Here is a 57,671-nt window from a genome sequence, read left to right on the forward strand (position 1 = left end):
AGAACTCCAGCAGGCCGAGTTTGCGCATCCCCGGCTGGGACAGCAGGTAGCCCCGGTTGCGGTAGGTGTAGTAGCGCTTGATCGGGTTCTCCGGGTCCTGCGCGTGGAACCGGCCGCCGAGCATCGGCTTGAACTCGTCCGAACCGTCCGGGTGCAGGTAGTGCACCTTCAGCGAGGTGCCGAACGGCAGCCCGGTGCGCACCAGTCGGCGGTGGATCTCGACCTCGTCGCCGCGGAAGAACAGCCGGTAGTCCGGCACGCCGATCACGTCGACCGTGGACGCCCGGAACAGCGCGCCGTTGAACAGCGAGGCGATCCCGGGCAGGAAGTCCACGCCCAGGTCCGCGGTCCGCCGCTTCCAGGTCAGCCCCCGGCGCAGCGGGAACGCCAGCTTCTCCGGCTGCTCGATGTTGGACACCACCGGCGAGATCGCGGCCAGGTCGCGCCGGTCCGCCTCGGCCAGCAGCACCTCCAGCACGGTCTCGTCGGCCGGCCTGCCGTCGTCGTCGGCCAGCCACAGCCAGTCCGCGCCCAGCGACAGCGCGTGCAGCATCCCCAGCGCGAACCCGCCCGCGCCGCCGAGGTTGCGGTGCGAGGCGAGGTAGGTGGTCGGGATCGGGCACTGGTCGACCAGGTCGTCGACGGGCTGGTCGGGCCCGTTGTCCACGACCACCAGGTGGTCCAGCGGCCTGGTCTGCGAGGCCAGCACCTTGAGCGACTGGGCCAGCAGCTCACGGCGGTGCCGGGTCACCACGACCCCGACGACGGAACCCTTCGGCAACGCGTCCACGCCTCTACTCGCCACCGTTCCCGCTCAGCACCGGCGACTGGCCGATCCGCTCCAGGGTGGCCGCGTTCAGGTGCTCGTACGGGTCGCGGCCCTTGTAGGTCTTCACGACCTCGCGCAGCGAGCCGTGCATCTTCACCCGGCCCTCGTCCATCCAGATGGCCGTGTTGCACAGCTCGACCAGCATGTCGTCCGAGTGGTTCGCGAAGACCAGGATGCCCGACCGGGCGACCAGGTCGTTGAGCCGGTCCCGGGCCTTCTCCAGGAACGCCGCGTCGACCGCGCCGATGCCCTCGTCCAGCAGCAGGATCTCCGGGTCGATCGAGGTCACGACGCCCAGCGCGAGCCGCACCCGCATGCCGGTGGAGTAGGTGCGCAGCGGCATCGACAGGTAGTCGCCGAGTTCGGTGAACTCGGTGATGTCGTCGACCCGCTTCTCCATCTCCTTGCGGCCCATGCCCAGGAACAGGCCCCGGATCATGATGTTCTCGTAGCCGGAGAGCTCCGGGTCCATGCCCACGCCGAGGTCGAACACCGGCGCGACCTTGCCCTGGATCCGGGAGCTGCCCCTGGTGGGCTCGTAGATGCCCGACAGCAGGCGCAGCAGCGTGGACTTGCCCGCGCCGTTGTGCCCGACCAGGCCCACGCGGTCACCGTGCCGCAGCGAGATGTTGATGTCGTGCAGCGCCTCGATGATCGGGACGCGGCCTTCCGCGCCGATCTTGCCGCCGACCTTGCCCAGCGCGAGCTTCTTGAGCGACCTCGACTTGGCGTCGAAGATCGGGAAGTCGACCGAGGCGTTCCAGACGTCGATGCTGACCATAGGTTGCGGCCTCACTCAGACCCAGTAGGAGACGCGGGCACGGTAGTTGCGCAGCGCCAGGATCGCCACCGCCCAGCCGACGACGGTGAACCCGCCGACGACCACCCAGTGGTGCCAGTCCTGCTGCTGGCCGAGCAGGGGAGCGCGCAAGATCTCCAGGAAGTGGTAGATGGGGTTGAACTCGGCTACCAGGATCTTCCAGCTGCCGCCGCCCTCGCCGGTGACCTTGTTGAGCACACCCACGTGCCACACGATCGGCGTCATGAAGAACACCAGCTGGATGAAGCTGTGGATGACCGGGGGGATGTCCCGGAAGCGGGTGCTGATGATGCCGAACAGCAGCGCGACCCACACCGCGTTCACGACCAGCAGCACGAACGCCGGCAGCGCCAGCACGATCGTCCAGGAAATACCCGGATGAGTGACGGTATCGCCTTCCATCACGTACTGCTCGGTGAGCGCCGGGAAGAACACGGCGAGCACCACGAAGTACACGACGAGGTTGTGCGCGAAGAACAGCACCTGGCGCCAGACCATGCGCAGGACGTGCACGGTGACCGGCGCGGGCAGGTGCTTGATCAGGCCCTCGTTGGCGATGAAGACCTCGGTGCCCTCGGTGACCACGCCCAGGATGAAGTTCCAGACGATGAAACCGACGGTCACGTACGGCAGGAACGTGCTCAGCTCCTGGCCCAGGAGCTGCGAGTACAGCAGACCGAGCGCCAGTGCTGTGGTACCCATGGAGATGGTGATCCACAGCGGGCCGATGACCGACCGGCGGTAGCGCTGCTTGATGTCCTGCCAGCCGAGGTGGCCCCACAGCTCGCGTTGCCGCCACGCGTCGCGCACGTCGGCGAACGCCCGCGCGAACGTGCGCGAGTCGGGTGCCGGGGGAACCGCGGGCGGATCGACGGTACTCGTTTGTTGCACGAGTACTGAGACTACCGGCGGCAGGTAGCCCTACCCGCCGCCGGGCTGTCACGGTGCGGTTACCGGCGGCGTATCGGCGCCCGACACGCCGGTGACCTTGAGGATCACCTGTTCGTGGTCGTAGGTGTAGCCCTCATAGCTGAACGCGAGCCCGGTGCGCTCGACGTACTCGGTCCACGCCTTGTGCTCGTGCTCACGCCAGCCGGGGAAGTTGAAGTACTCGTCGAACACGATGACGCTGCCCGGCACCAGCCGCGGCCCGACCAGGTCGAGCACGGTCCTGGTGGACGAGTACAGGTCGCAGTCGACGTGCAGGAACGTCACCGGGCCGGGGTGCTCGGCCAGGAAGCCGGGCAGGGTCTCGTCGAACCAGCCGACCACCAGTTCCGCGCCCGGCACGTCGGGCAGGTCGTCCACGGTGAACATGCCCGCCGGGAACCCGCTGCGCCAGTTCTCCGGCAGGCCCTCGAACGAGTCGAAGCCGTACACCCCGGAGCCCTCGCGGGCGGCGGCGATGATCTTGAGCGTGCTGCCCGCGTAGACGCCGAACTCCAGCGCCAGGCCGTCGTGCTCGACCAGCGTCAGGGCGTGTTCGAGGGTGGCGTGCGGGTGGTCGAAGTGCGGGGCGGCGGTCATCTCGTCCCGGACGAACCGCGCGGTGTCGGTCGCCGCCTCCCGCTCGCCGGCGAACACGATGTCCCGGCGCGCCCTGATCTCGAACCGCCGGAGGTCCTCGGCCACCCGGTCGGAGCGGTGGCGCAGCTCCTCGCGGAGGCCGTCCAGGTCACCCTGGAGCCGGTCGAGGCGTTCGCTGGTGGCCCGGTGGTAGGGGCCCACGACGTCGTCGATGGCCCTCATCAGCTTGCCGCGCAGCCGGCTGCGCACCTCTTCCACCACTCGGTTGTGTCGCACCCGGTCGAGCACGTGAGCTCTCCTCTCCCACCTTCACCGCTGAAGACGCGACACACGTTCGGGCAACCGCCGGACCGCTGTCCAGTGGTCGTTACCCATTCGCCGCGTTGCTACAGGTACTGGCCGCCCCGCAGCGGGGGGTGCTCGGTGGCTTCGGCGGAAGAGCCCGCCGGGAGGGCGCGGCCGCGCATCTGCTCCAGTTGGACGCGCGCTGCCATCTGCTGGGCGAACAGGGCGGTCTGGATGCCGTGGAAGAGACCCTCCAGCCAACCCACCAGCTGGGCCTGCGCGATCCGCAGTTCGGCGTCGGACGGCGTGCCCTCCTCGGTGAACGGCAGCGACAGCCGCTCCAGCTCGTCGCGCAGCTCCGGCGCGAGCCCGTCCTCCAGCTCGTCGATGGACCGCTTGTGGATCTCCTTGAGCCGGTTGCGCGACGCCTCGTCCAGCGGGGCGGCCCGCACCTCCTCCAGGAGCTGCTTGATCATCGTGCCGATCCGCATCACCTTGGCCGGCTGCTCGACCAGGTCCGTGACGTCCGGACCGCCGCCCTCGCCCACCGGCACCCGCGCGGCGCCGACCGGCATGCCGTCCGGTCCGACCACCACGACCTGCCGTTCGTTCTCCGCTGCCTCGCTCATGCGTCCATCCTGACGGGACCGACCCCCGCCGTGCGAACCGGGTGGTCCGCGCCCTCGCCCGGACCGCTAGAACCGAGAACCTCTCACCTTGTAGTACCGCCGCATACCGCCGCGCGGGCGTCGTGAGCACCGAAGTGCCGACCGAAGTCCCGCGAACCCCGCAAACCGATCAAGGCGGCGGAAAGCGGCCGTGGGCCGGGTCACGCCGACGCCCGGCCCTGGCCCCCTGCTGTCGCTTGCCCCGGTCTCCTCCGTACGGTGTGCGGCATGGCGTTCGACGTCGCACGGGTCCGTGGGCTGTTCCCCGCGCTCGGCGACGGCTGGGTTCACCTGGACGCGCCGGCGGGGATGCAGGTCCCCGAGCAGGTGGCCACGGCCGTCTCCACCGCGCTGCGCGCACCGGTCTCCGGACCGGGTGGCATCTTCCCCGCCTCGCAACGCGCCGAGGCCATCGTGGACGCGGCCCGCCGGGCGGTCGCGGACCTGGTCGGGGCCGACCCGGCCGGGGTCGTCCTCGGGCCGAGCAGCGCCGTGCTCCTGCAACGCCTGTCCGACGCCGTGTCCGAGACCTGGTTCCTGGGCGACGAGGTCGTGGTGTCGCGGCTGGACCACTCGTCCAACATCGCGCCGTGGCAGCGCGCCGCCCAGCGCACCGGCAGCGTCGTGCGGTGGGCCGAAGTCGACATCGAGACCTGCGAGCTGCCCGCGTGGCAGTACGACGAGCTGATCACCGACAAGTGCAAGCTGGTCGCGGTGACCGCCGCGTCCGGCTCGGTCGGGTCCCGGCCGGACCTGGCCAAGATCGCCCAGTCGGCCCGCCGGACCGACGCGCTGGTGGTCGTGGACGCCTCGTCGGCCGCGCCGTTCGTGCCGCTGGACATCACGTCGATGGACGCCGACGTGGTCGCGGTCTCGGCGAACGCGTGGGGCGGCCCGCCGGTGGGGGCGCTGGTGTTCCGCGACCCGTCGCGGCTGGACCTGCTGCCCTCGGTCGCCGTCGAGCCCGGCGCGCGCGGCCCGGAACGCCTCGAACTCGGCCCGCACGCCTACCCGCTGCTGGCCGGCCTGGTGGCCTCCGTCGAGTACCTGGCGGGGCTGGACGACGCCGCGGTCGGCCCCCGGCGGGAACGCCTGCTCACGTCTCTCGGGTCGGTGAAGGCTTACCAAGCGGGACTTCTGGCTAATCTCATCAACGAACTGCGATCGCTCCGTCACGTCATGGTGATCGGCGACGCCATGCGGCGGGTCCCGGCGCTGGCGTTCACGGTGGCCGGCGTGAAGTCGACCGACGGTGTCGAGCACCTGTCCGAGCGCGGCGTCTGCGCCTTCGCCGACTCGGGCCAGCACGGCGTCTTCTCGGTCCTGGGGGTGGGTGAGGTCGGCGGAGCGATCCGGGTGGGCCTCGCGCACTACACGAACGCGGTCGAAGTGGACGAACTCGTGCGGGCGGTCGCCGAGCTGGGGTAGCCGGAGGTGTGGTGGACGACGCTGTGTCCCGTGAACTGGCCGACCTCGCCGCACTGCACCGCCTGAGCCCGCTGATGTCCGAGTACCTGCCGACGACGGCGCACGAGCTGCGCCCGGCGGCGCTGGCGGCCGTGGTGGACGAGGTGCTGCTGGGCTCGCGCACGGTCATCGTGGAGTGCGGCTGCGGCTCGTCGTCGGTGCTGCTGGCCCGGCTGCTGGCCCGGCGCGGCTTCGGCCACGTGCTGTCGGTCGAGCACGACGAGCGCACGGCGGCCTTCGTGGCCAGCCAGCTCCGCCGCGAGGGCCTGGGCCACGTGGCCCGGGTCGTGCACGCGCCGCTGTCCCCGCACCCGGCCGCCCTGGGCGGCGCGCGGTGGTACCACCCCCAGCTGGTGCACGACGAGGTGACGGCCTACGTGGAGCGCTACGGCCTGGTGGACCTGCTGCTGGTGGACGGCCCGCTGCCGGCCGACGCCCGCTACCCGGCCCTGCCGGTCTTCCGGGGCGTGCTCGCCCCCGGCGCGGCGGTCCTGGTGGACGACGCGGAACGCCCCGACGAGCAACCCGTCCTGCGCCGCTGGTCGCAGGAGTTCGCACTCCGCTTCCACCCCACCCCGCGCACGTCGCTGGCCACCGCGACCGCGCTGGAGTAGCGCCGGACCCACCGACCGCCGGGCCGACCCGCGCCCGTCGCCGGCCGTGCGCGCCACGACCCGCGCCGGTCGCCGGCCGTGCGCGCCACGACCGGCGGCGGGGCTCAGAACGCGAGGACCAGCTTGCCGAACACGTCCTTGCCGTCCTCCAGCGCGCGGTGCGCGTCGGCCGCCCGCCGGATCGGCAGGACCTCGTGCACGATGGGCTTGACCTGGCCCGACGCCACCAGCGGCCACAGGTGTTCGCGCACCGCCGCGACGATCGCGCCCTTGCCGTTCGGCCCGTCGACCGGCCGGGACCGCAGCCCGGTGCCGGTGATCGCGCCGCGCTTGGCAAGCAGCTTGCCGATGTTCAGCTCGCCCTTCACCCCGCCCTGCATGCCGATGATCGCCAGCCGCCCGTCCGGCGCCAGCACGTCGACGTTGCGGGCCAGGTAGGACGCTCCCATGTTGTCCAGCACGACGTCCGCCGCGCCGACCTCGGCCACGAAGTCCTGGGTCCGGTAGTTCACCGCGATGTCCGCGCCCAGCTCGCGGCACCGGGCCAGCCGCTCGTCGGACCCCGCCGTCACGGCCACCCGCGCGCCGAGCGCCTTGCCGACCTGGATCGCGTGCGTGCCGATGCCGCCCGCGCCGCCGTGCACCAGCAGCGTCTCGCCCGCAGACAGGCGCGCCAGCATCACCACGTTCGACCACACCGTGCACGCCACCTCGGGCAGCGACGCGGCCGTCACCAGGTCGACGCCTCCCGGCACCGGCAGCAGTTGGGCCGCCGGGACGACGACCCGCTCGCCGTAGCCGCCGCCCGCGAGCAGCGCGCACACCTCGTCGCCCACCTGCCACCCGGTCACGCCCTCGCCGAGCGCGGCGACCGTGCCGGAGCACTCCAGGCCCAGCACGTCCGACGCGCCGGGCGGCGGCGGGTAGAGGCCCTGGCGCTGGAGCAGGTCCGCGCGGTTCACCGCGGTCGCCGCCACGTCGACGAGCACCTCGCCCGGCCCCGGTTCGGGATCCCGAACCCCGTCACTCCACTCCAGGACGTCCGGGCCGCCTGGTTCACGAATCGTGATCGCGTGCATGGCCCCCGACGGTAATGCGCTCGCCGCGCGGGCGCGCCCTGGGCACCATCGACCGGTATGGACGCCTGGCCGTTGCGACACCTGGTTCTGCGCACCCCCCGGCTCGAACTGCGCCCGGACGACGACGCCGGCCTGCTCGAACTGGTCGAGGAGACGCTGCTCGGCATCCACGACCCGGAGGAGATGCCGTTCGCCGTCGAGTGGACCGACGCGCCCCCGGAAACCTTGGGCCCCACCACCGTGCGGCACTACTGGTCCGAGCGGGCGGCCCTGACCACCGAGCGCTGGTCGGTCAACTTCCTGGTGCGGCTGGCCGGCCGGGTGATCGGCGTGCAGAGCCTGTCCGCCGAGTCGTTCCCGGTGCTCGGCGAGGTCGGCACCGGGTCGTGGATCGGGCTGCGGCACCAGGGCGCGGGCATCGGCACCGAGATGCGCGCGGCCGTGCTGGCGTTCGCGTTCGACCACCTCGGCGCGCGGGTGGCCCGGTCCAGCGCGTTCGACGACAACCTGGCCTCGCACGGTGTCAGCCGCCGGCTGGGCTACCGCCCCAACGGGACGTTCACGCAGGTCCGCCGCGGTGTGCCGGCCGGGCAGACGCGGCTGGCCCTGGCCCGCGAGCAGTTCGTCCGACCGGACTGGGAACTGGCCGTGACGGGTGTCACGTCCTGTCTGGGTCTGCTCACTGGGCGAGAACCCGCCGAGTGACGGATTGATTTCCGCACGCACCAGAGGTGAGGGTTCGGCATCCGAGTGAAGGGGAAACTCGCCCATGTCAGGTAGAACCGGGATCCGGCGCGTGCTCGTCATCGCCGCGTCCGCGTCCCTCGCCCTCGCCGCCGCGCCGGTCGCGGACGCCGCACCCGCCGGTCTGAAAGGCCCGGCGCTGGCCAAGAAGCTCACCCAGAACGTGTCCGCGGACGGGGTCAACCGCCACCTGATCGCCTTCCAGCGGATCGCGGACCGCAACGGCGGCAACCGCGCGGCCGGCACCACCGGTTACGACGCCAGCGTGGAGTACGTCGCGGGCAAGCTGCGCGGCGCGGGCTTCGACGTCACCACCCCGGAGTTCACCTACCCGGTCCAGGTCACCGACGCGGCCACGGCGAAGGTCGGCACCACGACCTACGAGAACCTGCCGCTGACCTACTCGCCGCAGACCCCGGTGGGCGGCGTCACCGGACCGCTGCGGGCCGTGCCCGAGGACGCGACGCCGGGCTGCGAGGCGACCGACTTCGCGGGCCAGGACTTCACCGGTTCGATCGCGCTGATCCGGCGCGGCGCGTGCACGTTCGACATCAAGCACCGCAACGCGGCGGCGGCCGGTGCGGTCGCGGTGATCGTGGCGAACAACGTGGCGGGCAGCCTGGCCGGCTTCACGCTCGGCGCGCCGGGCGTCGTCCCGACCGGCGGCACCTCCCAGGTGGACGGCAACGCGCTGTTCGCCAAGGCGGGCCAGCCGGTCACCGTCGACCTGCGGTACCACTCGGAGGACCGGGTCTCGCGCAACGTCATCGCGCAGACCAGGACCGGTCGCAAGGACAACGTCGTGGTCGCCGGCGCGCACCTCGACAGCGTCGCGGTGGGTCCGGGCATCAACGACAACGGCACCGGCTCGGCCGGTCTGCTGGAGACCGCGCTGCAGCTGGGCGGCTCGCCGAAGGTGAACAACGCCGTCCGGTTCGGCTGGTGGGGTGCCGAGGAGATCGGGCTGCTCGGGTCCATCGCCTACGTCAAGTCGCTGACCTTCGAGCAGCAGCTCGACATCGCGCTCTACCTGAACTTCGACATGATCGGCTCGCCGAACGCGGGCTACTTCGTCTACGACGGCGACAACTCCGACGGCGTCGGCGCGGGCGCGGGCCCGTACGGCTCGGGGCAGATCGAGAAGTCGTTCGTGGACTACCTGACCGTGGAGAAGAAGATCCAGGTCGAGGGCACGGACTTCACCGGCCGGTCGGACTACGGCGAGTTCATCAAGCAGGGCATCCCGGCCGGCGGCCTGTTCACCGGTGCCGAGGTGCTCAAGACCCCGGCGCAGGTGGCCAAGTGGGGCGGCCAGGCGGGCGTCGCCTACGACCCGAACTACCACCTGGCCGGGGACAACCTGGGCAACATCGACCGCAAGGCGCTGGACCGCAACTCCGACGCCCTGGCGTGGGTCACCGCGTCCTACGCGATCAGCACCGAGGACGTGAACGGCGTCCCGCCGCGCAAGTCCCGTGCGGCGGCGCGCGCTGCGGCGGCCAAGTCGCTGAGCGTCGAGTCGCACGACCACGACCACTCGCACGACGTCGTGGCGTAGTACGTCCTGCGCGGGGCCGGCTCCTCCGGGGGCCGGCCCCTGCGCGTCAGCAGCCCCCTCGCCGCTGCACACGCCGTCCGGAATCTCTTCCGCGACGCGCGGGGCGTGACCCGGTCAGCCGAGGTTGTCGGTTCCGAACGTGTCGCAGCGCGCCGGGTCGCCGGTGTCGTAGCCGAGGGTGTACCACTTCTGGCGCTGCGCGGACGTGCCGTGGGTGAACTGGGTCGTGTCGATCCGGCCGCCGCCGAGCTCCTTCTGGATGAAGTCGTCGCCGATCCGGGCCGCCGCGTCCAGCGCCGCCGCGATGTCGTCCTGGGTCACGCCGGTGATCAGCGGCTTGCCCGACGAGGTCGGCACGGTCGTGGCGTGGTTGGCCCACGCGCCCGCGTAGCAGTCCGCCTGGAGCTCCAGCCGCACCGAGTCCGACTTGGGGCCGCTGCGCGTGCGCACCCGGTCGGAGGTGCCCAGCAGGTTCTGGAGGTGGTGGCCGTACTCGTGGGCCAGCACGTAGGCCTCCACGAACGGGCCGCCGGTCGCGCCGAACTTCTGCTGCAGCTCCTGGAAGAAGACCAGGTCGATGTACACCTGCGCGTCCGCCGGGCAGTAGAACGGGCCCACCGCCGAGGTGGCGTTGCCACAGCGGGTCTGCACGCCGCCGGAGAAGAAGTTCGTCTGCGCCGGCTGGTAGGTGCGGCCGGAGCGGGCGAACTGGTCGGTCCAGTAGCCCTGGATCGAGTTGATGAACGCCACCGCGCGGCAGTCCGCGTTCTTGTTGGCGTCCGCGCCGGTCTTGCACTTGCTCTTGATGGCCTCGGAACCGACCTGCTGGCCGCGGCCCACGTCCTCGAAGCCCGCCCCGGTCGGCAGCTGGCCGCCGCCGCCGAGCTGGGAGAGCACGAAGTAGATGATCAGGCCCACGATGCCCAGGCCACCGCCGCCCAGCGCGACCCGGCCGCCGACCCCGCCGCCGCCACCCCGCAGGTCCGAGACCTGGGACGTGTCGAGTTCGGCGTCCTCGTTGAACTGCACCGCGTGTCCTCCAACCCAGGGCCCCACAAAGGCGGCACCACGATAACCGGGCGCGGCCGCGAATCGGGTTCCGCCACGAACACAGTTCCCCGCCCGCCCACGCCCCAACCCCACGCCACCGTCCGAGCGCCCGCACCACCTCGAACCCCGCCGGCCCGCTCTGCACCCCGCCGGCCCGCTGTTCATGCGCTTCGGCCGGCTCTCATTCGCTTCGGCCCGCGCCCGTCTCCGCTTCCGCCCGCTTTCGTGCGCCTTCGTGCGCGCTCGCCCGCTCTCGGCCACCCGTCGGCTTGGGTCCGCGCAAAGGCCCAGGTGCGGTTCCCGACATGGGGGCACCGCACCTGGGTTCTTACCTTGTGGAAGTGACTGACCCGGCCCGTCAGCGAGGTGGCGTGGACCCCGGCGGGTGCCGCCGTGCGAGACGGGCACCTGAGTCGTCCGTGGTCAACAGCGTCAAGCGCGTCGTTCACGCTCGCCGGCGCGTCGTTCACGCGTCGAAGCGCCGCGCGCTCGTCGAACCTCGGTGGAACCGCTCACGTTTCGCGATCAGGACGGTCTGCACCATCCCGCCCGCGGGGTCGCGGCCGAACGCGGATCGTCACAGCGAGGACTTCTCTGCACCGCACCACCTACCCCTTCCGGGCGTGCCGGCCGCGGCTGGAGGTCTCGCGTCGCCCGGCGGCAGGTCCTGCTTCGAGGATGCGCTTGATCGGCCCTCAGCACAACCGTTCACGCCAACCCTGAACTGGTGAAACCCGGACGGACCGTCGCAGTGGGACGGTGGTCGCGCGCCGTGGGCGGGACTGGCCCCGCCCACGGCGCGCGGTCGTCAGGCGACGGTGCTGATCCGGCCCAGGGCCGGCGGAGCGGTGTTCGGGTGCGCGCCCAGGTAGGCGCTGAAGGCGTCGAGGTCGATGCCGCCACCGGTGATGTCCGTGCCGCCGGTGAAGACGCTGAAGCCGTCACCGCCGCCCTGCAGGAACGAGTTGATCGTGACCCGGTAGCTCGCGGCCGGGTCCAGCGGCGTCCCGTTCAGGACCACGTCGGAGACCTTCGAGCCGATCGCGGCCGACGCCGACCACTTGTAGGTCAGGCCCGCGCTCGGCTGGAGGATGATCTGCCGCTGCGCGCCGTTGACGACCTGCCACTGCTGCTCCAGCGCTGCCTTGATCTGCGTGCCGGTCAGCGTGACCGTCTGGAGGATGTTGCCGAACGGCTGCACGGTGAACGTCTCGCCGTAGGTGACCACGCCGTTGCCCTCGCCCGCGGGCGAGGAGGCGTAGGTGAGGTCGGCCCGCACGCCGCCCGGGTTCATCAGCGCGAGCACCGCGCCGTTGCCGGTCGTGGCGGCCAGCTGCGAGTCGGCGATCAGGTTGCCCAGCGGCGACTCGCCCGCGGCGTTCTGCGCCCGCGGGACGTCCGCGGAGATGGTGCCCACCTGGCGGTTGGCGATCGGGCCGGACTTCGCCTTGGCCAGGTCGATCACGTCCTGGATGGCCGGGTCCCGGGTGACGTTCCTGGTCACCACGTGGTTCTTGGCCACGGTGGCCGAGCGGACGACGTCGCGGGTGCGCTTGTCGATCTTGACGTCCACCACGGACAGCTCGCGGCCGAACGCGAGGCCCTCGATGAACGGGCGCGGGTTGCCCGCGGGGTCGGTGACCACGCAGTTGTAGTGCTGGTGGCTGTGGCCGGAGAACACCACGTCGATCTTCGGCGAGACGCCCTCGGCGATGAGCTGGCCGGGACCCTTGTCCGCGCCCTTGCGGCAGTCGTCCGGACCGCCGCCGGTGGTGTTGTCGCCCTGGTGCACCAGCAGCACGATGGACTTGACGCCCAGCCAGTTGAGCAGGTCGGCGTACTGGTTGGCGGCCTTGATCTCGTCGCCGAACTTCAGCTCCTTGATCCCGTTCGGGTCGACCAGGATCGGCACGTCCTTGAGCGGCATGCCGATGAAGCCGATCGGCACGCCGTCGCGGAACTCCACCCAGAACGGCGGCAGCGCGGGCAGGCCGCTCTCGGCCAGGGTGACGTTCGCACCCAGGATCGGGAACTTGGCGCCGTCGTAGCGGTCCCGGAACTGGCAGCCGTCGGTCGGGTGGCAGCCGCCGTGCTGCACGCGCAGCAGTTCTCGGTAGCCCTCGTCGAACTCGTGGTTGCCGGCCGCCGTGGCGTCCATGCCCACCCGGTTCAGGAACTCCAGCGTCGGCTCGTCGTGGAACAGCGCGGAGACGATCGGCGACGCGCCGATCAGGTCGCCCTGGCCGACGATCACCGAGTTGCGCACCTGGGCCTGGAGGTCCTTGATGTGCGTCGCGTTGTAGGCCGCGCCGCCCGCCTCCACCTGGGTGCCGTCGGACAGCGTGACGCGCCCGGACGAGCCGGTCGGGGGCTCGATGTTGCCGTGCAGGTCGTTGATGCCGATCAACCGGACGTCGACCGTGCGCAGGGGCTTGTCGTCGGCCTGTGCCGGGGTCTGCGCGAGGGTGACGGCCAGCCCGGCCACGGCGCTGAGCGCCAGCGCGGCCGTGGTCCGCCTGAACGAGGTCATAACAGGGTCCTCCCCCTGACGGCGCCCCGGTAGGAGGGCGCACCAGGGCAGGGAGTTTGCCTTTCGGATCTGGCCGGCACCAGACATGCGTGTGGATCGTCCGTTAACGGAGATGTGCGGGCATAACCTGAGGAGGTGACGGATCAGGAACCCCGATGGCTCGACGACGGCGAGATGCGGGCGTGGCGCAGCTACGTGGTCGGCGCGTCCATGCTGGAGGACCGCCTGCACCGCGAACTGCAGGACCGCCACGACCTCTCGCTGGCCGACTACGAGGTGCTGGTGCGGCTGTCCGAACGGCGTGGCCTGCGGATGCGGATGTCGCAACTGGCCGACGAGGTGGCCTCCTCGAAGAGCCGGGTCTCGCACCAGGTGGCGAGGATGGAGCGCGAGGGCCTGCTGCGCCGCCGCGAGTGCCCGGAAGACGGCCGGGGCGTGTTCGCGGAACTGACCGAGAAGGGCGTGAAAACCCTGGAGGGCTCCGCACCGACCCACGTCCGAGGCGTGCGGGAGCACATGGTCGACCTGCTGACACGTGAGGAGCAGGAGGTCCTGGCGAAGGTCTTCGACCGGGTCATCACCCACCTGCGCGGCCTGGACGGGTAACCTGCTGGACCGCGACACCGGGAAGCGTGGCAGAGCGGCCGAATGCACCCGCCTTGAAAGCGGGAGACGGGAAACCGTCCGGGGGTTCAAATCCCTCCGCTTCCGCAGGTCAGAGGGGGTGCGACCCGTTCCGTGAGGGGTGGGCGCACCCCCTCGTGTAGCAACAGGTGTAGCAACGGCCTTGGAGGTCCGGTGCCGGCGCAGCGGACCTTTCGGATCCAGTACCGCGATCCATCACACGATCTGGTGGTCTCATCTCTGAGTGCCAACGCATACCCAGTGTCGCTTGGTATCGCTTGTCGGCGCAGCACCGGCAGTCGTGCCGCAACCTGGTCGGGAACGTCCGCACGTCCTGTGCGGAGAGCCGCTGATGTTTATTCTTGCCGATTCCGGCAACGGTGTGTCGCAGCACAACAGGTCCGTAGCCCTCAATAGCTCAGTTGTCCGCCGACACCGGGATGCCCGCGTCGGAATAGGTGGTCTCCTTCCGGAGCTTGCTCCGCGATCGTCCGACGACCTTGCCGAAACAGCGACCCGCTTGTTGTGCCCGGTGACGGTGAGCATCAAGGTCGCGTCGATCCACAGTCGTTCTTGCGCTGGCAGGCCGGGTCCTCCTCGTTCGACCACTTCGCTCGGGCCATCACGCGCGGCCTCCCCGATCAGCCGGGACGGGTAGTCCCCGACCGGACTCGCCGGAACGCGGCTGCGGTGGCCGATCTTGACCGACGTCAGATCGCCGGACCTGATCAAGTCGAACACCTTCGTCCGGCTGATCGGCAGCACGCGGGAGACTCTTCGGCGCAGTGGACTACGTCGCTCATCGATTCCCCACTTGATCAAGCGGCGTGCGGAATTGCCGAAATATCCGGTGGTGCACTAGGTCGGAGAGGGCGCGTGTGGTCTGCCCAGCGGACCTCCGCACCTCTCCGGGCAGCAACTGGGTCGACCGGTTCGTCCGCGAGCTTCCGCAGCGCCTCTCGCTTGCCCCAGTGGTCCGCTGGCGATTCGGCGACGAGCGAAGGCAGGAGTAGACCTCTCCGATCGATCGGTCATCGGCCGGGGCGAACACCAACTTGCTGCCGATCCGCTGAAGCGTTTGCGGTCCTTCCCGGGGCGCTCGACGCTCCAGTGCTCCCAGCGGCATGTCGTACCACCCCCTGCGGGCGCGGGAAGGGCCCGTGCGCTGGCAGCTCAACTGGGCGAGGCCGGGCGTCCTCGTGGCGGGTGGTCGTCGGGTGGTTGCGGATCGTGCACGTTTGTGAAGATTGTTCGTAAAGGACTGTCCAAAGCCGTCCCCGGTCAAGTACTTTCCCCTGCGAAAGATGTGTTTGGCCTGCTCGGCGGTTCGGGGACCGTCGCCGGCTACCGGTCCTAATTGGGGGGACATTTTCTTGTCCAATGGTGTTGCCGCGCGCCCTCGCGCGGCCAGACAGGTGCTGAGAACGACCACCGCGGCGTTGCTGGTGGCGGTTCTCGCGTTCGGTGCCCAGCCCGCTTGGGCGGACGACACCGGCACCGGCGCTCCGGCCACGACTCCCGTGGAAACCGTTGCGCCGCCCGAAAACCCGGCTCCCAGCGCGGAGCCGGAACCCAGCCCGGAGACCAACCCGGAGACCAACCCGGCGCCCGGCACGACCACGCCGGAAACGCCGGCCGGAACGCCCGAACCACCGGCTGCGACGCCTGAAGCGCCCGTGACCGAAGCGCCCCCGGCCGCGCCCGAAGCGCGGACGGAAAAGGCTCCGGCGCAAATCGGCGCGCAGGCCGCACCGGCCGACTTGCGGGTCACCGCCGCATTCGACCGGTCGGAGTACCTGCCGGGCTCCTTGCTGCCCATCACGGTCACCGTCGAGAACGTCGGCGGCACCACGGCCGAGCAGGTCCGGATCAACCGCGGCGGCAACGTGGGGCTGAACTCGGGCTGGGAGCTGTTCAACGAGACCTACACCCTCGCGCCCGGTGAGGTGCGGCGGTTCGACCTGGTCGGGCGCCAGTACGACCAGAACGGCACCCAGGCGGAGTTCTTCTTCTACGTCAACCACTCGCGCCCCGACCCGACGCCCGAGGACACGTCGGCGAAGGCCACCGCGAGCGTCCCGCAGCGGCGGGGCGCGATCTCCGGCGTGCTCTACACCGACGTCAACGCCAACGGCCGGTTCGACGCCGGCGAGCAGCGCGCGGGTGCCGAGTTCCGGATCGGCGGCGGCGCGCCGTCGACCCACCTGGCCGCCGTCACCGGCGCGAACGGCGAGTTCGCCTTCCCGGACGTGCCGACCGGCGACTACTACTTCACGCTGACCGACGCGACGATCGTGGTGCGGCCGGGCCACAGCACGTTCTCCGTGCGGGAGAACGCGACGACGGACCTGGCGATCCCGACCGCCCGCCCGGTCTCGGACTCGCTGACCGCGCGGATCGAGCTGGACCGCGACACCTACGGTCGCGGCGACCCGATCACCGTCAAGATCACGCTCACCAACACCGGCACCGCGACGCTGACCAACGTCATCGCGCTGTGCAACCAGGTTGGCGAGGACTCGACCCTGGGCAGCGGTCCGGGTTGGGCTCCGCTGCACCCGAAGGGCCCCGGCCTGACGATCGCCGCCGGTGAGTCCAAGGTGCTGGAGATCGCGGACGTCGTGCCGGACGCCGCTTACGAGGCCGGCTCCGTGCACGCGTACTGCAACTTCGGCAACAACGGCATCTACGACACGGGCTACGTGGGTGCGTCGGACCAGGCGAAGGTCCTCGGCGCACGCGGTTCCGCCAGGGGTGACCTGACCTACTACCCGCCGTCGGGCGCGCCGCAGAAGCTCGCCGACGTCGCGGTGCTCCTGGTCGACCGGTCGACCAAGGCCGTCGTCGCGCGGACGCGGTCGGACGTCAACGGCGCGTGGACGTTCCCGGACGTCCCGGTGGGCGACTACGACGTGCTCGTGATCGGCCCGTACAAGTCGCGCTACAACCACGGGTTCGTGGCGCGGGTGCACGCCGTCAACAGCCCGGGCTTGGGCTGCGCCCTCGTCGACGGTCCGATGGTCCAGGAGCCGCCCCAGGGGCCGAACCTGTCGGTCACCGCCTCGTTCGACAAGGCGTCCTACGAGCTCAGCGACCGGCCGAAGGTCACCGTCAAGGTCAAGAACACCGGCAACGCGACCGCCCGGTACTCCCGCTTCGAGCCTCAGACGAGCCTCAGCGACCTGTACTACAACCGGACCCAGTGGGGCGCGTTCCACGACGGCGGCGGTGCCACCCTCCAGCCCGGTGAGGAGCAGGTCGTCACGCTGACCGGCACCATCAGGGGTGAGCCCGAGTCGGTGCGCCTGAAGGGCCGGATCACGACGTCCGGGGACTTGGACGAGAGCGACAACGCGATCGACCTGGCCGCTCCGGTCATGCCCGCCACCGGTGACGCGGTCGCCCAGGTCTACGGCGACCTCGACGGGGACGGCGCGTACGACGACGGCGAAGGGCTGTCGGACGTGCAGATCACGATCGGGGGCGGCCGGCCGTACAAGTTGGTCACCGGTCGGACCGACGCCTCCGGCAGGTTCCGCCTGGACGACGTCCCCACCGGCAAGTACACCGTGCGGGTCCACGACGACAAGACCGGTTGGGTCCGCCAGGACGACGGCGAACTGGTCGTCGTCGCGGACCAGGAAACCCAGGCCCAGTACGGCATGGAGCGCCCGCTGTCCGACGAGCTGCACGCGTCGGTGGTCTTCGACCGCGACACCTACGGGCCCGACGACCAGGTGGTCGCCACCTTGACGCTGTCCAACAGCGGGTCGAAGAAGGCCCTGTTCAAGGCGTTCTGCGGTGGCGGGGAGATCCCGGCGCTGATGAACGACAGCGGCTGGGGACCGTTCGACTCGAACGGCGGTGCCGGCGTGGAACTGGAAGCCGGTGAGACCCGCGTCTTCACCTACACCGTTCCGCTGCCGAACTACGCGGCCGACTACGGCGTGTTCGACATGTCGTGCACGTTCGGCCCCGACCGCAACATCCGGGGTCTGCCCGAGACCCGGGAGTTCGCCCGCGTGCCGGGTGCGGTGTGGACGAAGTCCGGCCGTGTGATCACCAGGCCGACGCCGTACGAGCCGGTGCCCGTGCCGAACGTGACGATCGTGCTCACCGACTACTTCTCGAAGAAGCCGGTGGCGCGCACGGTGGCCGGTCCGGACGGGAGCTTCACGTTCTCGAACGTCCCGGTCGGTTTCTACACGCCGGTGATCGTCGGCCCGTGGAAGTTCAACGTCAACTGGGGCCCGGCCCCGTCCTTCCGGGTGATCCGGGGCGGCGCGACCACCGGGGACATCGACGTCGAACCCGGTCCCGAGGTCGGCGACCCGGGGAACTGGGAGGAGCCGCCGACCGGCGGCGGTGAGACCGGCGGCGGTGAGACCGGAGGCGGTGAGACCGGAGGCGGTGAGACCGGAGGCACGTCCGGCACGTCGGGCACCTCCGGCGGGTCCGGTGCCGAGGAGGCCCTCGCCGCGACCGGCGCGAGCGTCGTCGGGCTGGGCCTGATCGGGCTGCTGGTGCTGGCGTTCGGCGTCGGCACGCGTGTCGTCGGTCGCCGCCGCACGGTGTGACCTGAGCACGGTGTGACCTGAGCGGGGAAGGGGCGTGGCGCTGCCGCGCCCCTTTCGCGTGTCCGGGGCGCGGTGTCCGGGCCGGTGTCGTGGGAGCCACACCGCGACACCCGGCGCAGAGTGTTAGCGTCGCTAACCAAATGCGCTGAACGAGGGGACGTGGTCGTGACGACGTTGGAAGCGGTCCTCGTCGTCCTCGCCGGGGTGCTGGCGGGCGGCATCAACACCGTCGTCGGGTCCGGCACGCTGATCACCTTCCCGGTGCTGCTGGCGGTGGGGTTCCCGCCGGTCACCGCCAACGTGTCGAACAGCCTCGGGCTGGTGCCCGGCTCGTTCAGCGGGGCGATCGGCTACCGGCGCGAGCTGGTCGGCCAGGGGCCCCGGGTCAAGCGGCTGCTGCCCGCGTCGCTGCTCGGCGGCGTGCTCGGCGCGGTACTGCTGATCAAGCTGCCCGAGGACGCGTTCGCCGCGATCGTCCCGGTGCTGATCGCGATCGCCCTGGTGCTGGTCGTGCTCCAGCCGTGGCTCAACCGCAAGCTCGCCGAACGCGAGCGGCACGAGCACGGCGGCGTCGCGCTGTGGGTCGGCGTGTTCCTGGCCGGCATCTACGGCGGCTACTTCGGCGCGGCCCAGGGCGTGCTGGTGATGGGCCTGATGGGCGTGCTGATGAGCGAGCACATCCAGCGGATGAACGCCCTGAAGAACGTGCTGACCGCGTTCGTGAACCTCATCGCCGGCGTGCTGTTCATCTTCATCGCCGACGTCGCCTGGGACGCCGTGCTGCTGCTCGCGCTCGGCTCGGTCGTCGGCGGCCAGATCGGGGCGAAGGTCGGCCGCCGGCTCCCACCGGTCGTGCTGCGCGCGGTGATCGTGCTGGTGGGAGCCGTGGCCATCGTGCAGATCCTGACCCGGTGACCCGCGCCGACCAGTCGGCCGGGCCGATCGGTCGCAGGTCGGCCGGGTCGATCGGATCGATCGGTCGCGGGTCAGCCGGGTCGATCGGTCGCGGGTCAGCCGGTGAAGGTGCGGGCGGCGGCCAGGAAGGCGTCGTTCTCCTCGGGCTCGCCGATCGTCACCCGCGCGCCGTCGCCGACGAACGCGCGCACCACGACCTTGTGCTCCAGGCAGTGCTCGTTGAACGCCGCGGTCCGCTCACCCAGCGGCAGCCAGACGAAGTTCGCCTGGGTCACCGGCACCTCGAACCCGGCCGCCAGCAGCTCGGCGCGCACCCGGCCCCGCTCGGCCACGATCGCCCGGCACCGGACCATCAGCTCGTCCTCGGCGTCCAGCGACGCCAGGGCCGCGACCTGCGCCAGCGCGTTCACGCTGAACGGCACGTAGACCTTGCGCAGGGTCTCGGCCAGCTCCGGGGAGCCCACCGCGTACCCGACCCGCAGGCCGGCCAGGCCGTACGCCTTGGAGAAGGTCCGCAGCACCGCCACGTTGTCCCGCCCGGCCGCCCACTGCGCCTTGGCCAGCTCGACGCCGTCGGGCACGTCCGGGTCGTCCACGAACTCCTTGTACGCCTCGTCCAGCACGACCAGCGTCTCGGCCGGCACCTGCTCGATGAACCGCTCGATCTCGGCCCGCCGCAGCGCCGTCCCGGTCGGGTTGTTCGGGTTGCAGACGAACACCAGCCGGGTCTTGGGCGTGATCGCGGCGAGCATCGCGTCGAGGTCCAGGCCGTGCCCCGCGGTCAGCGGGACCCTGGTCTGGCCTGCGCCGACGACCGCGGTGATGATCGGGTAGGCCTCGAAGGACCGCCACGGGAACACCACCTCGTCGGCCTGCGTGCAGGTCGCCTGCACGAGCTGCTGGCACAGCGTCACCGAGCCGCAGCCCACCGCGACCTGGCCGGCGGGGACACCGAGCTTGTCGCCCAGCCGCGCCACGAGGTCGGTGGCGGCGGTGTCGGGGTAGCGGTTCACGGCGGTGGCCGCGTCCGCGATCGCCCGCACCACGCTGGGCAGCGGTCCGGCCGACACCTCGTTGCTGGCCAGCTTGATCGCTCCCGGGATGGTTTTGCCGGGGACGTAACTGGGTAGCGCGGAGAGGTCTGCGCGGGTTCGCACCGTCATCCGAGGACTCCTTCCGGTTCTGAGCTGGACGTTATCCCGCTCAAGACCCGGATGGGGCACAGCTGTCGTTCGGTTGCTCACGTTGACTGCCGTTCACCCCCACGTGGAAGGGTTGCCCCATGACACCTACCCGCACCGAGACGCTCTCGCTCACCGACGGCCGCTCCTTGCGGCTGACCGTCGCCGAGCCGGAGAACGTCGTGCGCGGCGGCCTGGTCGTGCTGCACGAGGCGCGCGGCGTGACCGACACCGTCCGCGGGCTGGTGAGCGGACTCGCCGCGGAGGGGTGGCTGGCCGTCGCGCCGCACCTGTACCGCGGCGCGGAGGACGAACCCGCGGACGTGGCGGAGCAGGTCAGCGAGCTGTCCGGGGAAAGCGTGCTGGCCGACACGGACGTCGCCTTCGTCTGGTTGGGACAGCAGGGCGTGAGCGCCGACCGGCTCGGTGTCATGGGCTTCGACCTGGGCGGATCGGTCGCGATGGTGGTTGCGGGAAGCCGAAGCATCGGCGCGGCGGTCACCGTCGGTGGCGGCGGCATCCTGGCGCCGCTGTCCGACGGGCTGCCGTCGCTGGTCGAGGTGGCCGAGGAACTGGCGTGCCCGTGGCTCGGGCTCTACGGCGACGACGACGCCGAGATCCCGTTCAGCGACGTGGACAAGCTCCGCGACGCCGCGGCGGCGGCACCGGTCGCCACGGACGTGGTCCGGTTCCGCGACACCAGCCACCGGTTCGACACCACGCCCGAGGCGAGCGCCGAGGCGTGGCAGCGGGCGCTGAACTGGTTCGACTCGCATCTGCGGTGATCGGCCACCCACGCGCGGCAGAGAGTCTTTCCAGCGGCTTGGAACCAGACGCCCTTCCCGGTACATCTAAGGGGAGCGTCCGGCACGCCGATGCGGGCGCTGCTGGGTAACGCGCGGCTCGGCTGGGGCGACGACCGCAGTGCAGGGGGTAACCATGAGCGACGGCAACACCGTTCCACTGACACAGCCCGCACCGGTCTCCACACCGCCACCGGTGCCGGTCGTGGACACCTCGACGACGCAGGTGATCACGCCGGACGTGCTGCCACCGCTGGTGCCCGCCGGGCCGCCGGTCGTGGCCCAGCCCGTCACGGCCCCGCCGGACGCCTTCACCGCGGTCCCGGCCCCACCGGTCGCGGGCACCCCGGTGCCGGTCCCACCGGTCGCGGCTCCACCGGGCGTGACCGCACCGGGCGTGACCACCGGCACGCCGGCTCCGGCGACGGACCCGGCCGCGACCCAGGTCGTGACCACCGACCCGGCCGGCGCGAACCCGGCCGCCGCGGTCCCGGCGGGGGCGAGCTTCACCGCCGCCGCGCAGACCGACCTGGCCAAGGCGACCACCGCGCTGGACGCGGTGGACAAGAACCAGGTGAAGCTCGACCTGGACAAGCAGGCCGTGCAGAGCCTGCTCAAGCTGATCACGCAGGCCCGCGGCCTGGTGGACAGCGTCCACACCAAGGCCGTGAACAGCCTCGACGTGGAGCTCCAGTTCGGCAAGAACTGGGTCGGCGAGGCGATCAGCCGCCGGCTGCGCGAGGTCGCGGTCGGCAACGACGCGTCCGCGGTGCGCGTGATCGGCGACTTCATGCAGGTGCTGTTCGAGGTCGAGGAGACCATCCGCGACGCGGCGCGCAACCTCGAAGACGCCGACGACGACGCGGCGAACGCCTTCAACTCGGCTGGGGAGGTCAGGGGCTCGTGAGCGACGACAGGCGCGGCGGCCGCGGTCACGGCAACCACGGCGGTCACGGTGGTGGCAACCACGGTGGTCACGGCGGCGGCAACCACGGCGGCGGCAACGGCGACGACAGGCACGAGCAGCCGCCCAGCCAGCTCGGCGAGAAGGTCGACTGGATGAAGTTCTCGCACCAGGACCTCTACAACATGGTGCACACCGGCGTCGACCTGAAGGCGGCCGGCTCCGCGCAGGCGGACTGGGCCGCGGTCGGCAAGGCGCTCGACGAGGTGCAGGGCCTGCTGGCCAAGGCGATCACCCAGTCCCAGCAGGCGTGGTCGGGCGAGTCCGCCGACCGGGCCCGCGAGGCGCTGGAGTCGGTGGAGAAGTGGGCGCTCAACACCAGCGGCCACGCCGACAACGTCGCCAAGTGCATCGGCGACGAGATCCAGCACGTGGAGACCGCGCGGCAGATGATGCCCGCGCCGTCGCCCGCGCCGCCCACCATCACGCCGGTCACCGGCGGTGTCACGCCGCCCGTGGGCACCCAGCCCGACACCCGCGCCGCGCTGGTCCAGCAGCAGCCCGCGTTCCGCGTGCCGTCGCACGGCGCCGGCGCGCAGCGGCTGATGGCCGACGACCGCGGCGGCGACCTGAGCGGCTTGCGGACCGTGCCCCCGGTCGCGCCGACCAGCCCGTTCGTCGGCCTGGAGAACGTGGCCGCGCCGGTCGTCGACTCGGTCGTGACGGCCGACGCCACGCACCGGCAGGCGGCCGAGGTGATGGCCCTGTTCCAGCAGAACTCCTACGCCGTCGACCGGACCGTGCCGTCGTTCAGCCCGCCGACCAACCCGGTCGCGCCGACGCCCCCGCCGGCCGTGGTCGTCACGCCCGGCCCGGTCGCCCCGCCGCCGCCGGACGGCGGTCCCGGCCCGGTGGTCGCCCCGACCCGGCCCGGACCGCAGGAGCGCGGCGCCACCACCCCGTCCCAGGGGCGCGGTGGCGGTGGCTCGTTCGGCCGCGGCGGGTTCGTCGGCGGCCGCGGCCCGATGCCCGTGCCGGTCGGCTCCGGTGGTGGTGGCGGAGGCGGTGGCCCCGCGCCGCTCGGTCCGCCCGGACTGGGCAGCGGCATCCTCAACGAGCGCTCGGGCGGGGCCAACCCCGGCGGCGTGACCAGCCAGTTCCAGGCCCCGAAGTCGGTCACGCCGCAGCACGGCATGATCGGCGCGGCCCCGATGGCCGCACCGCCGCCCGTCGCGTCCACCCCCGGTGGAGGTGGCAACGAGCGGAGCCGGCCGGGGTACCTGGAGGACGACGACAACGTGTTCGGCGTCGACCGCAAGGCAGCACCGCCGGTGATCGGCCTGTGACCGAGCGCGTCTTCCGGCTCAGCGCACTGGAGTTCTTCCTGCTCTGGCAGGCGGTCCACCGCGACGCCCACCCGGTCCCGCTCGGCACCAGGCACTACGGCCACACCCAGCAGGAGCGGGCGCGGTTGATCGAGACCGCGTCCCGCGACCTGTTCGCCCGCGGGCTGGGCACCGTGCAGCGGCCCGACGAGGAGCTGTACGGGGTCCTGCGCGGCCTGGCCGAGTTCGAGGTCGGCCTGGAGGTCGTGTTCACCATCAACGGCGAGCAGGCCCGCGGCCTGGCCACGGCCGCGTGGCACGGCGCGTTCGCGGGCCGGCTCGGCGACCAGGTGCAGGTCACCGGCTTCCGGCCGACCGCGCTGGCCTCGCGGACCGTGTCGACGCTGCCCGCCGCGCCGCCCGGCGGCGGCCGCTCGGTCAACGTCCGCTGGGAGGACTACCTGGCGGCGGGCCGGGCCGGCGTCGACGACGGCACCGAGGGCTTCCTCGACGTGCTGCGCGGCGTCGGGATGCGCGAGCCCGAGGCGAACACCCTGATGCGCGCCGTCACCACCCGCACCGGCGGCGGCCAGGTGGGCGTCATCGCCCGCAACCGGGCCGGCTACCTGCACCCGACGGGTGACGCCATCTCGTGGCTGGACACCGCCGACGGCCGGTACCTGGTGCGCCGCAACGACGCCTGGCTGGTGATCGCGCCGACCGACGCGGCCCGGCTGACCTCGGCCGTGGACGAGCTCGTGGCGATGGCGGGCCGCAAGCAGTAGTGGCGTCAGTAGTGGCGTCCGACTATCGGACCACCGATAATGTGTGGTTGGCGACTGTGGTTCCGCGCGCTCCGATGAGCTAGGAACGCAGGTATGACCGACACGCGTGCCGGCACCGTCGCCGGCGAGGCAGAGCTGCTGTGGCGTCCGCGCCCCGACCGGGTCGCCGACAGCCACCTGGCCGCGTTCCGCTCGTGGCTCGCCGCCGAGAAGGGCCTCGCCTTCACCGACTACCCCGAGCTGTGGGAGTGGTCGGTCACCGAGCTGGAAGCCTTCTGGGGTGCCGTCGCCGAGTACTTCGAGGTGGTGTTCCACAGCGAGCCCACCGCCGTGCTCACCGAGCGGGTGATGCCCGGCGCGCAGTGGTTCCCCGGTGCCACGCTCAACTACGCCGAGCACGCGCTGCGCCGGGACAGCGACGACCTGGCCGTGGTGTTCCACCGTGAGGACGGCCTGTCCTCGCAGCTCACCTACCGGCAGCTGCGGCGTCGCGTGGCCGCCGTGCGGGCCGGGCTGGTGGCGTCGGGGGTGCGGCGCGGCGACCGGGTCGTGGCGCTGGTGCCGAACTCGCCGGAGGCCCTGGTCGCGTTCCTGGCGGCGGCGTCGCTGGGGGCGGTGTGGTCGTCGTGCTCGCCGGACTTCGGCGCGCGGGCCATCGCCGACCGGTTCACCCAGATCGAGCCGACCGTGCTGATCGCCGTCGACGGGTACCGGTACAACGGGCGCGGGTTCGACGTGCGGCCGACCGTCGAGCAGCTGCGGTCGGCGATCCCGTCGCTCAAGGCCACCGTCCTCATCGACTACCTGGGCGGCACGCTGCCCGGCACGGTCGCCTGGGACGCGCTGCTGGCCGAGCACGCCGACGCCGAGCTGACCTTCGAGCCGGTCCCGTTCGACCACCCGCTGTGGGTCCTGTACTCGTCGGGGACCACCGGTCTGCCCAAGGGGATCGTGCAGGGGCACGGCGGGATCGTGCTGGAACACCTGAAGATGCTCGCCCTGCACAGCGACCTGGGGCCGGGGGACAAGTTCTTCTGGTTCACCACGACCGGCTGGATGATGTGGAACTTCCTGGTGTCCGGGTTGCTGGTCGGCACCACGATCGTCCTGTTCGACGGCAGCCCCGCGCACCCCGACCTGTCGGTGCTGTGGCACCTGGCGGAGCAGCACCGGGTGACGTACTTCGGGACGTCCGCGCCGTACATCCAGTCGTGCCTCAAAGAGGGCCTGAAGCCCGCGGAGCGCTACGACCTCACCGCGCTGCGGGTGGTGGGCTCGACCGGGGCCCCGCTGACGCCCGAGGGCTTCCGGTGGATCGCCGACGCCATCGGCGAAGACGTACAGATCGCGTCCGTGTCCGGCGGGACGGACCTGTGCACGGCGTTCGTGGCGGCGTCCCCGGACCGCCCGGTGTGGCTGGGCGAACTCTCCTGCCGGGCCCTGGGCGCGTCGGTGCACGCGTACGACGAGCAGGGGACACCGGTCGTGGACCAGGTGGGGGAGCTGGTGATCACCGAGCCCATGCCGTCCATGCCGGTCTTCTTCTGGGGCGACGAGGACGGCGCGAAGCTCCACGAGGCGTACTTCGGCACGTACCCCGGCGTGTGGCGGCACGGCGACTGGATCCGCATCACGCCAAGGGGTTCGGCGGTCATCTACGGCCGCAGCGACTCCACCCTGAACCGCGGCGGTGTCCGCATGGGCACCAGCGAGTTCTACCGCGTGGTGGAGGGCTTGGAAGGCGTGGCCGACTCGCTGGTGATCGACACGTCCGGCGCGGGCCGGACCGACGGCGAACTCCTGTGCTTCCTGGTGTTGGCGGAAGGGGTGGCGTTGGCGGACCTGGAACCGACCCTGAAGAAGGAACTCAGGACGAACCTGTCCCCGAGACACGTCCCGGACCGGTTCGTGGCCGTGGCGGAGATCCCCAGGACCCTCAACGGCAAGAAGTGCGAGGTCCCGGTCAAGAAGATCCTGGCCGGCACCCCACCCGACCAGGCCGTGAGCCGAGACGCCCTGCGCAACCCCGACGCCCTGACCCCGTTCCTGACCCTGGCCACGACGTGATCCCGGATTCGCACCGAGACCTACGCCACAAGACGCCCTCCTGAACCCCCGATGAACACCCTCCACACCCCGTCTGACCAGCGCGGACGGGGGTGGGAGGGGGGCGTTTTGCCACGCCGGCACCGACCTGTGTAACCTATGCGTCGTAGCCGAGGGCTCCGGGAGGCTTCGCCTAGTCTGGTCTATGGCGCCGCACTGCTAATGCGGTTTGGGTTCACCCCCATCCCGGGTTCAAATCCCGGAGCCTCCGCAACACCCGGCTTCGGCCAGGTGACAACTGAAAATCGATGCGCTCGTAGCTCAACGGATAGAGCATCTGACTACGGATCAGAAGGTTGCAGGTTCGAATCCTGCCGAGCGCGCAGGGGAGGGGCGGTGCCAGTCGGCACCGCCCCTCTGGGTTTCAAATCGGGTCTCACTTGTACCTGTTCCGGCCTGGTTCACGACCTCGGCAAGGCAAGCCCGGCATGGCAAAGTCAGGCGGGTACCACCACCCCGGCCGCACCTCCTTCGGCATCGTCCGGGAACACCTCGGCCAGCCGTTCCCGCCAACGCGGCGGCAACATCTCGGCCAGGTGCCGGATCGCGACCCGGTGCTCTGCGGTGAGGTCCGAGCTGTCTTCTTCCTCTGCCGCCCACAGCAGCCTGCCCACCTGGTCGGCGATTCCCCGGCGGATCGCGTCCGGGACGTGGATGTACCGGCCTGCCATCTGCGACGCGGAACCCGGTGACCAGCCCATCACGTCGGCAATCGCCCGGAGCGGCACGTTCAGTACCAGCAACATGGTGGCGGCAGTGTGGCGCGCGTCGTGCAGGCGGGCGTCACGGACGTTCGCCGCTTCCAGCAGTGATTTCCACTCGTCATGGTCGGCACGCGGATCGAGCGGTTTCCCGGTCGGCTGCGTGAACATCCAACCGCCCGCCTGCCACAGGTCGCCGGCGGCAATGCGATCGTCGTCCTGTTCCTCGTCGTGCGTGCGCAGCCAGTCCAACAGCGATTCCGGCACGTTGACCACGCGGCGACCGGCGCGTGACTTCACCTCGGTCACCACCAGACCGCCCTCCCGCCGGTCAGGACAATTACGGGCGTGCCCGACACAGTCCGAGGTGCACGGCGGCGGGCAGCTGCGGGAGTGCCGGTTGCAGTTCTTCGGGCACGGCGTGACCTTGTGGTGCTTCGTCGCGCATTTCGCCGCGTCTGCGCACCCGTGCCGCCAGGTGTGGCGCTGCAACGCGCGACGGATCGTCAACATGCCGGTACTCGTGTCGAGATCGGTCCACTTCAGCCCGAGTGCTTCTCCGCGTCGCAGGCCCAGCGCAACGGCGAACCGAACACCGTTGCGGCGTTGTAAATGAGGGCAGGTTCAGACGGTCGTAGCATGTGATCTTGGGTTCGGTGGGGAAGGATCGCCCGCCGTGCGTCGGATGTTGACGTTGGCCGATCGGGAGGAGATCTCCCGTGGACTGGCCGAGTCGTTGGAATATAAGGAGATCGCGGTTCGGATCGGTCGTGACGCCTCGGTCGTGTCGCGGGACGTGGCCCGACACGGCGGTCGCGACGGGTACCGGGCGGTGATGGCCGACCGGGCCGCGGAAACCGCCCGGTCGAGGCCGAAGTCTCTGGCGGTGGACCGCGATCCGGTGCTGCGGATGCGGGTGGCGGGGCTGTTGCGGGCGGGTTGGTCACCGGCGTCGATCGCGGGCCGGTTGGCACGGGGCGAGGACGGCGAGGACGCTGTGCGGGTGAGCCACGAGGCCGTCTACCAGTGGGTCTACGCCCAACCGGTCGCCACCCTGAACCGGGAGTTGATCGCGCTGCGGACCGGCCGCACGGCACGCCGCGGGCCGCGTCCGGCACCGGCGCCACGCATCCGCGAGCCCCGTTACCTGGACGAACGTCCCGCCGAGGCCGACGACCGGGCCGTGCCCGGTCACTGGGAAGGCGACCTGGTCATCGGCAAGGGCGGCCGCAGCGCGGTGGCCACGCTGGTCGAGCGCACCAGCCGCTTCCTGCTCCTGGTCCCGCTGCGCGGACGCGACTCGCTCACCGTCACCGACGCGATCATCGCCGCCGTCGGAGACCTCCCGACCTCCATCAAACGCTCCCTGACCTGGGACTGCGGCTCCGAGATGGCCCTGCACAAACAGGTGACCGCCACCGGGCTGCCAGTCTTCTTCGCCCACCCGCACTCACCGTGGGAACGCGGCAGCAACGAGAACCTCAACCGCATCGTCCGCGAGTTCCTGCCCAAGGGCGTCGACATCCCCTCCGACCCACGCTACCTCGCCGCCATCGCCGCCGAGATCAACGACCGACCCCGTAAGATCCACGACTGGAGAAAACCCAGCGAGGTATTCACCGAACTCCTCGAAGCAGATGCTCCCACCGACTGAACTCGCCGAGTCGTGCACCTGTAGCCTCTCATGGCATAAGTGGCGAAGTGCAGTACACCGCTGACCGGGTAAGATTTCTCCGCCGAAAGTTCGGCTGGCGAGTGTGGGCGACCATCGTGATCGGAAGCGCACTCACGATCTTTTTTCTAGGCATTGTGCCGGTAATGGCTCTTTATTCACGGTATGACATGGCTACAAGAATGGGGGTTGTGCAGGCATCGACCTCGTGGTGGGCGGCGATACTTGCCCTGGTGGCATCGGTTATTGCTTTGATGGCATATCGCAATAGCGTTCAGCGACCGAATCTTAGATTGCGCGCACGAAATAGTCTCAACGTAGTGAATTTCACTTTGACCAATGCTGGAAGCGCGGGTGCCTTGAGGCCGGCAATGCGCGTACGTATCGGAAATGAAGGCCTTATTCGCGACGCTGTGAGCGCTGAGTCGGGGTGGCAGTACGAGGACTTTATGCAAGACGGGTACTATGCGACTCTTGCCTGGTACGGGGAAAGTGTCACGGTGCATCCAGGTTTCGAGTTTCATCTGCCGCCAATAGTGTTTGACTCGGTGATGCTTGAACCGCCTCGACAGTGGCCCGTGTCTGTCATTTGGGCATGTGAAGGTGAGTCACTCAAAGAGCAAGAATTTAAGTTCGATATTCCTTCGGCGCGATGATGTGCCTAGCTCGGAATGGGACGGGGGTAGCTCGCGGTACACCTTCGGTCTAATCTATCACCTTCCTGAGGGGGAAGGTTTTACCAATTAGCCCTGAGAGTGTCGCGAGTTCGCCCGGACTTGGGAGTCCTTTCTGGGCTGAATGTTTCGATGCCTAGATCGCTGCGAGCCGCTCGCAGAAAGCGCGTGATTCCTTCTTCCCACTCCGAAATGAGGAGTTTGATTTGCTTATCGTCCATACAGTCGCTCGCCGACTTTTTCCCCAACTCTTCGATCCGGTCCGCTGCTCTGTTCAGAATGTCCGCTAGTTCCCCCAGCCATTCTGCTGTTACATCGTCCGCAAAGAGGCGCATCTGTGCGACTGGCACGGCCTCAATCTCGCGCGCAAGTGTTCTCATCTCGTGCGGGCGGATCAGAGGTGGTACTTTCTGTAGTACCTTCATGCACTCAAGGTACGCATCTTTTCGTAGGTCGATTATTTTCATGTTGCGCGCATGCCGCGCTGCGGTATGCGGATTGATCAGCGCTCCTGCAAGCGTGCCAATCACGCCGACCGAAGCACCGATTAGAGCGGCGGTGGGAGCGTCCATGTGTGGAGTCTTCCAGTACGTAGACCAGAAGCGAGATAGCACCTCACCTCCGGAAGGTAGTGTCGCGGTCCAGCGGAACAGGCAGGACAGCTGTCGCGCGAGCTGTCTCAGACTTGGCGGAGGGAACCGGGCGAGCTAGGCCAGGGAGGTAGGCACCCGCCGGTGGGCCGGTTCGGGACGGTCGCCGCACCACCGGACGATCTTCCCTGGTGGTGGTCGCCGCTGGCCAGGCCGGGGAAGTTGGCCAGGGAGGCGGTCAGGGGAAAATCCCTGGCCCCCGGCGGGGTCCCTGCCTGGTTCCCTGCGGCTTCGCTGCCGTCACGGCGAGGTGGTCTAGGGGCTAGGGGGCAGTTCAGGGTGCCTGTGAGTGCCTAGGCGGGCCTCTAGATCTAGAGGGAGCCGGGGTCTAGGGCTAGAGACGCTAGCGGCCCGGCCAGCGGCGGTCGGAGAGCCTAGACGATGGCCCTGGAACTAGGGGCTCCGGTGCTAGCCGGCCGTGGCCGTGGACACGCCACAAGCGGCTGGACCACTCTCATGCCCAGCGGCGTCGAGTCCCGGGCGAACACCGGCGGTCTACCTCGCCAGCGTGGACCAGTTGCTTGTGTCCCTCGCAAGACCGCGCGCAAGCGGCCAGCCGCCTCCATCAGGCAGGGGAGGAAGACGCCGGGGGAGTACGACCCCGCTTTCGGAGGGTTCCGGTCGACCACAGCCGTGAACGGTTGATCTTCCCCAGCGTGGATCGTTCCAGGTGGTCCCGGGGAAGTAGGTCGGGGGAGGACGCGGGGGAATTCCCCCGGCTTCCGTTGCTCCCCGACTACTTCCCTCGCTGCTTCCCCACGTGCCAGGGCTCCCCGCCCGTTTCGCGTGCCGGTGGTCTGCTTCTCCCGCCGTCGTCCGGCGCGTTGCGGCACCTACTACAGCCCTTCTCCCCTTCTCAGGATCGAAAAACAAACCCGCAAACCCGCAACACGAGATGGGCACAGCTTCTGACCTGGGCAGACAGGGCGCGGGTCTGGGTGCGGGTTTGGCCGATCCGGCGGGTTTGAAACCCGCACCCAAACCCGCCACACCACGGCGCTCACCCGACAAGCCCCCCACTACCCCCGCGCGGGCTAGTAGGGCCGTCCTTCGACCTCCTCCCGCACCGGCACGGCCCGGTGCGGGTTTGCGGATGTGGCACCGGGTTTGACGCGGGTTTGCCCCGCACCCCAAAACCGCACCCGTCACCACAGGTCACAGCCCTTCACCGGCCCGATCGGCGGGTTTGCGGGTTCGACCCGCCCGGAGCCCAGGGCCGACCGACCCCGGTCGATGATCAGCTGGCTGGCCAGCAGGTGTAGCCGGAGAGGGTGCTGCCCTCTGCGTAGCCCTCATTGCAGGTGTACGTCCGGCGAGAATCCTTGACGTTGAACCGCTCCTCGATATCGCCTTGCGGCAGAGAGCGACAGTTGTGCGCCTCCAGATCGCCGCCGCCGCCGCCGTAGTAGATCTGTCCGCAGTTGTACGTCGGATACATCAGCCTGGGCGCGGGTTCGGCCTGGGCGGGCAGCACCGCCAACGACACGGTCACCGCACCGGCGGCGAGCAACGCGGCGGCAAGCCTGCGGGTCACATCTCGCATGATCACCCCCTGTCCGTGACACCGGCCCCGCAACACGCGGGGCACGGCAACCGGGACACCCCGTCCCGGTCCCTCGACCTCACCACCGACGCGCCACCTCCACCGGCCGATAGCGGCGAGATCCATCCACGCGGGTGGACCCACCACCACCGTCGGGTGACCGGCCGTTCACGGCACGGAAATCGGCATCGTCCGCAGTGCCCGCAACGGCCCGGTTTCACGAGAAGTGACAGCGTGGTCCCGGACCGGAAACACCAGGGCGGGACGAGGGACGCGCCGGGAGCTGTCCCACCTGTCCCCACCTGTCTTGCCATGGTCACTGGGCAGCACGAACGGGCGGGACACCGGAGCGCCGGCCTGTCCCGCCCGCGCACCGGCAGTGCTCCGGCCCGGGAAACGGGGACGCACGGCGGGACAGGGACGCACACATCCGCCCACGGGCCGATCCAAGGCGGACCCGGGAACAAGGTCTCAAACCGGGTCTCAGCCCGTCCCCGTTCGGTCACGTCCGAACCGTTGCAGCAATCGCACTGACCAGCGCAAACGGACCCTGGCGCACCCCGGCGAACGGTTGTCCCGGGAACTACGGATCAGAAGGTTGCAGGTTCGAATCCTGCCGAGCGCGCCAGCTCAGGGCCCCTGTGGAGAAGTTTCCACAGGGGCCCTGACCGCATTCGTGACCGCAGTTCACTCTTCGGCGGCCTCATCGAACGTGATTGCGCCAGTTCCGCCCGACTTCGGCTCACAGCGGTCGGGATAAGCAGGCCGGGCTTTTTCGTAGGCCGTCCTCCACCGGTGGACCTTTGCGGCGGGCACTGTGTGCGTTGTTGCTGCGTGGGCTTCGCGACGGGAGATTGCAGGCCGGCTCGGGGAGGGCCGGGGGGTCCCGGAGACTCAGGGGAGCTATCCCAGTTGGTCGCGGCGGCGGGTGAGGTAGGCGGTTTCGGCGGTGTTGCCGGCCAGTGTGATGGCTTTGTCGTATGCCGCGCGTGACTCCTGGCTTCGGCCCAGTCGGCGCAGCAGGTCGGCGCGGGTGGCGTGGTAGGCGTGGTAGGCGGCCAGGTCGGGTTCCAGGCGGTCGACGGTTGCCAGGGCCACCTCCGGTCCGTCGAGTTCCGCGACGGCGATCGCCCGGTTGAGGGCGACGATCGGTGACGGGTCGAGGCGGACCAGCTGGTTGTAGAGGGCGACGACCTGGGACCAGTCGGTGTCGCGGATGTCGCGGGCGGAGGTGTGCACGGCGTTGATCGCGGCGAGGATCTGGTAGCGGCCCGGCGCGACCCCCGCGGCCAGGCATTCGCGGACCAGGCGGTGGCCCTCGGCCACCAGGGCCTGGTCCCAGGACCCGCGGTCCTGCTCGTCCAGGGCGACCAGTTCGCCGTCGGCCGAGAGCCGGGCGGTGCGGCGGGCCTCGATGAGCAGCATCAGGGCCAGCAGCCCGGCCACCTCGCCGTCGGCCGGCAGCAGGGCGCGGACCAGGCGGGTGAGCCGGATCGCCTCGGCGGTCAGCTCGTGGCGCACCGGGTCGGTGTCGGGGCCGGTCGCCAGGTAGCCCTCGTTGAACACCAGGAACAGGACGGCGAGCACGCCGGAGACGCGGGCGGCGAGGTCTTCGGCGGCCGGTACCCGGTACGGGATGCGGGCCGCTTTGATCTTGGCCTTGGCGCGGGTGATCCGCTGCCCCATCGCGCTCTCGGCCACCAGGAAGGCGCGGGCGATCTCGGGCACGGTCAGCCCGCCGAGCAGGCGCAGCGTCAGCGCCACGCGGGTCTCCACGGCCAGCGCCGGGTGGCAGCAGGTGAAGATCAGCCGGAGCCGGTCGTCGTCGATGGCGCCGAGCGGCTCGGGTGGGGTGTCGTCGTGCAGCATCCGGGCCTCCTCGTGCTTGTCGTCGCGCTTGTGCTCGCGCCGGATCCGGTCGATGGCCTTGCGGTTGGCGGTGGTGGTCAGCCAGCCGCCGGGGTTGGCCGGCACGCCGTCGGCCGGCCACCGCTCGACGGCGGTCGCGAACGCCTCGGCGGCGGCCTCCTCGGCGATGTCGAGGTCGCCGAAGCGCCTGGCCAGCACGGCGACGACCCGCGCCCACTCCTCGTGGTGGGCGCGGGTGACCGCTTCCTCGACGTTTACCGGAACGGCCGGACCTCGATCTTGCGGTCGCAGACCTTGGACGCCTCGGTGGCGAGCTTGAGCGCCACGTCCAGATCCGGGGCCTCCCACACCCAGACGCCGGCGAGGTACTCCTTCGACTCCACGAACGGCCCGTCGCTGAACACCGCCCGCTCGCCCCGGTTGTCGACCACCGTGGCCGCGTCGGTGTCGGCGAGCCCGCCCGCGAACACCCAGTAGCCCTCGGCGATCAACCGTTCGTTGAACGCGCTGATGGCGGGCTGCCGGTCCGTGCTGCCGGGGTTGTCCTTGTCGTCTATCACGGAAACCAGGTACTGCATCGGAAGATCCTCTCCTGTGCTGCCGGGGCACCGGGTGCCGGTCGGGGACTTCAGGCCGTCGCGTAGTGCGGGCGTCCGGCCGGCCGGTGGACCTGGATCATCACGCCCTTCGTGTCGACCCGCGCCTCGACCAGGTCGAGCGCGAGGTCCGGGCCGGTCTCGGGGAACAGCCGCGCGCCCTGGCCGATGACCACCGGGACCACGATCAGGGTCATCTCGTCGACCAGGTCGTTCGCCAGCAGCCACCGGACCAGGCTGCCACTGCCGTGCACCTGGAGCTCGCCGCCGGGCTTGGCCTTGAGGTCCGCGATGGCGGTCGCGAGGTCGTCGGACAGGACGGTGGTGCCCGACCAGGCCGGATCGGCGAGCGTGGTCGACGCCACGTACTTGGGCCGCGTGTTCAACGCCCGCAGGATGGGCTCCCAGCCCGGGACGTCCTCGACCGCCCAGGTCCCCCACGAACCGGCGAACAGCTCGAAGGTCCGCCGGCCGAACAGGAACGCCTCCGCGTTGTCGTAGGTCTGCGCGATGAACGCCCTGGTGTCGTCGTCAGCCGCTCCCAGAACCCACCCGCCGCGCACGAACCCGCCCCGGCGGTCCTCCTCCGTCGTGCCGCCGTTGCCCTGCATCACGCCGTCGAGGGTCACCTGGGTCATGGTCGTCAGCTTCATCGCGGTTCCTCCACCTCGGCACCGCCCCTCGTGGGCGGCCTCACCCCTCCTACGAACGCCGCCGCCCCGATCCGACAGACTTCTTCGAAGAACTTTCGGCGCGTGTCCCGGTCAGTAGCGCGCGCGGGTGCACGACGACGCCCCGGCGCGACGGCGGCCACCCCGGCGCGACGGCCGCCGCTCCCGTCCCGAGGTCGTCTGCGGCGTCCAGCCGCGCAGGCCCGAGCCGCCGAGGTGACGTTGTGGTCGAGCGGCCCGGGGTTCCTGTTCGGCGACCAGGTCCACGAGCACCAGGCGGGCCAGTACCTCGGTCACGGCGGACCTGCCGGTCACCGGGCACTACCTGGGCACGCCGCCGCTGGGCTGGGCCTGGTGCTGCGGCCGGCGGCCATCGCGGAGCCGGTGGTGGCCGCGCCGTCGCCGCGGACCAGGGTGCTGACCGGGCCGCCCGCGATGGCCACCGGCGAGGCCGACGTCGACCTGTCCGGCGCGCCGCCCGGCCAGGACGCCGCCAGCCTGCGCGCCGACGCACTGCCGCACCTGCCCCGAGTTCTCGTTTTCGGGGTGGTGCCGGCGCTACCCCGTCGGGGTGTTGGCTGGATTCTCGTTGTCCCCGTTGGGTTTCTAGGGTCGAGAGGAGCGAGCGCCCGGCCGCGGGCCCGGGAAGGGACCGGGTTCCGGGGCGGGCACAAGGGGAGTGCGATGAAGACGAGTGTGCGACGGGTCGGGGCCGCGGCCCTCACGTTGGCGTTGCTGACCGGGATCGCCGGGCAGGCGGGGGCGTCGGAGGAGGACCCCTCCGCGCAGACCTCGCGGCACCGCACCGAGTTGCGCCAGGCCATGGACGACGTCGTGGCGGCCGGCGGGGCCGGCGTGGTGGTGCGGGTCCACGACCGGCGCGGGGACTGGGCCGGGAGTGCCGGGGTGGCCGAGCTGGGCAAGCCGGGCAAGCCCGGCGCGGACTGGAGCTTCCGGGCCGGGAGCATCACGAAGGTGTTCGTCGCCACGGTGGTGCTGCAACTCGTGGACGAGGGCAGGGTCGAGCTGGACGAGTCCGCCGCCCACTACCTGCCCGGCTACGGGCTCGACCGCCGGATCACCGTCCGCATGCTGCTCCAGCACACCAGCGGCCTCTACAACTACACCGGCGACGCCAAGGCCGACGGCACGCCGGACCCGGGAATCCCGATCTGGGGCCAGGACTACGTCGACAACATGTTCCGCACCTACCGGGCGGAGGACCTGGTCCGGTCCGCGCTGGCCAAGCCCGCGCGGTTCGAGCCCGGCGCCCGGCACTCGTACTCCAACACCAACTACGCGCTGGCGGGCCTGCTGATCGAGAAGGTCTCCCGGACCGACTACGCCACCCAGGTCGAGCGCCGCATCCTCAAGCCGCTCCGGCTGCGCGGCACCAGCCTGCCGGGCACCAGGACCGGGATCCCCGGCCCCAACGCCCACAGCTACATCGCCTACCGGCACGAGGGCCGGCTCAAGGTGGTGGACGGCACCACGATGAACCCGTCGTGGGCCGGTGCCGCCGGCGAGATCATCTCCAGCACCGAGGACCTCGACACGTTCATCGACTCGCTCGTCGGGGGCCGGCTGCTGTCGTCCCGCTCGCTGGCCGAGATGCGCAGGACGGTGCCGACGGCCGGCGTCGACCGCGTCGGGCTCGGGCTGTTCGAGTACCGGTTCACGCCGGACTGCGCGGCGATCGGTCACACCGGCGGCACCCAGAGCGTGACGTCCTACCTGTTCACCACGCCCGATCGCACCAAGCGGGTCGAGTTCTCGATCACCCACGGCGTGCTGGACGGCGGGGATCCCGCGTCCCGCGAGAAGTTCGACGCGGCGCACCGGAAGCTCGCGACCGTCGCCCTGTGCGGCACCGCCGGGTAGCGTCCCGTCCGGGAGATACCCGTTGTGGGCCTTGACATCCCGTGCGTTGATCGGCGGTTCGGCAGCGTTGTTCGGCTGACTGGAGCAACGTCGCCGCCCGCACGGGCGGAGTTCGCCGCCCGGTGGATCTTCTTCGGCTAATGCGAGTGTGCTGCCGCGCCGGAATCCCTAGAGTCGACCATGGTTCGCGCGAACCTCTCGTAGTTCCAGTACCTGCATGAGGGGAACCAGGCATGGGAGAGTTCGGCGCGCCCTGGAGACGGTTGGCCGGCGTGGGTATCGCCACGGCCGCGGTCGTGGCGTTGAGCGTGGTGCCGGCTTCGGCACAGGGGGGCACAATCTCGGGCGCGGACAGCGCGGACGCTGTCGCGGACAACTACATCGTGGTCCTCAAGGACCGCGCGGGGATCGAGGCCGCCTCGACCCGTGAAGGCGTCGAGGTCACCCGCCGCTACGAGAAGGTGGTCGACGGGTTCTCGGCGACCATGACCGCGGAGGTGGCGCGGTCGTTGGCCGCGGACCCGTCGGTCGCCTCGGTGGTGCAGGACCAGGTGGTGCGCAAGTACGACGTGCAGCCGACCCCGCCGTCGTGGGGGCTCGACCGGCTCGACCAGCGCAGCCGGCCGCTGGACAGCCAGTACGCCTACCAGAACGACGGCGGCGGCGCGCACGTCTACGTGCTCGACACCGGCATCCGGACCTCGCACGTCCAGTTCGGTGGTCGGGCGACGTTCGACCACAACTCGATCGACACGAACAACACCGACTGCCACGGGCACGGCACGCACGTCGCGGGCACCGTCGGCGGCAAGGACGTCGGTGTCGCCAAGGGCGTCCGGCTGCACGCCGTGAAGGTGCTGAACTGCGCGGGCAGCGGCACGCTCGCCAGCGTCATCGGCGGCCTGGACTGGGTGGTGGCCAACAAGGTCAGCCCGGCCGTGGTGAACATGAGCCTCGGCGGTGCGGCCAACGAGCTGCTGGACACGGCGGTGAACAAGACGATCGCCGCCGGGGTCACCGTCGTCGTGGCGGCCGGCAACGGCAACGCGGACGCGTGCAACGACTCGCCCGCCCGCGTGCCGAACGCCATCACGGTGGCGGCGTCGGACCGGAACGACGCGCAGGCGGGCTTCTCCAACTTCGGTGCGTGCGTCGACCTGTACGCGCCGGGCGTGGAGATCGTCTCCGCGTCGATCGACGATGACGACGACCTCGTCGACGCGGACGGCACGTCGATGGCGTCCCCGCACGTCGCGGGTGTCGCCGCCCTCTACCTGAAGTCGCAGCCGGGTGCCACCCCGGCGGCGGTCCGGGACGCGGTTATCGCGGCCGGGACCGGGAACAAGATCACCAACGCGACGCCGGGCACGGCGAACGTCCTGCTGCACTCCGGTGTCGTCCAGACGGCCCCGACGCGGCCGGACTGGCTGATCCACGGTGAGGAGCTGCTGCGCGGCCAATCCCGCACGTCGGCCGACGGCGAGTACCTCCTGGTGCTCCAGAACGACGGCAACCTGGTGCTCTACAACCGCGCCGGCGTGGCGCAGTGGTCCACGGACACCTGGGGCACCGACGCGTCCCGCCTGTACCTTCAGTACGACGGCAACCTGGTGCTGTACTCCGACGCCGGGGCGGTGAAGTGGTCGACCCGCACGCCGGGTTCGGCGGCTGACCGGCTCGCGGTGCAGGAGGACGGCAACGTGGTGCTGTACGGCCCGACCTACCAGGTCTTCTGGCACCGCAAGCAGTAGCAGTACCGGTTCCACCCTGTGCGGACATCGTGCCGGGGTCGCTGCGGCGACCCCGGCACGACTGCGTTCCGACCCCGGCGATGTAAAGAACGCTTGACACGGTGTCGTGGCTGCTTGACACTGGCCATGTCAAAGATGCTTTACACGGGGAGGGAAGTTGTCATACGAGGAGAAGGGGACGTGGGTCTACCTGGTGGTCAGCCTGGTGACCTACGCCGCCTACCTGATCCGGCTGGTCGACCTGGCCGCCGGCGGGGCGCTGGCGGACGCGCCCTACACCGGGGCGCTGCTGTGGGCGGTCGGCGTCTCGATCGCGCTGTCGGTCGTCGGCCGGGTGGGGTTCGAGATCGTCAAGCCCAGCGAACGGCGCACCGGCGACGTGCGGGACAAGGAGGTCAACCGGCGCGGGGAGTACGTCGGCGGGCTGCTGGTGACCATCGGCATGGTGCTGCCGTTCGCGTTGGCCGTGGTCGAGGCGCGGCACTTCTGGATCGCCAACGCCATGTACACCGTCTTCACCCTCGGCGCGGTGGTCGGCTCGCTGGTGAAGCTGCACGCCTACCGGCGGGGGTTCTGACGCCTTGGGCAAGCCGACGAAGGTCACCAACACCATCCGCGCCCTGCGGTTCGCGCACGGCGGGATGACGCAGGCCGAACTGGCCGCGCGGGTCGACGTGACCCGCCAGACGATCAACGCGATCGAGCAGGGCAAGTACTCGCCGACGCTGGAGATGGCGTTCCAGATCGCCCGGGTGTTCGGCGTCCCGCTGGTCGAGGTCTTCCACTACCCGGAGGAGGAAGCGTGAAGGCGGTCGTGCAGGAGCGGTACGGGGTCCCGGCGGAAGTCCTGCGGCTGCGGGACGTCGCGGTGCCCGAGGTCGGGGCGGGCGAGGTGCTGGTGCGGGTCGGCGCGTCGCCGGTGTCCGGGACGGACTGGCACCTGGTGCTCGGGCTGCCCTACGCCGCGCGGTTCGTGACGGGGTTGCGAAGACCGGCCAACCTCGTGTTCGGGCTGGAGTTCGCGGGCACGGTCACCGCCGTCGGTCCGGGCGTGCCGGACCGGCAAGTCGGTGACGAGGTGTTCGGCTGGCACGGCGGGGCGTTCGCCGAGTACATCTCGGTGCCCGCCGGGCAGATGACCCGCAAGCCGCGCAACCTGTCCGTCGAGCACGCCGCGGCGGTGCCGATCGCCTCGTTCACCGCGTTGCAGGCCGTGCGGGACCTGGGCCGGGTCCGGCCGGGGCAGGAGGTGCTGATCTCCGGGGCGTCCGGGTGCGTCGGCACCTACGCCGTGCAGATCGCGAAGGCGCTCGGCGCGCGGGTCACCGGCATCTGCGGCGCGGACAAGGCGGACCTGGTGCGGTCGCTGGGCGCGGACCGGGTCGTGGACTACCGGGAGCAGCGGCTGAGGGACGTCGGCGAGCGGTTCGACGTGCTGGTCGACATCTACGGCAACCCGTCGCTGGCCGACTGCGGCGCCGTGCTCAAACCCGGCGGGACGCTGGTGTTCGTCGGCGGCACCGGCGGGCGGCTGTTCATGGGCACCGACCGCTGGCTGCGCGGGCTGCTCGTCGCGCCGTTCCGGGACTTCACGGTCAGGGCACTGGTGCACAAGGACCGCCACGACGACCTGGTGACCATGCGCGAGTTCATCGAATCGGGCGCGGTCACGCCGGTCGTCGGGCAGGTCTACGGGCTCGACCGGGTCGCCGAGGCGATCGAGGACGTCCGCGCCGGGCGGGTGCGCGGCCAGGCCGTCGTGGCCCTCTGACCCCGGCCGTCCGGCCGTTGTCGACCACTACCGCAGTTCCGCCAGCACCCCGTCGGTGAACGGCGGCCACGCCGCCACCGCCCACTCGCCGAACCGGCGGTCGGTCAGCGCCACGCACGCCACGCCCGCGTCCGGGTCGCACCACAGGAACGTGCCGCTCTGCCCGAAGTGGCCGAACGTCCGGGGTGAGCTGGTCGCGCCGGTCCAGTGCGGCGACTTGGCCGCCCTGATCTCGAACCCCAGCCCCCAGTCGTTCTCGCGCTGCGAGCCGTAGCCGGGCAGCACGCCGCGCAGACCGGGGAACGCCACCGCGGTCGCCTCCGCCACCAGCGCCGCCGACACCAGCTTCGGGGCCTGCACCTCGGCCGCGAACCGGGCCAGGTCGGCGACGGTGGAGGTGGCACCGGCGGCGGGCGAGCCGTCCAGGTCGGAGGACGACATGCCGAGCGGGGCGAGCACGGCTTCGGCGAGGTAGTCGGCGAACGGGATCCCGGTCGCCGCGGTCACCGCGTCCGCCAGCACCTCGAACCCGGTGTTGGAGTAGATCCGCTTGGTGCCCGGCGCGGCCTGCACGTCCGCCGAGTCGAACGCCAGCCCGGAGGTGTGCGCGATCAGGTGCCGCAGGGTCGAGCCCTCGGGCCCGGCGGGCCGGTCCCACTCGACCGCGCCCTCCTCGACCGCGACCAGCACCGCGTACGAGGTGAGCAGCTTGGTCACCGACGCCAGCGGGAACCGGTGCTCCACCGGGCCGGCCGTGCCCAGCACGTGCCCCCCGGCATCGACCACGACCGCGGCCGCGTGCTCCACCGGCCACTCGGACACCACGCGCAAGCTCTCCATACCGCCAACTCTGCCACGTGAGCCGGCCGCGCCCAGCGCCGCGAGCCGCACCCGCTACCCGTCGCGCCGCACGGCCAACGGCCGACCCGGACCCGGCCGCTCGACGCCGACCGGCCCGATGTGGACGGTCACCTCGGGCAGCAGCCACAGCGCGGCGAGGATGATCGAGACCGCCAGGGCCAGCGCGGCCAGCAGGCGCAGCAGCGGGGCCCAGGCCGTGCTCAGGCGGTGCAGCAGGGCGGGCCACGTGCGTGGTTCCCGCGGTGGTGGCGCGGCGGTCATCGGTGTGCTCCTCGGTGGTGTCCCGGCTGGTGGTCGAGTCGAGTCAAAGCGCGGGACCGGCCCGGTGTAAAGCGTGGAAAAAGAAATCTGCGGGCAAGTTGCGGTACTCGTCGATTGCCGATGAATTGCCGACCGCACTAATGCGGAAACTGTTCGGAAAGAATCGCCCGGCCGCCTGTCGCGGGCGATCCGGCGGGCCGTGGTCCGCTAGAGTCCCAGGCCGATCAGGTCTTTTCGTGCGCATCCGGGAGACATTCGGTGTCGATGCCCAACGCCATGCAGCTGCACAAGGGGCCAGGTGTGCGCCGACCGGGCCTCGCCGACTTGAGGGACACCGCGTCGGCCGGTCCGCTGGGCCTGGACCCGACCGACGACGAGGTGACGGTCCTGGCCAAGGTCGTGTGGCGGATCGGGCACGCGATCGCCGAGGTCACCCGCGACCCGCGCAACCAGGAGGTGCTGCGCTACGCCTACCACCTCCCGCGCGACCCGGAACTGGCCGGCCTGAACCTGGACGGCCGATTGGCGTTGTTGGCCGTGCGGCGCGGCCGGGGGTGGGCGGCGAACACCACCAACAAATTGACCAACCGGCTCGCCGAGAAGGTCGTCGCGCACTGCCGGGACCGGCCGGCCCGACCCGCTCCGGCGGAGTTGCGGGAGCTGGTCCGAGCCGAACTCGACTTCCGGCGCGGCCGGATCGGGTCGACCGCGGTCGAAGTCCCGGGCGATTACTTCGCGCGGATGATCGAGGCGGTCAACACCTCCGCCCCCCGGCTGCTGGAGCTGCACCTGCCGCGGCAGCGGCTGTACTTCGACACCGCGGACGAGCGGTTGGTCACCGTGCGGACGCCCGCGCTCGGCGAGTACCTCTGCACGTTCCTGCGCCCCGACGGGCCGACCGAGTACCGGCGGGCGGTCGGGCTGCCGCCGGGCCGCGTGCGGTCGGCCACCGGTCGCCAGGTGCTGGACGCGCTCGCCCGCCACCCCGGCGTGGGCCTGGTGGTGGAACCGGTCGGTGTGTCGGAGTGCTTCCACTGGACGCCCGAGGACGTCGTCCGGCTGAGCGCGGAGGTGTGAGGTGGCCGGGTTCCGGGTCGACCCGGCCGAGCTCGCGCTGCTCGCGGGTCGGCTGGACGACGTCGCCGCCGCCGGGCGGGACCACGTGGCGTGGAAGTTCGACGTCGACACCGCGCGGCTGCCCGCCGACGACCCGCTGCGCGCGGCCGTCGAGGTCTACCAGCGCAGCCTGCGCGGCGCGCTGGACCGGCTGTGCCGGGAGACCGGGCTGACCGCGGACCGGCTGCGCGAGAGCACCGCCACCTACCTGGACGCCGACCGCGACGCCGCCGGCCCGCTCACCCGCGGGGGTGAGGGGAGTGGCCGGCCCTGACCCGGTCGACCCCGCGCCGGGCAACGCCGGGTGGGTGCGCGCGTTCGCCGAGTCGACGGCGGCGCAACGGGAACCGCTGGCCGACTGCGCGCACCGGCTGCCCGGACTGCGGCCGGTGTACTGGCAGGGGGCCGCCGCCGAAGGGTTCGTCGGCGCGCTGCACCGGCTGACCGGCGAGTGGCGCACCGCGCTGGCCGTGCAGGAGCAGGTGGCGGGCCGGGTGGACGGCTACAACACCTTCGTCCACCAGCTACCGCACCTCTGGGAGTCCTACCGGGACGATCCGGCCGAGCTGGACCGGCTCGCCGAGGTCCACCGCGCCACCGTCACCGAGCTGGCCCGGGACCTGGTGCTGCGCGCGGCCGAACTCGACGCGGTAGCGGTCGCGACGACCCCCGCCGACGACCCGCGCCCCGAGCCGTCCCCGCTCGCGGAGCCGCCCGCCCCGGACTTGGAGGTCGACCCGGACCCGCATGTCGCCGAGGAGCCGGCGGTCGACCCGGAGCCTGAGGTCGGGCCGGACCCGGTCGGGCCCGAGCCTCAGGACCTCCCGGCCCACGTCGACCTGGCCGCCGGCCCACCGGCCGCGTTCGTCGACCCGCCCGCCGCGTTGGCGGACCGCCTGCGGCGCACCGGACTCCTCCTGAGCCAGCTCCGCGAGGGCGAGCGGGTGCACCGGATCCCGCTCGACCACCTCGCGGCCGGCTGACCCCCGCGCCGAGCGGTCACGCCGTCCGGTCCGTCACGCCGTCCGGCGCGGTCACGCCGTCCGGTGTGGACCTTCCGCCGCCCACTGCGAGCCGACCAGGGAGTCGAGGTCGGACTCGACCGGACGCCAGCCCAGGGCGCGCAGCTTGGTGGTGTCGGCGCGCATCTCCCTGGTCTCACCGGGATGTGCTGGCCGGTGGTCGGCGGTCACCGGGACGCCGGTCACCCGGTGCACCGCCGCCAGCACGTCCGCCACCGAGGCCGGGGTCGCGCCGACGTTGTAGGCCTCGTGCCCCGGCGCTCGGTGCTCCAGCGCCAGCACGAACGCCCGCGCCGCGTCCGCGACGTGCACGAAGTCCCGCACCGCCGACCCGTCCCCGTAGACCTCCATCGACGGCAGCCGGCCCGCCGCCACCGCGCACGCCCTGGTCACCACTCGGGTCTCGTCGCGGTCGCCGCCGCCCGCGAGGTTGAACAGCCGCAGGGTCGCGGCGGACAGCGCGCCGGTCCGGGCGGTCCACGCCAGCGCGTCCTCGGCGGCGGCTTTGGTCGCCGCGTAGGGATTCGTCGGTACGCGCGGGTGCTCCTCGGTGAGCACGTGACCACGCGGCGTGCCGTAGACACCCGCGGTGGAGGCGAACACGAACCGGGGTGCTCCGGACTTCAGCAGACGAAGGGTTCCGGTGACGTTCACGTCGTAGTACGAGAGGGGGTCCTCGAACGATTCCCGCACGCGGGCCAGCGCCGCCAAGTGGATCACCCCGTCCGACGACGGGATGTCCGCCGTCCGGACGTCCCCGGCGAACGGGACGACCTCGTGACCCGCCTCGACCAGCTGTCCGACAATGCTTCGCCCCAGGTAGCCGCGGCTCCCGGTGACCAGAACGCGCATGACCGCCATCCCAGCACGGCACCACCCGGACGACGGTCGGCGGACCGGTGGAAATTGACCCTAAAGGTGTTGTCGTGCCCGGCCGATACAACCCAAGTGAGTTACCCGCATCCAGTCATGCGCACGAGCATCGAAGGCGTGCTCGCGGACTACGCCGTGCAGGAGGCCAAGCGCCGGCGCTTCCTGGAGACCGCCGCGGCCATCGTCGCGGCCGCGCCCCCGTCGGTGGACGACGCGCTGTTCGGCCTCACCCTCCCGTCCCTGGAGACGCACTCCCGCCGCGCCTTCCTGAGCCAGGTCGACCAGGTGCTTCGCGACGCCGCTCGATGATCTCGCGCGGTGCCCCCCACCGCCATCGGCAAGTGTCATCCGGTCGTTGCCAGACCGTGCTGGGCCGTCCCGCTCGCCTGCCTCTACAGTTCGTGGCACCCGGCGCTCGCCGGTTGTCTCGTCTGCTTCTCATAAAGCGAGTTCTCGGCGATGGATCATGTCCTTTCCGCGCTCCAAGAGCGCCTCGGCACCCTGTTCGGCGACCGGCTGGTCGTGCTCGCGGGCGGTACTCGGCTGAGTACCCGCGCCGGTGAGCTGCACCAGCTCGGGGCTCGCCACACGCTCGTGCTGTCGACGGACGATCACGCGCCGCTGCACGACTCCGGGGTGGCCCGCTGGGTCACGCTGGGCATCGCGGGCGGCTTCGTCGCGGTCGAGCAGAACCGGCTGACCCGGCTGCTGACCTCGCCCAACCGCCGGGTCCGGCAGGTCCTGGAGGACTTCGACCCGGCCGGCGAAGCGCTGGTGATCAGCACGCCGTACGTGCACACCCCCGAGTTCGCGGGCCGGCCGGTGCTCAACGCGCGCCGCCCCGAATGGGTGGAACTGGAGAACAAGACCACGATCGACGCGCTGTGGGACGAGCTGTCCGCGCCGCGCGCCCCGGCCGTGGTGCTGGACCTCGACTTCGAGGGCCTGTGGGACGCCACCCTGGAGCTGGACCGGGGCGCGGGCGTGGTGTGGTCCGGCGACGGGCCCGCCATCAACGGCGGCGCGAACTTCGTGCGCCGGGTCCGCGACCGCCAGGAGGCGCTCGACGCGTTCGAGGTGCTCCGGCCCAAGTGCGACTTCGTCCGGGTGATGCCGTTCCTGGAAGGCATCCCGGTCAGCGTGCACGGGATCGTGTTCCCGGACGGCACCGCCGTGCTGCGGCCGATCGAGATGGTCGTCCCGCGCCGCGCCGGCCAGGCCCGGTTCCTCTACGCGGGCTGCGCCTCCTACTACGACCCGCCGACCCGGATCCGCGAGGAGATGCGCAACCTGGCCCGCCGGGTCGGCGAGCGGCTGCGCGAGACCGTCGACTACCGGGGCACCTTCACCCTGGACGGCATCGCCACCGCGGACGGCTTCCTGCCCACCGAGATCAACACCCGCTACGGCGGCGCGATGACCTGCTTCGAGGACGCCCTCCCGCAGCTCCCGCTGGCCCTGGTGCAGGTCGCCCTGGTCGCCGGGCACGACCTCGGCGTCTCCTCGATCGAGTTCGAGGAGCTGCTGGTCAACGCCGCCGACGACTACCGGCAGGGCACGGTCGGCGCGAACGTCCGCGCGGTCAACCCGACCGAGACGGTGGAACGGCCGATCGTGTTCACCGAGTGGTCGTGCCGGTTCGCCCACCCCGAGGAGAGCCCGCACGGCGCGCTGCGGCTGCGGCCCTCGCCGCTGGGCGCGCGGCTGGAGCTGGACTTCTTCGCCGACCAGCTGCCGCCCGGCCGGCCCGTGGTGGCGCTGACGGTGGCCGCGTTCGCCCTCGCCGACCAGGAGTGGCAGACCGCGATGGGGCCGCTGGAACCGGCCGTGCCGGTCGAGGACGAGGTCGCGGCCGCGCCCGTGGTCGAACTGGACGCGGTCACCGCCTGAGCGCTCGACGAACCTCGTCCCCGGCGGCGCACTTCCGGTCGCGCCGCCGGGACGGGGACGTCAACCGTAGGCGGCCTGGAACGCGTAGCGGTAGCCCATCAGCTGGGCGGTGACCACCGCCGGCTGGTGGACCGGGTAGCCGCCGTTCTCGTAGGCGTGCAACAGGTCCGGGTCGCCCTGGGCGATCGCGTACGCCCACACGTCGTCGGTGCCCCCGTCCAGCAGCAGGTGCAGCACCACGCACGCGGCCTCCACCAGGTCCTGCGGGTGGGTGCCCGCGAACGCGATGCCCTCGGCGACGTCCACCACGTGCTTCGGGACCACCTCGGGCACCGCGATCGCCAGCGCCATCGAGCACGCGACCTCCGCGCCGCGCAACGCGTCGAACACCTTCGGCGCGCCCTTCGCCACGGCGTACCGCGCCTGGGTGATCCAGTCCGGCGGGCGGCGCGGGAGTTCGCGGCGCAGCGGGTTCCAGCGCCGGCGGGTGCGCCGGCCGACCTCGGTGAAACCCGCGCTCGCCAACGCCATCGCGGCCAGCAGGAAGATCACCCGATCGCGGGACGCCCCAGGGACCTTGTAGTTCGCGCCCAGCTCCACCAGGAACGGCACCGCGTGCACGCTCGCCTCGGAAACGGTGTCGTCGTCCAGCAGGCGTCTCTCCAACTCGTCGCACGCCTGCGCGTCGCCCTTCGCCGTGCGGCGCAGGAGGTCGTCCACGCCTGCGCCCCGGTCCAGCTCGGCCCACGGCGTCTCGTCCAAGCCTCGCAACGGGTCCGGTCGTCGCCAGGCGGGCGGCAGCTCCATGTGCGGGAAGCTAACCGATCGGTCCCGCGCAACGGCGCAACGGCGCGGGTGGGGATCACCCGGCCGAGGTCGTACGATCATCGGCGTGCGCGGACCCTCCTACAAGGTTGTCGACCTGTTCTCCGGCGCGGGCGGCATGAGCCTGGGGTTCCAAGCGCACCGGGACTTCACCGTCGTGGGCGCGGCGGACGCGCAGATCGGCAAGCCCTCCTCGCGGCTGGGGTCGTTGCGCTGCAACGGGACCTACCGGGACAACATCGGCGTCGACCCGTTGCAGGTCGACCTGGGCCGGCTCGACCCGGCGGTGCTGCGCGAGGTGTGGGGGCTGCGGCGGGGTGAGCTGGACGTGCTGGTGGCGTGCCCGCCGTGCTCGGGCTTCACCCGGATCACCGCCGCCAACCACCTGCGCGACGACCCGCGCAACTCGCTGGTCGGGCGGGTCGCGGCGTACGTGGCCGAGCTGCGGCCCCGGGTCATGCTGCTGGAGAACGCCCGCGAGCTGGTGAAGGGCAAGCAGCGGCACCACCTCGACGGGCTGGCCGACCAGTTGCTGGAGCTCGGGTACGAGGTAGACGCGTCGTCGCACATGCTGTCCCGGTTCGGGCTGCCCCAGCTGCGCGAGCGGGCCGTGGTGGTCGCGGTGGACCGCGGGGTGCCGCTGCGGACCATGGACGACCTGTGGGCCGGCTGGGAGGTGCGCCCGGCGGCCGTGACGGTGCGGCGGGCGATCGGCAAGCTGCCGTTCGTGGCGGCGGGCGCGGCCGACCCCGAGGACGCGATGCACGTGTCCCCGTCGTTCCGGCGCGGCCGGTCGCTGGACCGGATGAGGGCGATCCCGGCGAACGGCGGGTCGTGGGGCGACCTGGTGGGCTCGCCCGCCGAGCAGCTGCTCAACCCGGCCCAGCACAAGATCATCGAAGACGGGAAGTGGGGCTCGCACCCGGACGTCTACGGGCGGATGTGGTGGGACGAGCCGGCGCGGACCATCAAGCGGGAGTGCGGGCACGTCGGCAACGGTCGCTACGCGCACCCGGAGCAGGACCGGCTGTGCACGGTCCGGGAGATGGCGCTGTTGCAGGGGTTCCCCCGGAAGTTCCGGTTCGACGTGTCGATCATCGGCAACGCGTACCGGCATCTGGGTGATGCGGTTCCCCCGTTGGTGTCGTACCAGCTCGCGGCGTTGTGCAAGTGGATCCTCGCTGGTCAGCCGCCCACGGCGAAGGATCTGTGCCTTCCGGGGACGTCGCTGCGCGTGGGCGACGTTCGGCCGGTCGCCGCGGCGGACCTGGTCGCCTAGATCACTATTCCGCAACGGTGTTGCGTCGGTTCGGCTGGCCAGTTGCGACGTCGCGTGCATCATATATGCCCTGACCTGCGGTGATTCATTTCATGCGCCAGTGGTGCGGGCCATTCGACGGAATTCGAAACGCCCGTTCGGAGTGCTGTCGCGACTGGTCCGACCGGGTCTTCGATCATCCACAGTGGACCTTCCTGGTCCATTTTGGCTGATCGGAATGGGTGCTACGGACAGTGTCCCCCGTCCCCGTTCGGGGGTAACTCGATCGGATAGTGTTCCGGCCATTCCTGACCATCCGGTGTCGGCGCGCCCCTGTACCTACCTGTGCAGCCCGCCGGATCCGGCCAGGACCGCCGCCTTGAACGACACCAAGGGCTTTCAGCGAGCCTCAAGGAGACACATGGCACCCCGGTTGACCCTGAAGCGCATGGGGGCTGCGGTCCTCGGCGCCTCGCTACTGTTCGTGTCCGCCCTGCCGGCCGCGGCCGACGCCGTCAAGGTGACGCCGCACCCCGCGGCGGACGAGCCCGGCATGGGCGTGCACCTGCTGGACAAGCAGGGCAAGCCCGTCCGCAAGGACGGCGTGAACGCCGAGCTCATCGGGCTCAAGATCATCGAGAACGGCAAGGAGCAGACCGCCACCGCGTACTGCGTGGAGCTGCCGACGCCGCTGGAGGACAGCACTCCGCTGGAGGAGGTGCCCTGGAACGAGCACCCGAACCCGGACACCAAGTTCAAGCAGAACGCGGCCAAGGTCAACTGGATCCTGCACCACAGCTACCCGACCCTCTCGGTCGAGCAGGTCCAGACGGCGTTCGGCCTCTCCGACCTCAAGCGGAGCTCGGTCATCGCGGGCACCCAGGCCGCGATCTGGCACTTCACCGACGAGGTCACCCTCGACGAGAAGGACCCGACCGGCGAGAAGGACGACAAGGTCGACGCCGACGTCCTCGCCCTCTACAAGAAGCTCACCGGTCCGGACAACGTGGGCATCGGCGAGGAGCCGGCCCCGACCCTGTCCATCGACCCGAAGGAGCTCGAGGGCAAGGCCGGCACGCTGATCGGCCCGTTCACCGTCAAGACGACGGCGGACAAGGTCATCGTCGAGGCGAGCGTCCCCAACGGCGTGACCTTCACCGACAAGGACGGCACGCCGCTCGACATCGTGCAGAAGTCCGACGTCAACGCCAAGGCCGAGACCAAGGTCGGCGAGATCTTCGTCAAGGTCGACGAGGGCGTCGAGCCCGGCTCGGTCGAGTTCACCGTGCACGCCACCGCGCAGCTGCACCACGGCCGCTTGTTCGTGGCCAGTGACCGCAACAAGAAGACCCAGTCGCTGGTGATCGCCAAGCCGACCGACGTGGACGCCAAGGACAAGGCGAAGGCCAAGTGGTCGGAGAACACCACCACGACCACCACCACGACCGCGCCGACGACCACCACCACGGAGGAGACGACCACCACCGTCGCCCCCACCACCACGACCACCACGACGGCCGCCCCGGCCGGCCCCGGCACCAACGATGACGACCTGGCCTCCACCGGTGCGTCCATCTTCGTGCCGCTGCTGATCGGCATCGGCCTGCTCGGCGCCGGCGCCGCCGCACTGATCATCGTGCGCCGCAAGAAGACCGCGTAGCAACCCGACCCGCCTCGCGGCAGGTCCGCCACACACGTGGCCCAGGACGGCCCCCCTCCGAACTCCGGAGGGGGGCCGTTCCCCGTCCCCGCCCACCCTCTCTCCCCGCCGTGCCTCTCTGCCGTGTCCTCTCTGCCGTCCCCCGCCCAGCCAAACGATCCACACCCCCTGCCGGACTCCTGCGGGACTCTCGCCGGACTCTCGGCAGGGCCGTCCGATGTAGACCTGGACCCGACGGCTTACCTCGCACCGACCCGGCCATCACCGGGCCATGACATCGCGATGCCGTGACATGTGGCGGTCGGCCCATCGGCGTACGTCCACCGGAGGTAGCGTTTGCCCTGGGGACGCGGGGTCGATTCGGGTAGCCTGCGTCAGGAGTGCGAGGGAGCACGATGAACTTCGACGACATCAAGAACAAGGCGCTCGAACTGGCCGAGGAGAACCACGAGAAGGTGGACCAGGGCATCGACGCGGCCGCCGACTTCATCGCCGGCAAGTTCGGCCACGAGGAGCAGGTCAAGGGCGTGGCCGAGAAGGCCAAGGACATCCTCCCGGGTGGAGAGTGAATTCGTTCAACACGGCTGAGCGGGTGGCCCCCAGCGGGGAGGCCCGCTCTCCTTCCGCGCAGATCGTGACCTGGCAGGGCTACGACGTGGCCCGACTGGAGCAGGTCCGGTTCCTGCTGTCCGAACGCAGGCTGAGGGCGTCCGGGCGGCTGGTGTCGGCCGGGCCGGACGAGCAGTTCAGCGGGTCGTTCGAGGTGTCCGTCGGTGAGACCGGCGCGGTCACCCGCCTGCTGCTGCGCACCGCGACGGTGTCCGAGGAGCGGCAGATCTCGGTGTCCCGGTCGTCGGAGGGCGTCTGGCTGGTCGACGCGGGGCAGGGTGCCGAACGTGCGGACTTCGACGGCGCGGTCGACGTCGACGTCCAGTTCGCGGTCCTGTTCAACGCGATCCCGATCCGCCGGCTGGGCTTGCAGAACGAGCCGGGAGAGCAGGAACTGCCAGTCGTGTACGTGACCCTGCCCGACCTGTCGGTCCGCTTGGTGCGCCAGACGTACCGCACCGTGTCGGTGGGCGACGAGCAGTCGGTGGTGTCGTTCGAGAGCGGCGACTTCCAACAGGACATCACGGTCGACAAGACCGGCCTGGTACTGGACTACCCCCAAATAGCCCACCGCATCTGACCCTCTGAAGCTCCCCGCAGCTCCTTCCAGCGCGCGCAGAACACCCACCCATCACACAACCGGGTGATCAAAACATGAATGGGTACGGAAACACCGTTCCCGATACTCGGTGAAGCATGAGGTCACCCCGAACCCCCCCGGTACCGAACCACCCCGCACTCCCACCCCGTCCCGCCCCAGAGCCACGACCCCCAGCCAGCCCCAGCCAGCCCCAGCAGCCCCAGCAACCCACGCCCCAACGCCCCAACGCCCGCCGCAGCCACGCCCGCCGCAGGCACGCCGCCACGCGCCTGCCACGCGCCCGCCGCGCGGAGGCTGGCCGCGCGGGTCCCGCTCGCGCGGAGGGCGGGCGCGCGGGCGCCAGGCTCGCGGGTGCCGGGCAGTCGGGCCTGCGGAGACTGGGCCTGCGGAGACTGGGCCTGCGGAGGTCAGGGGCGCGGACGCCAGTCGGACGAACGGGCGCGAGCGGACTCGGACCCGAGGCGCGCACGCCGGTTGCACCCCGCACCCCCGGCGGCTCATGCGCGACATGCCCGCTCGTGCGCGTGAGTGGCGTTTGGCGTTGTGTTGTGAAGCGCCGCTAGACCCGGACGGCGATTGCCATTCCCTGGCCCACGCCTACGCATGCCGCCGCGATGCCGAGACCGCCGCCGCGTGCGCGCAGGTGTCGGCACAGGTCGACGACTACGCGGGGCATTGACGCGCCCAGGGGGTGTCCGTAGGCGATTGCTCCACCGTGGACGTTCACCTTCTCGCGGTCTACTTCCGGAAGGTGGTGCAGCACCGACAGGGCCATCGCGGCGAAGGCCTCGTTGATTTCCCAGAGGTTCACGTCGGTGCCTGAGATTTGTAGGCGGGACAACAGCTTCCGGATCGCGGTGACCGGGGCGAGGGTGAACCGGTGTGGTTCGTCGGCGGTCACCGCGCTGCCCAGGACTTCGCCGAGCGGGGTGATGCCCAGGTCTGCGGCCACCTGTTCGGTGCCCATCAGGACCGCTGTCGCGCCGTCGTTGATCGGTGACGAGTTGCCGGCGGTCACCGGGCCCGATTCGGAGAAGGCCGACGCGAGTTTTCCGAGCTTTTCCAGGGATGTTTCCGGGCGCACCGACTCGTCCCGGCGGACCGCCGAGCCGTCGCGCAGTTGCACGGGGAACGCGAAACCCTCGTGCACACCCGCGTCCCACGCCGCCGATGCCCGGCGGTGCGAGCGGAGCGCGTACATGTCCATTTGGGCGCGGGTGATGCCCAGCGCCACTGCGACGTCTTCCGCGGCGCGGCCCAACGGGACTGTCCATTCGGCGCGCATTCGGGGGTTCACCAGCCGCCAGCCGAGGGCCGTGGACACCGATTCCATCCGGTCCGCGAACGCCTTTTCCGCGCGTGGCACCACGAACGGTGCGCGTGTCATGCCTTCCACGCCGCCCGCCACAAGCAGGTCCGCGTCGCCCATCGCCAGCGCCCGCCCGGCTTGCACGATCGCCTCGCCGCCGGACGCGCACAGGCGGTTCACCGCGACCCCCGGCACGGTCGGCGGCAGGCCCGCGAGCAGGGCCGCCATCCGGCCGATGTTCCGGTTCTCCTCGCCCGCGCCGTTCGTGTTGCCGTACAGGACGTCGTCCACCCGCGCGGGGTCCACCCGGTGTCTGCGCAGCAGTTCGGTGATCGGCAGCGCGGCCAGGTCGTCCACGCGCACCCCGGAAAGTCCGCCGCGGTAGCGGCCGAACGGGGTGCGGGCGGCGTCGAGGATCAACGGGCGGTGCATGGGCATCATCTTGGCATCGGAGGGCGTTGCCGGCCCCTGCCTCTTGGACGGAAATCGAGTGGGGAACTCGTATCCAGTAGCCGGCATCCCGGAACCGCCGCAGCGTGGGGATACAAGAAGTTCGGCGGCCGCGAAGGACACGAGGCGGAACGGACATGAGGGAGGGGTGTCCGGGGGCGTGTGAGGGGCTAGTCGACTGAGAAGGAGATGAAGGCGGACATGGGGCGGGTGGTCGGGTCGGTGCCGAACAGTTTCACTTCCAGCATGTGCGGGCCCGGCGACAGGTCGCCGGTGTCCAGTGCCAAGCGGTAGTTCCCGGCCACGCCGGGGCCGCCCAGGTTCGTGGGCACGGCCGCCACCCGGTCACCGTCCAGGCGCACGGTGAAGCCCGCCAGGCCCGCCAGCCCGCTGCCGCGCTGTCCCGACCGCCCGTCTAGCACCAGGTCGAACACCACCCGGCCGCGTTGGATCGGCAGGCCGTCGGGCACCGGCCGCCCGGCCGCGTCCAGGACCTTGCCCTCGGCCCGTGCCAGCACCGACTCCAGCCCGTTCAACGGTGTCGTCTCGGCGCGAACCGGGCTCGGCGACGCACCGGGCGCGGCCGTGAGTTCCAGGTCGACGTGGGTGGCCTGCACGCGCAACCCGGTCACCACGGTCGCCCGCACGTGGTCGCTCTCGCGCACCAGCGCCGCGGCCGGCAGGTCCGCCACGACCGGGTAGCCGACGCCCGCCCGCCACGGCGCGCCGGGCACCGCCGGGCGCAGCGGCACGACCTGGTCGCCGACGGCCAGCGTGAACTCCGGCGCGGTGGGTGACGGGTCGGTGTGCAGGAGCGTCATCCGCAGTTGGCCGCCGGTCACGCCGGGGATCGTGGAACCCGAGGACGGCGCGGGCGCGGGGGCGACGGCCACCCGGACCTCGGGGGCGGGCACGGCCGGCGGGGCGGGCGCCGGGGCGGCGTCGAACGCGGCCAGGCTGAGCGTCACCCGCTGGCCGGTCGGCCCGGACACCGACACCAGCGCGGTCGCGTCCTTCCAGCCGGGCACGGCCGGGCTGGTGGCCACGACCTCGCCGTCGAGCAGCACCCGCGCGCCGTCGCGCCGCAGCGCCAGCTCCCAGCGGTGGGTCAGGCCCGGCTCCAGCACCGGGACCGCGCGCACCGGCGTGGTCGGCGCGCCCTCGGCGGTCAGCACCTCGGCGGTCGTCCTGCCGTTGCCGGACGCCACCCGCAGCCGGATCGCGCCCGGCGGCAGGCCGTCGCCGGCGACCGTGCTCACCGGGCCGGGCACCAGGTCGAGGGCCAGTTCGCCGTCGGCTCCGGGCGCGTCGGTCTCGACGACGAACCGGCCCAGGTCGTCGGCGTCGCGCAGCACGAACGGCGTGCGCGAGCGCAGCACGGCCGGGGCCGCCGCGCAGTTGCTGCTGATCACCAGCCGCCGGCCGTCGTCGTCGCGGCCGGGCGTGGCGCGGGCGCAGTTCGGCCGGACGGCGAGCCGCCAGCGGGCCGGGTCGGGCGCGTCGGCCTGGTCGAACAGGTCCAGCAGCGCGTACTCGCCCTCGGCGGCGGCCTTCGGCGTGGCCTGGCCGCGGGCCGGCTCCGACCGCTGCCCGAACGCGTCGACGGCGCGCACCTCGACCTCGTACCGCGTGCCGTCGGCCAGCCCGTCGACCTGGGTCGCGGTCTGGGCGACCAGCCGGTGCCGGTCGATCTTCCCGTCCCGGCCCCAGCCGATCTCGTAGCCCGGCGCGTCGCCGGTCCACAGCAGTTGGACCCGGCCCGGTCCGGCCAGCACCCGCAGCCCGCCCGGGGTCTCGGGCGGCGCGCCGGGCGTCGGCACGAGCACGCCTTCCGCGGCGAAGGGCGCGAGCGAGGTCGGCGGCGGCGCGGACGTCGTCGGCTTGGCCGCCGGGTCGTCGGGCCCGGTGGTGCGCAGCACCGCCACCACCCCGCCGAACAGCACCAGCCCCGCGGCGATGACGGCGACCCGGCGGCGATCCATGGCGTCAAGCTATGCGCCCGGGTGACCGGAATCACCAGGCGTTGCGCACCCGAGACCTAGCCCGCGCCGATCTCGAAGGACCGGTCGGCGGTCCCGGCACCGGCGCGTTCGTCCATCGGGAGCACCCGCACCGCCACCCGGTGTCGGCCACTCGGCAGCCCGGCCAGGTCCAGCACGAACTCGTGCCGCCCGCCGACCGAGCCGCCGGTGGGCAGGGTGACGATCCGCCGGTCGTCCAGGTCGACCTCGATCCCCTTGATCGCGGCGACCTCCCGGACCGGCTCGGCGGGCAGTTCGACCACCAGCCGCGCCCGGCCGCCGCGCGGGAACACGTCGGAGGGCCCGGTGTCGTGCACGACGACGACGTTCGGCGTGACGACCCGCACGTCCGGCAGGTCCCGGTCGGTGAGCCGGGGCAGCGGCCGCCCGGCCGGCAGTCGCTGGTCGTCCACGACCACGTGCGAGTCGTTGACCAGGAACTTCTGCGTGCCGCGCAGCCGGACGGCGGTGTCGGCGAGCGGGTCGGCGGACGGTTCGGGGAGCGGGAAGTCGGCGTAGAGGACGGCGGACTTGTCCGACCCGCCGGACGCCATGAACCGGGCGGGTGCGCTCCGCCCGCCGAACTCCACGGTGATCGGCACGTCCCGCACGTCCCCGCTGACCGCGATCACCGACGCGGTCACCCGCGCCGACCGGCCGCCTTCCAGCCGGCCCGCGGGCACCGTGCCCAGGGCGACCGCCTCGGCTTGGACGGTGCCCAGCCCGAGCGGCACGACCGACGCCGGGGCCGGGGCCGTCGGGGCGCCGCCGACGCCGAACACGTCGAGCTGGGTGTGCCGGGCGTTGCGGAACGCCAGGCGCGGCTGGACGACCGTCCACGGCACCGCGACCGACGCGGCGGCCAGCGCTTCACCATCGCGCAGCGCCACCACGGCGTCCGGCAGGACCCGCAGCTCCCAGCGGTGCCGCACGCCCGGTGTGGGCGGCAGCGACGTGCCGCCGATCGGCACCACCCGGGAGGTCGTCGGCACGCCGGGGCCGACGTCGAAGTCCGCCCCGTACGAGGTGATCCGCAAGACCACCGCGTCCGGCGGGAACGGCCTGGTCAGCCGCCCGATGTCGGGGAACGGTCCGGGCAGCAGCGCGACCAGCAGCTCACCGTCGCCGGCTCCCGCCGCGCCGGGGCCGTCGGTGGTGAGCACGACCCGGCCGACCGCGCCGTCCGGGCCCGGTTCGCCCAGCCGCAGCGGCACGTTGGACTGCAGGTCGAGCACGTCGCAGCCGACTTCCAGCCGCTTGCCGTTGAGCGGGCGCAGGCCCAGGCAGTCGGCGTTGCCGCCGTCGAACACCCGCCAGCGGCGCGGGCTGAGCGCTTCCGGGCCGTCGAACACGTCCAGCGGCTTCACCAGCGGGAGGTCCCACGAGTCGTCGTGGAGCAGCCGGGGCACCGCGTTCGCCACGGCCGGCGAGGACCGCCGGCCCAGGCCGTCGACCGCCCGCACCTCGACCACGACGTCGGTGTCGGCGTCGAGGTCGGCCAGCTCGGTCTCGGTCGTCCGCACCAGCCGCACCCCGCCGGGCCAGCGCACTTCGAACCCGCCGTGGGCGACCCCGTCGGTGGCCGTCCACGTGGCGCGCAGGCTGGTCCGGTCGGGCGCGGTGAGTCGCAGCCCGGTCGGTTCGCGCACCGCCGTGCTGTCGGCGACGTACTCCACGCGCTGGTCCAGGAACCTGGTGAGCTCGACCGGGGTGGGTGGGGCGGAGTCGTGGCGCAGGGCCACCACGGTGCCGGCGATCACCGCGAGGCCGCCGATCCAGGCGATGAGCTTGCCGCGCTCCACCCGGCCGACTCTAGGAGGTCCGCGCGAGCGCGGTGCTGCCGTTCAGCCCAACGACCCGGCCGCCGCGCGCCCCCAGCGCCCGCAGCGCGGCCAGGGCCTGCGGGGAGGTGAGGTCGACGGTCAGGTTCGCGCCGCCGGCCTCCTGCTGCTCGTCCAGGGTGAGCCGGGCCCGGTGCCCGGCCTCGATGGTCTTGGCCAGCCCGCCGGTCGAGGCCAGCGAGCCGCGGGCCGCGCCCAGCCGGCCCAGCGCGTCGTCCACCGCGGCCAGCAGCGCCGAGCGGTTGCCCTCGCACATCGCCCGGACCAGCTCGGGCCGGCTGCCCGCGACCCGGGTGCCGTCGGTGAACGACCCGGCGGCCAGTGCCAGCGCGAGCGGGCCGCCGTCCGCGCCGACGCTGGCCAGCACGGCGGCCAGCACGTGCGGCAGGTGCGAGATCCGGGCCACGGCGGCGTCGTGCTCGTCGGCGGTGGCGGGCACGACGTGCGCTCCGGCGGCCAGCGCGAGCCCGATCACGTCGGTCAGCACGTCCACGTCGGTGCCGTCCTCGGCCGACACCACCCAGGCGGCGTCGCGGAACAGGTCCGACCGCCCGGCGGCCCAGCCGGACGCCGACGTGCCCGCCATCGGGTGGCCGCCGACGTACCGGGCGGCCGGGGCGAGCCGCGCCACCAGGTCCCGCACCGGGCCCTTCACGCTGACCACGTCGGTCAGCCGGGTGCCGGCGGGCACCGCGCGCAGCACGTCCTCGACGTTGGGCAGCGGCACGGCCACCACGACCAGCGCGTCCTGCTCGCGGGCCCGGTCGAGCGCCTCGGCGAGCCCGGTGACGGCGTACCCGTCCCCGCGCGCGACCTCCGCGTCCTCTTCGGACGCCGTCGCGCCCCACACCGCCCGGCCGGCCGCCGCTGCCGCGCGCAGCACCGACCCGCCGATCAACCCCAG

The 57,671-nt window shown here is 71.4% G+C and carries 52 protein-coding genes and 3 tRNA genes (2 of these 55 only partly in view); 31 read left to right on the top strand and 24 right to left on the bottom strand.

Going from position 1 to position 57,671, the window contains the following annotated elements; all coding sequences use genetic code 11:
• The 5 genes from glfT1 to BN6_RS00850 form a co-directional block, all read right to left on the bottom strand.
• Positions 1–790 carry the 5' portion of a galactofuranosyltransferase GlfT1 gene (gene glfT1 / locus BN6_RS00830; protein WP_015097617.1) on the bottom strand. The gene continues 107 nt to the left of window position 1, outside the view, so only the first 790 of its 897 coding nucleotides appear in the window; its start codon is at positions 788–790; its stop codon lies beyond the left edge, outside the window.
• Between the two features lie 4 nt (positions 791–794).
• A complete protein-coding gene (gene wzt / locus BN6_RS00835; protein ID WP_041311557.1) occupies positions 795–1,610 on the bottom strand; it encodes a galactan export ABC transporter ATP-binding subunit Wzt/RfbE in 816 nt (271 codons plus the stop codon).
• A gap of 15 nt (positions 1,611–1,625) precedes the next feature.
• Positions 1,626–2,540, bottom strand: a complete 915-nt coding sequence (wzm, locus tag BN6_RS00840) for a galactan export ABC transporter permease subunit Wzm/RfbD (protein WP_015097619.1) — start codon at positions 2,538–2,540, stop codon at positions 1,626–1,628.
• A 48-nt stretch (positions 2,541–2,588) separates the two neighbouring features.
• Complete coding sequence (locus BN6_RS00845; protein ID WP_015097620.1) at positions 2,589–3,464, bottom strand: class I SAM-dependent methyltransferase; 876 nt, start codon at positions 3,462–3,464, stop codon at positions 2,589–2,591.
• A 98-nt stretch (positions 3,465–3,562) separates the two neighbouring features.
• A complete protein-coding gene (locus tag BN6_RS00850; protein ID WP_231905492.1) occupies positions 3,563–4,036 on the bottom strand; it encodes a bacterial proteasome activator family protein in 474 nt (157 codons plus the stop codon).
• A 321-nt stretch (positions 4,037–4,357) separates the two neighbouring features.
• Between BN6_RS00850 and BN6_RS00855 the strand changes: the two genes are divergently transcribed.
• Positions 4,358–5,557, top strand: coding sequence for a cysteine desulfurase-like protein (locus BN6_RS00855; RefSeq protein WP_015097622.1), 1,200 nt, complete (start codon positions 4,358–4,360; stop codon positions 5,555–5,557).
• An 11-nt stretch (positions 5,558–5,568) separates the two neighbouring features.
• Complete coding sequence (locus BN6_RS00860; protein WP_231904927.1) at positions 5,569–6,210, top strand: class I SAM-dependent methyltransferase; 642 nt, start codon at positions 5,569–5,571, stop codon at positions 6,208–6,210.
• A 104-nt stretch (positions 6,211–6,314) separates the two neighbouring features.
• On the opposite strand, the gene BN6_RS00865 is transcribed toward BN6_RS00860, so the two are convergent.
• Positions 6,315–7,289: an NAD(P)H-quinone oxidoreductase gene (locus BN6_RS00865; RefSeq protein WP_015097624.1), complete on the bottom strand. Its 975-nt coding sequence runs from the start codon at positions 7,287–7,289 to the stop codon at positions 6,315–6,317.
• A 57-nt stretch (positions 7,290–7,346) separates the two neighbouring features.
• Here BN6_RS00865 and BN6_RS00870 point away from each other — a divergent pair, with 57 nt between their 5' ends.
• Positions 7,347–7,994 (top strand): GNAT family N-acetyltransferase, encoded by a 648-nt coding sequence (locus BN6_RS00870; RefSeq protein ID WP_015097625.1) that lies wholly within the window; start codon positions 7,347–7,349, stop codon positions 7,992–7,994.
• Between the two features lie 64 nt (positions 7,995–8,058).
• Positions 8,059–9,591, top strand: coding sequence for a M28 family metallopeptidase (locus tag BN6_RS00875; RefSeq protein ID WP_015097626.1), 1,533 nt, complete (start codon positions 8,059–8,061; stop codon positions 9,589–9,591).
• 114 nt (positions 9,592–9,705) lie between these two features.
• On the opposite strand, the gene ypfJ is transcribed toward BN6_RS00875, so the two are convergent.
• Positions 9,706–10,620: a KPN_02809 family neutral zinc metallopeptidase gene (ypfJ, locus tag BN6_RS00880; protein WP_015097627.1), complete on the bottom strand. Its 915-nt coding sequence runs from the start codon at positions 10,618–10,620 to the stop codon at positions 9,706–9,708.
• Between the two features lie 829 nt (positions 10,621–11,449).
• The gene (locus BN6_RS00885; RefSeq protein WP_015097628.1) at positions 11,450–13,171 is read right to left on the bottom strand and encodes a bifunctional metallophosphatase/5'-nucleotidase; all 1,722 of its coding nucleotides are present in this window, start codon (positions 13,169–13,171) and stop codon (positions 11,450–11,452) included.
• Between the two features lie 135 nt (positions 13,172–13,306).
• Between BN6_RS00885 and BN6_RS00890 the strand changes: the two genes are divergently transcribed.
• The 4 genes from BN6_RS00890 (at position 13,307) to BN6_RS00910 (ending at position 19,287) form a co-directional block, all read left to right on the top strand.
• On the top strand, positions 13,307–13,777 hold the full coding sequence (locus BN6_RS00890) for a MarR family winged helix-turn-helix transcriptional regulator (RefSeq protein ID WP_015097629.1): 471 nt from the start codon (positions 13,307–13,309) through the stop codon (positions 13,775–13,777).
• A 20-nt stretch (positions 13,778–13,797) separates the two neighbouring features.
• Positions 13,798–13,882, top strand: a tRNA-Ser gene (locus BN6_RS00895).
• 1,589 nt (positions 13,883–15,471) lie between these two features.
• Complete coding sequence (locus BN6_RS47580) at positions 15,472–18,372, top strand: carboxypeptidase-like regulatory domain-containing protein (protein ID WP_148302680.1); 2,901 nt, start codon at positions 15,472–15,474, stop codon at positions 18,370–18,372.
• A 165-nt stretch (positions 18,373–18,537) separates the two neighbouring features.
• On the top strand, positions 18,538–19,287 hold the full coding sequence (locus BN6_RS00910; RefSeq protein ID WP_041315819.1) for a sulfite exporter TauE/SafE family protein: 750 nt from the start codon (positions 18,538–18,540) through the stop codon (positions 19,285–19,287).
• A gap of 95 nt (positions 19,288–19,382) precedes the next feature.
• On the opposite strand, the gene hisC is transcribed toward BN6_RS00910, so the two are convergent.
• A complete protein-coding gene (gene hisC, locus BN6_RS00915) occupies positions 19,383–20,450 on the bottom strand; it encodes a histidinol-phosphate transaminase (protein ID WP_015097633.1) in 1,068 nt (355 codons plus the stop codon).
• Between the two features lie 119 nt (positions 20,451–20,569).
• On the opposite strand from hisC, the gene BN6_RS00920 reads away from it, so the two are divergent.
• The 7 genes from BN6_RS00920 (at position 20,570) to BN6_RS00950 (ending at position 26,714) form a co-directional block, all read left to right on the top strand.
• Positions 20,570–21,253, top strand: a complete 684-nt coding sequence (locus tag BN6_RS00920; protein ID WP_015097634.1) for a dienelactone hydrolase family protein — start codon at positions 20,570–20,572, stop codon at positions 21,251–21,253.
• Between the two features lie 154 nt (positions 21,254–21,407).
• A complete protein-coding gene (locus BN6_RS00925) occupies positions 21,408–22,178 on the top strand; it encodes a hypothetical protein (protein WP_015097635.1) in 771 nt (256 codons plus the stop codon).
• Complete coding sequence (locus BN6_RS41465) at positions 22,175–23,521, top strand: PPE domain-containing protein (protein WP_015097636.1); 1,347 nt, start codon at positions 22,175–22,177, stop codon at positions 23,519–23,521. Before BN6_RS00925 ends, BN6_RS41465 begins: the two co-directional genes overlap by 4 nt.
• Positions 23,518–24,285 (top strand): ESX secretion-associated protein EspG, encoded by a 768-nt coding sequence (locus BN6_RS00935; RefSeq protein WP_015097637.1) that lies wholly within the window; start codon positions 23,518–23,520, stop codon positions 24,283–24,285. Before BN6_RS41465 ends, BN6_RS00935 begins: the two co-directional genes overlap by 4 nt.
• Before the next feature lie 93 nt (positions 24,286–24,378).
• Positions 24,379–26,352 carry an acetoacetate--CoA ligase gene (locus tag BN6_RS00940; RefSeq protein ID WP_015097638.1) on the top strand — a complete coding sequence of 658 codons (1,974 nt, stop codon included), beginning with the start codon at positions 24,379–24,381 and terminating at the stop codon, positions 26,350–26,352.
• A 161-nt stretch (positions 26,353–26,513) separates the two neighbouring features.
• Positions 26,514–26,602 (top strand) — tRNA-Ser (locus BN6_RS00945).
• A gap of 39 nt (positions 26,603–26,641) precedes the next feature.
• A tRNA-Arg gene (locus BN6_RS00950) sits at positions 26,642–26,714 on the top strand.
• A gap of 114 nt (positions 26,715–26,828) precedes the next feature.
• Here BN6_RS00950 and BN6_RS41470 read toward each other — a convergent pair.
• The gene (locus tag BN6_RS41470) at positions 26,829–27,401 is read right to left on the bottom strand and encodes a tyrosine-type recombinase/integrase (RefSeq protein ID WP_231904935.1); all 573 of its coding nucleotides are present in this window, start codon (positions 27,399–27,401) and stop codon (positions 26,829–26,831) included.
• Between the two features lie 376 nt (positions 27,402–27,777).
• On the opposite strand from BN6_RS41470, the gene BN6_RS42845 reads away from it, so the two are divergent.
• Complete coding sequence (locus BN6_RS42845) at positions 27,778–28,746, top strand: IS30 family transposase (protein ID WP_041311563.1); 969 nt, start codon at positions 27,778–27,780, stop codon at positions 28,744–28,746.
• A 47-nt stretch (positions 28,747–28,793) separates the two neighbouring features.
• Positions 28,794–29,420: a hypothetical protein gene (locus tag BN6_RS45205; protein ID WP_148302682.1), complete on the top strand. Its 627-nt coding sequence runs from the start codon at positions 28,794–28,796 to the stop codon at positions 29,418–29,420.
• An 80-nt stretch (positions 29,421–29,500) separates the two neighbouring features.
• Here BN6_RS45205 and BN6_RS45210 read toward each other — a convergent pair whose 3' ends face one another.
• From BN6_RS45210 to BN6_RS00985, 6 genes are all read right to left on the bottom strand, one after another.
• Entirely contained in the window at positions 29,501–30,010 is a 510-nt protein-coding gene (locus BN6_RS45210) for a hypothetical protein (RefSeq protein WP_148302684.1), read from the bottom strand.
• A gap of 1,315 nt (positions 30,011–31,325) precedes the next feature.
• The gene (locus BN6_RS00965) at positions 31,326–31,622 is read right to left on the bottom strand and encodes a hypothetical protein (protein ID WP_148302686.1); all 297 of its coding nucleotides are present in this window, start codon (positions 31,620–31,622) and stop codon (positions 31,326–31,328) included.
• A gap of 912 nt (positions 31,623–32,534) precedes the next feature.
• Complete coding sequence (locus tag BN6_RS00970) at positions 32,535–33,698, bottom strand: RNA polymerase sigma factor (RefSeq protein WP_015097644.1); 1,164 nt, start codon at positions 33,696–33,698, stop codon at positions 32,535–32,537.
• A gap of 56 nt (positions 33,699–33,754) precedes the next feature.
• Positions 33,755–34,078 (bottom strand): YciI family protein, encoded by a 324-nt coding sequence (locus tag BN6_RS00975; protein WP_015097645.1) that lies wholly within the window; start codon positions 34,076–34,078, stop codon positions 33,755–33,757.
• Between the two features lie 50 nt (positions 34,079–34,128).
• Positions 34,129–34,749: a dihydrofolate reductase family protein gene (locus BN6_RS00980; RefSeq protein WP_015097646.1), complete on the bottom strand. Its 621-nt coding sequence runs from the start codon at positions 34,747–34,749 to the stop codon at positions 34,129–34,131.
• A gap of 111 nt (positions 34,750–34,860) precedes the next feature.
• A complete protein-coding gene (locus BN6_RS00985; protein ID WP_041311569.1) occupies positions 34,861–35,082 on the bottom strand; it encodes a hypothetical protein in 222 nt (73 codons plus the stop codon).
• Between the two features lie 369 nt (positions 35,083–35,451).
• Here BN6_RS00985 and BN6_RS00990 point away from each other — a divergent pair, with 369 nt between their 5' ends.
• The 5 genes from BN6_RS00990 to BN6_RS01010 all read left to right on the top strand — a co-directional run bounded on the left by BN6_RS00990 (position 35,452) and on the right by BN6_RS01010 (position 40,170).
• Entirely contained in the window at positions 35,452–36,648 is a 1,197-nt protein-coding gene (locus BN6_RS00990) for a serine hydrolase domain-containing protein (protein ID WP_015097647.1), read from the top strand.
• A 272-nt stretch (positions 36,649–36,920) separates the two neighbouring features.
• Positions 36,921–38,399, top strand: coding sequence for a S8 family serine peptidase (locus BN6_RS00995; protein WP_231904937.1), 1,479 nt, complete (start codon positions 36,921–36,923; stop codon positions 38,397–38,399).
• Between the two features lie 157 nt (positions 38,400–38,556).
• Positions 38,557–38,976 carry a hypothetical protein gene (locus BN6_RS01000; protein ID WP_015097649.1) on the top strand — a complete coding sequence of 140 codons (420 nt, stop codon included), beginning with the start codon at positions 38,557–38,559 and terminating at the stop codon, positions 38,974–38,976.
• A 4-nt stretch (positions 38,977–38,980) separates the two neighbouring features.
• Positions 38,981–39,205, top strand: a complete 225-nt coding sequence (locus tag BN6_RS01005) for a helix-turn-helix transcriptional regulator (protein ID WP_015097650.1) — start codon at positions 38,981–38,983, stop codon at positions 39,203–39,205.
• A complete protein-coding gene (locus BN6_RS01010) occupies positions 39,202–40,170 on the top strand; it encodes an NAD(P)-dependent alcohol dehydrogenase (RefSeq protein WP_015097651.1) in 969 nt (322 codons plus the stop codon). The genes BN6_RS01005 and BN6_RS01010 overlap by 4 nt, the downstream gene beginning before the upstream one ends.
• Positions 40,171–40,197: 27 nt before the next feature.
• Here BN6_RS01010 and BN6_RS01015 read toward each other — a convergent pair whose 3' ends face one another.
• Complete coding sequence (locus tag BN6_RS01015; protein WP_041311572.1) at positions 40,198–41,010, bottom strand: serine hydrolase domain-containing protein; 813 nt, start codon at positions 41,008–41,010, stop codon at positions 40,198–40,200.
• A gap of 54 nt (positions 41,011–41,064) precedes the next feature.
• Positions 41,065–41,292 (bottom strand): hypothetical protein, encoded by a 228-nt coding sequence (locus tag BN6_RS01020; RefSeq protein WP_015097653.1) that lies wholly within the window; start codon positions 41,290–41,292, stop codon positions 41,065–41,067.
• 258 nt (positions 41,293–41,550) lie between these two features.
• Between BN6_RS01020 and BN6_RS01025 the strand changes: the two genes are divergently transcribed.
• Genes BN6_RS01025 through BN6_RS01035 form a run of 3 tightly spaced genes read left to right on the top strand, consistent with a single transcriptional unit; the run spans position 41,551 to position 43,391 of the window.
• A complete protein-coding gene (locus BN6_RS01025; RefSeq protein ID WP_015097654.1) occupies positions 41,551–42,369 on the top strand; it encodes a hypothetical protein in 819 nt (272 codons plus the stop codon).
• A 1-nt stretch (position 42,370) separates the two neighbouring features.
• Positions 42,371–42,682, top strand: a complete 312-nt coding sequence (locus BN6_RS01030) for a hypothetical protein (RefSeq protein ID WP_015097655.1) — start codon at positions 42,371–42,373, stop codon at positions 42,680–42,682.
• Entirely contained in the window at positions 42,669–43,391 is a 723-nt protein-coding gene (locus BN6_RS01035) for a hypothetical protein (RefSeq protein WP_015097656.1), read from the top strand. The genes BN6_RS01030 and BN6_RS01035 overlap by 14 nt, the downstream gene beginning before the upstream one ends.
• A gap of 51 nt (positions 43,392–43,442) precedes the next feature.
• Here BN6_RS01035 and BN6_RS01040 read toward each other — a convergent pair whose 3' ends face one another.
• Positions 43,443–44,282 (bottom strand): NAD-dependent epimerase/dehydratase family protein, encoded by an 840-nt coding sequence (locus BN6_RS01040; RefSeq protein WP_015097657.1) that lies wholly within the window; start codon positions 44,280–44,282, stop codon positions 43,443–43,445.
• 117 nt (positions 44,283–44,399) lie between these two features.
• On the opposite strand from BN6_RS01040, the gene BN6_RS01045 reads away from it, so the two are divergent.
• Together BN6_RS01045 and BN6_RS01050 are read left to right on the top strand one after the other, a co-directional pair.
• On the top strand, positions 44,400–44,612 hold the full coding sequence (locus tag BN6_RS01045; protein ID WP_015097658.1) for a hypothetical protein: 213 nt from the start codon (positions 44,400–44,402) through the stop codon (positions 44,610–44,612).
• Between the two features lie 150 nt (positions 44,613–44,762).
• Positions 44,763–46,193, top strand: a complete 1,431-nt coding sequence (locus tag BN6_RS01050; protein ID WP_015097659.1) for an ATP-grasp domain-containing protein — start codon at positions 44,763–44,765, stop codon at positions 46,191–46,193.
• A gap of 60 nt (positions 46,194–46,253) precedes the next feature.
• On the opposite strand, the gene BN6_RS01055 is transcribed toward BN6_RS01050, so the two are convergent.
• Complete coding sequence (locus tag BN6_RS01055; RefSeq protein WP_015097660.1) at positions 46,254–47,000, bottom strand: hypothetical protein; 747 nt, start codon at positions 46,998–47,000, stop codon at positions 46,254–46,256.
• An 85-nt stretch (positions 47,001–47,085) separates the two neighbouring features.
• On the opposite strand from BN6_RS01055, the gene BN6_RS01060 reads away from it, so the two are divergent.
• The 4 genes from BN6_RS01060 (at position 47,086) to BN6_RS01070 (ending at position 51,125) form a co-directional block, all read left to right on the top strand.
• A complete protein-coding gene (locus tag BN6_RS01060; RefSeq protein ID WP_015097661.1) occupies positions 47,086–48,297 on the top strand; it encodes a DNA cytosine methyltransferase in 1,212 nt (403 codons plus the stop codon).
• Between the two features lie 427 nt (positions 48,298–48,724).
• Positions 48,725–49,936, top strand: a complete 1,212-nt coding sequence (locus BN6_RS01065; protein ID WP_158509334.1) for a thioester domain-containing protein — start codon at positions 48,725–48,727, stop codon at positions 49,934–49,936.
• Positions 49,937–50,331: 395 nt separating this feature from the next.
• Positions 50,332–50,505, top strand: coding sequence for an antitoxin (locus tag BN6_RS43145; RefSeq protein ID WP_015097663.1), 174 nt, complete (start codon positions 50,332–50,334; stop codon positions 50,503–50,505).
• Positions 50,502–51,125, top strand: a complete 624-nt coding sequence (locus BN6_RS01070; protein ID WP_015097664.1) for a putative glycolipid-binding domain-containing protein — start codon at positions 50,502–50,504, stop codon at positions 51,123–51,125. Before BN6_RS43145 ends, BN6_RS01070 begins: the two co-directional genes overlap by 4 nt.
• A 580-nt stretch (positions 51,126–51,705) precedes the next feature.
• Here BN6_RS01070 and BN6_RS01075 read toward each other — a convergent pair.
• The 4 genes from BN6_RS01075 to BN6_RS01090 all read right to left on the bottom strand — a co-directional run.
• Complete coding sequence (locus BN6_RS01075) at positions 51,706–52,887, bottom strand: thiolase family protein (protein WP_041311577.1); 1,182 nt, start codon at positions 52,885–52,887, stop codon at positions 51,706–51,708.
• Positions 52,888–53,075: 188 nt separating this feature from the next.
• Positions 53,076–54,887, bottom strand: a complete 1,812-nt coding sequence (locus BN6_RS01080; protein WP_015097667.1) for a fibronectin type III domain-containing protein — start codon at positions 54,885–54,887, stop codon at positions 53,076–53,078.
• 56 nt (positions 54,888–54,943) lie between these two features.
• Positions 54,944–56,728, bottom strand: a complete 1,785-nt coding sequence (locus BN6_RS01085; protein ID WP_015097668.1) for a fibronectin type III domain-containing protein — start codon at positions 56,726–56,728, stop codon at positions 54,944–54,946.
• Positions 56,729–56,738: 10 nt separating this feature from the next.
• A protein-coding gene (locus tag BN6_RS01090; RefSeq protein WP_015097669.1) for a prephenate dehydrogenase crosses the window boundary here: on the bottom strand, positions 56,739–57,671 show its 3' portion. The gene runs 24 nt beyond the window's last position; only the last 933 of its 957 coding nucleotides appear in the window; its start codon lies off the right edge, out of view; the stop codon is at positions 56,739–56,741.

The sequence above is a fragment of the Saccharothrix espanaensis DSM 44229 genome (assembly GCF_000328705.1).
In the GTDB taxonomy this organism is placed as follows: domain Bacteria; phylum Actinomycetota; class Actinomycetes; order Mycobacteriales; family Pseudonocardiaceae; genus Actinosynnema; species Actinosynnema espanaense.

Coding starts and splice junctions, on each gene's coding strand:
- wzt (WP_041311557.1), bottom strand. CDS start 1,610: ATGGTCAGCATCGACGTCTGGAACGCCTCGGTCGACTTCCCGATCTTC.
- BN6_RS00865 (WP_015097624.1), bottom strand. CDS start 7,289: ATGCACGCGATCACGATTCGTGAACCAGGCGGCCCGGACGTCCTGGAG.
- BN6_RS01050 (WP_015097659.1), top strand. CDS start 44,763: ATGGATCATGTCCTTTCCGCGCTCCAAGAGCGCCTCGGCACCCTGTTC.
- BN6_RS01015 (WP_041311572.1), bottom strand. CDS start 41,010: ATGGAGAGCTTGCGCGTGGTGTCCGAGTGGCCGGTGGAGCACGCGGCC.
- BN6_RS00980 (WP_015097646.1), bottom strand. CDS start 34,749: ATGAAGCTGACGACCATGACCCAGGTGACCCTCGACGGCGTGATGCAG.
- BN6_RS00920 (WP_015097634.1), top strand. CDS start 20,570: ATGACACCTACCCGCACCGAGACGCTCTCGCTCACCGACGGCCGCTCC.
- hisC (WP_015097633.1), bottom strand. CDS start 20,450: ATGACGGTGCGAACCCGCGCAGACCTCTCCGCGCTACCCAGTTACGTC.
- BN6_RS01045 (WP_015097658.1), top strand. CDS start 44,400: ATGCGCACGAGCATCGAAGGCGTGCTCGCGGACTACGCCGTGCAGGAG.
- BN6_RS01020 (WP_015097653.1), bottom strand. CDS start 41,292: ATGACCGCCGCGCCACCACCGCGGGAACCACGCACGTGGCCCGCCCTG.
- BN6_RS43145 (WP_015097663.1), top strand. CDS start 50,332: ATGAACTTCGACGACATCAAGAACAAGGCGCTCGAACTGGCCGAGGAG.
- BN6_RS01080 (WP_015097667.1), bottom strand. CDS start 54,887: ATGGATCGCCGCCGGGTCGCCGTCATCGCCGCGGGGCTGGTGCTGTTC.
- BN6_RS01075 (WP_041311577.1), bottom strand. CDS start 52,887: ATGCACCGCCCGTTGATCCTCGACGCCGCCCGCACCCCGTTCGGCCGC.
- BN6_RS00885 (WP_015097628.1), bottom strand. CDS start 13,171: ATGACCTCGTTCAGGCGGACCACGGCCGCGCTGGCGCTCAGCGCCGTG.
- BN6_RS01055 (WP_015097660.1), bottom strand. CDS start 47,000: ATGGAGCTGCCGCCCGCCTGGCGACGACCGGACCCGTTGCGAGGCTTG.
- BN6_RS42845 (WP_041311563.1), top strand. CDS start 27,778: ATGTTGACGTTGGCCGATCGGGAGGAGATCTCCCGTGGACTGGCCGAG.
- BN6_RS00870 (WP_015097625.1), top strand. CDS start 7,347: ATGGACGCCTGGCCGTTGCGACACCTGGTTCTGCGCACCCCCCGGCTC.
- BN6_RS00940 (WP_015097638.1), top strand. CDS start 24,379: ATGACCGACACGCGTGCCGGCACCGTCGCCGGCGAGGCAGAGCTGCTG.
- BN6_RS00975 (WP_015097645.1), bottom strand. CDS start 34,078: ATGCAGTACCTGGTTTCCGTGATAGACGACAAGGACAACCCCGGCAGC.
- BN6_RS00850 (WP_231905492.1), bottom strand. CDS start 4,036: ATGCCGGTCGGCGCCGCGCGGGTGCCGGTGGGCGAGGGCGGCGGTCCG.
- BN6_RS01040 (WP_015097657.1), bottom strand. CDS start 44,282: ATGCGCGTTCTGGTCACCGGGAGCCGCGGCTACCTGGGGCGAAGCATT.
- BN6_RS00925 (WP_015097635.1), top strand. CDS start 21,408: ATGAGCGACGGCAACACCGTTCCACTGACACAGCCCGCACCGGTCTCC.
- BN6_RS01065 (WP_158509334.1), top strand. CDS start 48,725: ATGGGGGCTGCGGTCCTCGGCGCCTCGCTACTGTTCGTGTCCGCCCTG.
- BN6_RS00990 (WP_015097647.1), top strand. CDS start 35,452: ATGAAGACGAGTGTGCGACGGGTCGGGGCCGCGGCCCTCACGTTGGCG.
- BN6_RS45210 (WP_148302684.1), bottom strand. CDS start 30,010: ATGGACGCTCCCACCGCCGCTCTAATCGGTGCTTCGGTCGGCGTGATT.
- BN6_RS00875 (WP_015097626.1), top strand. CDS start 8,059: ATGTCAGGTAGAACCGGGATCCGGCGCGTGCTCGTCATCGCCGCGTCC.
- BN6_RS00855 (WP_015097622.1), top strand. CDS start 4,358: ATGGCGTTCGACGTCGCACGGGTCCGTGGGCTGTTCCCCGCGCTCGGC.